At 47.2% G+C, this 56,089-nt stretch carries 57 protein-coding genes and 1 pseudogene; 31 read left to right on the forward strand and 27 right to left on the reverse strand.

The genetic code is table 11. From position 1 onward, the window contains the following. Window positions 1-296, forward strand: a pseudogene (locus H595_RS24275) (hypothetical protein); the annotation flags it as partial. Between the two features lie 77 nt (window positions 297-373). Here the strand turns inward: H595_RS24275 and H595_RS0110445 are convergent. Together H595_RS0110445 and H595_RS0110450 are read right to left on the reverse strand one after the other, a co-directional pair. Next, window positions 374-2,011: a BRCT domain-containing protein gene (locus H595_RS0110445; RefSeq protein ID WP_027671171.1), complete on the reverse strand. Its 1,638-nt coding sequence runs from the start codon at window positions 2,009-2,011 to the stop codon at window positions 374-376. 81 nt (window positions 2,012-2,092) lie between these two features. Continuing rightward, a complete protein-coding gene (locus tag H595_RS0110450) occupies window positions 2,093-3,316 on the reverse strand; it encodes a hypothetical protein (protein WP_027671172.1) in 1,224 nt (407 codons plus the stop codon). Window positions 3,317-3,632: 316 nt separating this feature from the next. Between H595_RS0110450 and H595_RS0110455 the strand changes: the two genes are divergently transcribed. Continuing rightward, the gene (locus tag H595_RS0110455; protein WP_027671173.1) at window positions 3,633-5,963 is read left to right on the forward strand and encodes a Tex family protein; all 2,331 of its coding nucleotides are present in this window, start codon (window positions 3,633-3,635) and stop codon (window positions 5,961-5,963) included. A gap of 18 nt (window positions 5,964-5,981) precedes the next feature. Here the strand turns inward: H595_RS0110455 and H595_RS0110460 are convergent, their stop codons facing one another. The 3 genes from H595_RS0110460 to bioH all read right to left on the reverse strand — a co-directional run bounded on the left by H595_RS0110460 (window position 5,982) and on the right by bioH (window position 8,088). Next, the gene (locus H595_RS0110460) at window positions 5,982-6,920 is read right to left on the reverse strand and encodes a putative metalloprotease CJM1_0395 family protein (RefSeq protein ID WP_027671174.1); all 939 of its coding nucleotides are present in this window, start codon (window positions 6,918-6,920) and stop codon (window positions 5,982-5,984) included. Window positions 6,921-6,925: 5 nt separating this feature from the next. Beyond that, window positions 6,926-7,231 carry a hypothetical protein gene (locus H595_RS0110465; protein ID WP_027671175.1) on the reverse strand — a complete coding sequence of 102 codons (306 nt, stop codon included), beginning with the start codon at window positions 7,229-7,231 and terminating at the stop codon, window positions 6,926-6,928. Between the two features lie 113 nt (window positions 7,232-7,344). Beyond that, window positions 7,345-8,088 (reverse strand): pimeloyl-ACP methyl ester esterase BioH, encoded by a 744-nt coding sequence (gene bioH, locus H595_RS0110470; protein WP_240474873.1) that lies wholly within the window; start codon window positions 8,086-8,088, stop codon window positions 7,345-7,347. 239 nt (window positions 8,089-8,327) lie between these two features. On the opposite strand from bioH, the gene H595_RS0110475 reads away from it, so the two are divergent. Next, window positions 8,328-8,849, forward strand: a complete 522-nt coding sequence (locus tag H595_RS0110475) for a ComF family protein (RefSeq protein WP_240474874.1) — start codon at window positions 8,328-8,330, stop codon at window positions 8,847-8,849. Here H595_RS0110475 and H595_RS0110480 read toward each other — a convergent pair. Continuing rightward, window positions 8,846-11,386 carry a M14 metallopeptidase family protein gene (locus H595_RS0110480; protein ID WP_027671178.1) on the reverse strand — a complete coding sequence of 847 codons (2,541 nt, stop codon included), beginning with the start codon at window positions 11,384-11,386 and terminating at the stop codon, window positions 8,846-8,848. The genes H595_RS0110475 and H595_RS0110480 overlap by 4 nt on opposite strands. 126 nt (window positions 11,387-11,512) lie before the next feature. On the opposite strand from H595_RS0110480, the gene nfuA reads away from it, so the two are divergent. Together nfuA and H595_RS0110495 are read left to right on the forward strand one after the other, a co-directional pair. Continuing rightward, window positions 11,513-12,091, forward strand: a complete 579-nt coding sequence (gene nfuA / locus H595_RS0110490) for a Fe-S biogenesis protein NfuA (protein ID WP_027671179.1) — start codon at window positions 11,513-11,515, stop codon at window positions 12,089-12,091. A gap of 93 nt (window positions 12,092-12,184) precedes the next feature. Further along, window positions 12,185-13,204 (forward strand): polysaccharide deacetylase family protein, encoded by a 1,020-nt coding sequence (locus tag H595_RS0110495; protein WP_027671180.1) that lies wholly within the window; start codon window positions 12,185-12,187, stop codon window positions 13,202-13,204. Here the strand turns inward: H595_RS0110495 and H595_RS0110500 are convergent. From H595_RS0110500 to H595_RS0110520, 5 genes are read right to left on the reverse strand one after another with little or no spacing between them, the layout of a single operon-like run. After that, window positions 13,191-13,829, reverse strand: a complete 639-nt coding sequence (locus tag H595_RS0110500; RefSeq protein WP_027671181.1) for an SCO family protein — start codon at window positions 13,827-13,829, stop codon at window positions 13,191-13,193. The genes H595_RS0110495 and H595_RS0110500 overlap by 14 nt on opposite strands. Next, entirely contained in the window at window positions 13,819-14,730 is a 912-nt protein-coding gene (gene cyoE / locus H595_RS0110505) for a heme o synthase (RefSeq protein WP_027671182.1), read from the reverse strand. The genes H595_RS0110500 and cyoE overlap by 11 nt, the downstream gene beginning before the upstream one ends. Continuing rightward, entirely contained in the window at window positions 14,727-15,731 is a 1,005-nt protein-coding gene (locus H595_RS0110510; RefSeq protein ID WP_027671183.1) for a COX15/CtaA family protein, read from the reverse strand. Before H595_RS0110510 ends, cyoE begins: the two co-directional genes overlap by 4 nt. Further along, window positions 15,728-16,237, reverse strand: coding sequence for a hypothetical protein (locus H595_RS0110515; RefSeq protein ID WP_027671184.1), 510 nt, complete (start codon window positions 16,235-16,237; stop codon window positions 15,728-15,730). The genes H595_RS0110510 and H595_RS0110515 overlap by 4 nt, the downstream gene beginning before the upstream one ends. Continuing rightward, the gene (locus tag H595_RS0110520; protein WP_027671185.1) at window positions 16,230-16,961 is read right to left on the reverse strand and encodes an SURF1 family protein; all 732 of its coding nucleotides are present in this window, start codon (window positions 16,959-16,961) and stop codon (window positions 16,230-16,232) included. The genes H595_RS0110515 and H595_RS0110520 overlap by 8 nt, the downstream gene beginning before the upstream one ends. A gap of 26 nt (window positions 16,962-16,987) precedes the next feature. On the opposite strand from H595_RS0110520, the gene H595_RS0110525 reads away from it, so the two are divergent. After that, window positions 16,988-17,197, forward strand: coding sequence for a DUF2909 domain-containing protein (locus tag H595_RS0110525; RefSeq protein WP_027671186.1), 210 nt, complete (start codon window positions 16,988-16,990; stop codon window positions 17,195-17,197). A 4-nt stretch (window positions 17,198-17,201) separates the two neighbouring features. Here H595_RS0110525 and H595_RS0110530 read toward each other — a convergent pair whose 3' ends face one another. The 5 genes from H595_RS0110530 to lexA form a co-directional block, all read right to left on the reverse strand. Beyond that, window positions 17,202-18,080, reverse strand: coding sequence for a cytochrome c oxidase subunit 3 (locus H595_RS0110530; protein ID WP_027671187.1), 879 nt, complete (start codon window positions 18,078-18,080; stop codon window positions 17,202-17,204). Between the two features lies 1 nt (window position 18,081). Next, entirely contained in the window at window positions 18,082-18,642 is a 561-nt protein-coding gene (locus H595_RS0110535) for a cytochrome c oxidase assembly protein (RefSeq protein ID WP_027671188.1), read from the reverse strand. A 9-nt stretch (window positions 18,643-18,651) separates the two neighbouring features. Next, window positions 18,652-20,241 carry a cytochrome c oxidase subunit I gene (ctaD, locus tag H595_RS0110540; RefSeq protein ID WP_027671189.1) on the reverse strand — a complete coding sequence of 530 codons (1,590 nt, stop codon included), beginning with the start codon at window positions 20,239-20,241 and terminating at the stop codon, window positions 18,652-18,654. Between the two features lie 3 nt (window positions 20,242-20,244). Continuing rightward, window positions 20,245-21,387: a cytochrome c oxidase subunit II gene (gene coxB / locus H595_RS0110545; protein WP_338109714.1), complete on the reverse strand. Its 1,143-nt coding sequence runs from the start codon at window positions 21,385-21,387 to the stop codon at window positions 20,245-20,247. Between the two features lie 300 nt (window positions 21,388-21,687). Beyond that, window positions 21,688-22,305: a transcriptional repressor LexA gene (lexA, locus tag H595_RS0110550; protein WP_027671191.1), complete on the reverse strand. Its 618-nt coding sequence runs from the start codon at window positions 22,303-22,305 to the stop codon at window positions 21,688-21,690. A 141-nt stretch (window positions 22,306-22,446) separates the two neighbouring features. Between lexA and plsB the strand changes: the two genes are divergently transcribed. After that, complete coding sequence (gene plsB, locus H595_RS0110555) at window positions 22,447-24,888, forward strand: glycerol-3-phosphate 1-O-acyltransferase PlsB (protein WP_037054448.1); 2,442 nt, start codon at window positions 22,447-22,449, stop codon at window positions 24,886-24,888. Here plsB and tesB read toward each other — a convergent pair. Then, window positions 24,885-25,754, reverse strand: coding sequence for an acyl-CoA thioesterase II (gene tesB / locus H595_RS0110560; protein ID WP_027671193.1), 870 nt, complete (start codon window positions 25,752-25,754; stop codon window positions 24,885-24,887). The genes plsB and tesB overlap by 4 nt on opposite strands. Window positions 25,755-25,825: 71 nt before the next feature. Here tesB and H595_RS0110565 point away from each other — a divergent pair, with 71 nt between their 5' ends. Together H595_RS0110565 and H595_RS0110570 are read left to right on the forward strand one after the other, a co-directional pair. Beyond that, window positions 25,826-26,284, forward strand: a complete 459-nt coding sequence (locus H595_RS0110565; RefSeq protein WP_027671194.1) for an EVE domain-containing protein — start codon at window positions 25,826-25,828, stop codon at window positions 26,282-26,284. Window positions 26,285-26,338: 54 nt separating this feature from the next. Beyond that, window positions 26,339-26,569: a hypothetical protein gene (locus H595_RS0110570; RefSeq protein ID WP_027671195.1), complete on the forward strand. Its 231-nt coding sequence runs from the start codon at window positions 26,339-26,341 to the stop codon at window positions 26,567-26,569. On the opposite strand, the gene H595_RS0110575 is transcribed toward H595_RS0110570, so the two are convergent. Then, window positions 26,559-27,074 (reverse strand): hypothetical protein, encoded by a 516-nt coding sequence (locus H595_RS0110575; protein ID WP_027671196.1) that lies wholly within the window; start codon window positions 27,072-27,074, stop codon window positions 26,559-26,561. The two genes, H595_RS0110570 and H595_RS0110575, sit on opposite strands and share 11 nt — an antisense overlap. A 64-nt stretch (window positions 27,075-27,138) precedes the next feature. Beyond that, entirely contained in the window at window positions 27,139-28,884 is a 1,746-nt protein-coding gene (locus H595_RS0110580) for a DUF885 domain-containing protein (RefSeq protein WP_037054434.1), read from the reverse strand. A 286-nt stretch (window positions 28,885-29,170) separates the two neighbouring features. Between H595_RS0110580 and H595_RS0110585 the strand changes: the two genes are divergently transcribed. From H595_RS0110585 to H595_RS0110640, 12 genes are all read left to right on the forward strand, one after another. Next, the gene (locus H595_RS0110585) at window positions 29,171-30,196 is read left to right on the forward strand and encodes a GGDEF domain-containing protein (RefSeq protein ID WP_027671198.1); all 1,026 of its coding nucleotides are present in this window, start codon (window positions 29,171-29,173) and stop codon (window positions 30,194-30,196) included. 86 nt (window positions 30,197-30,282) lie between these two features. Further along, window positions 30,283-31,038 carry a bifunctional demethylmenaquinone methyltransferase/2-methoxy-6-polyprenyl-1,4-benzoquinol methylase UbiE gene (gene ubiE, locus H595_RS0110590; protein ID WP_027671199.1) on the forward strand — a complete coding sequence of 252 codons (756 nt, stop codon included), beginning with the start codon at window positions 30,283-30,285 and terminating at the stop codon, window positions 31,036-31,038. Further along, window positions 31,038-31,646 carry a ubiquinone biosynthesis accessory factor UbiJ gene (locus tag H595_RS0110595; RefSeq protein WP_027671200.1) on the forward strand — a complete coding sequence of 203 codons (609 nt, stop codon included), beginning with the start codon at window positions 31,038-31,040 and terminating at the stop codon, window positions 31,644-31,646. Before ubiE ends, H595_RS0110595 begins: the two co-directional genes overlap by 1 nt. After that, window positions 31,646-33,271 carry a ubiquinone biosynthesis regulatory protein kinase UbiB gene (gene ubiB / locus H595_RS0110600; protein WP_027671201.1) on the forward strand — a complete coding sequence of 542 codons (1,626 nt, stop codon included), beginning with the start codon at window positions 31,646-31,648 and terminating at the stop codon, window positions 33,269-33,271. Before H595_RS0110595 ends, ubiB begins: the two co-directional genes overlap by 1 nt. An 82-nt stretch (window positions 33,272-33,353) precedes the next feature. Beyond that, window positions 33,354-33,599 (forward strand): Sec-independent protein translocase subunit TatA, encoded by a 246-nt coding sequence (locus tag H595_RS0110605; RefSeq protein ID WP_027671202.1) that lies wholly within the window; start codon window positions 33,354-33,356, stop codon window positions 33,597-33,599. Next, window positions 33,600-33,914: a Sec-independent protein translocase protein TatB gene (gene tatB / locus H595_RS0110610; RefSeq protein WP_027671203.1), complete on the forward strand. Its 315-nt coding sequence runs from the start codon at window positions 33,600-33,602 to the stop codon at window positions 33,912-33,914. Further along, window positions 33,898-34,656, forward strand: a complete 759-nt coding sequence (gene tatC / locus H595_RS0110615; protein ID WP_027671204.1) for a twin-arginine translocase subunit TatC — start codon at window positions 33,898-33,900, stop codon at window positions 34,654-34,656. Before tatB ends, tatC begins: the two co-directional genes overlap by 17 nt. Further along, window positions 34,653-35,159: a hypothetical protein gene (locus H595_RS0110620; protein WP_027671205.1), complete on the forward strand. Its 507-nt coding sequence runs from the start codon at window positions 34,653-34,655 to the stop codon at window positions 35,157-35,159. The genes tatC and H595_RS0110620 overlap by 4 nt, the downstream gene beginning before the upstream one ends. A 1-nt stretch (window position 35,160) precedes the next feature. Continuing rightward, window positions 35,161-35,967 carry a TatD family hydrolase gene (locus tag H595_RS0110625; RefSeq protein WP_027671206.1) on the forward strand — a complete coding sequence of 269 codons (807 nt, stop codon included), beginning with the start codon at window positions 35,161-35,163 and terminating at the stop codon, window positions 35,965-35,967. A gap of 1 nt (window position 35,968) precedes the next feature. After that, the gene (locus H595_RS22060) at window positions 35,969-36,712 is read left to right on the forward strand and encodes a GGDEF domain-containing protein (protein WP_037054437.1); all 744 of its coding nucleotides are present in this window, start codon (window positions 35,969-35,971) and stop codon (window positions 36,710-36,712) included. Then, window positions 36,702-37,706, forward strand: a complete 1,005-nt coding sequence (gene hemB, locus H595_RS0110635) for a porphobilinogen synthase (protein ID WP_027671207.1) — start codon at window positions 36,702-36,704, stop codon at window positions 37,704-37,706. The genes H595_RS22060 and hemB overlap by 11 nt, the downstream gene beginning before the upstream one ends. 17 nt (window positions 37,707-37,723) lie before the next feature. After that, a complete protein-coding gene (locus H595_RS0110640) occupies window positions 37,724-38,719 on the forward strand; it encodes a D-cysteine desulfhydrase family protein (protein WP_027671208.1) in 996 nt (331 codons plus the stop codon). An 18-nt stretch (window positions 38,720-38,737) separates the two neighbouring features. On the opposite strand, the gene gppA is transcribed toward H595_RS0110640, so the two are convergent. Together gppA and rhlB are read right to left on the reverse strand one after the other, a co-directional pair. After that, complete coding sequence (gene gppA, locus H595_RS0110645; protein WP_338109717.1) at window positions 38,738-40,303, reverse strand: guanosine-5'-triphosphate,3'-diphosphate diphosphatase; 1,566 nt, start codon at window positions 40,301-40,303, stop codon at window positions 38,738-38,740. Next, window positions 40,245-41,531: an ATP-dependent RNA helicase RhlB gene (gene rhlB / locus H595_RS0110650; RefSeq protein WP_027671210.1), complete on the reverse strand. Its 1,287-nt coding sequence runs from the start codon at window positions 41,529-41,531 to the stop codon at window positions 40,245-40,247. The genes gppA and rhlB overlap by 59 nt, the downstream gene beginning before the upstream one ends. 102 nt (window positions 41,532-41,633) lie before the next feature. On the opposite strand from rhlB, the gene trxA reads away from it, so the two are divergent. From trxA to H595_RS0110665, 3 genes are all read left to right on the forward strand, one after another. Continuing rightward, window positions 41,634-41,960, forward strand: a complete 327-nt coding sequence (trxA, locus tag H595_RS0110655) for a thioredoxin TrxA (RefSeq protein ID WP_027671211.1) — start codon at window positions 41,634-41,636, stop codon at window positions 41,958-41,960. A gap of 193 nt (window positions 41,961-42,153) precedes the next feature. Next, entirely contained in the window at window positions 42,154-43,419 is a 1,266-nt protein-coding gene (rho, locus tag H595_RS0110660; protein WP_027671212.1) for a transcription termination factor Rho, read from the forward strand. 93 nt (window positions 43,420-43,512) lie between these two features. Further along, window positions 43,513-44,808 carry an NAD(P)/FAD-dependent oxidoreductase gene (locus H595_RS0110665; RefSeq protein ID WP_027671213.1) on the forward strand — a complete coding sequence of 432 codons (1,296 nt, stop codon included), beginning with the start codon at window positions 43,513-43,515 and terminating at the stop codon, window positions 44,806-44,808. A 97-nt stretch (window positions 44,809-44,905) separates the two neighbouring features. Here H595_RS0110665 and deoA read toward each other — a convergent pair whose 3' ends face one another. Together deoA and H595_RS0110675 are read right to left on the reverse strand one after the other, a co-directional pair. Beyond that, a complete protein-coding gene (deoA, locus tag H595_RS0110670; protein WP_027671214.1) occupies window positions 44,906-46,216 on the reverse strand; it encodes a thymidine phosphorylase in 1,311 nt (436 codons plus the stop codon). A 3-nt stretch (window positions 46,217-46,219) separates the two neighbouring features. Beyond that, entirely contained in the window at window positions 46,220-46,645 is a 426-nt protein-coding gene (locus tag H595_RS0110675) for a cytidine deaminase (protein WP_027671215.1), read from the reverse strand. 169 nt (window positions 46,646-46,814) lie between these two features. On the opposite strand from H595_RS0110675, the gene H595_RS0110680 reads away from it, so the two are divergent. After that, a complete protein-coding gene (locus H595_RS0110680; protein ID WP_037054439.1) occupies window positions 46,815-47,303 on the forward strand; it encodes a YgjP-like metallopeptidase domain-containing protein in 489 nt (162 codons plus the stop codon). 89 nt (window positions 47,304-47,392) lie between these two features. On the opposite strand, the gene H595_RS0110685 is transcribed toward H595_RS0110680, so the two are convergent. Together H595_RS0110685 and H595_RS0110690 are read right to left on the reverse strand one after the other, a co-directional pair. Continuing rightward, window positions 47,393-48,184, reverse strand: a complete 792-nt coding sequence (locus H595_RS0110685) for an amidohydrolase (RefSeq protein ID WP_027671217.1) — start codon at window positions 48,182-48,184, stop codon at window positions 47,393-47,395. Beyond that, window positions 48,172-49,317, reverse strand: coding sequence for a pyridoxal phosphate-dependent aminotransferase (locus H595_RS0110690; protein ID WP_027671218.1), 1,146 nt, complete (start codon window positions 49,315-49,317; stop codon window positions 48,172-48,174). Before H595_RS0110690 ends, H595_RS0110685 begins: the two co-directional genes overlap by 13 nt. 107 nt (window positions 49,318-49,424) lie before the next feature. Between H595_RS0110690 and H595_RS0110695 the strand changes: the two genes are divergently transcribed. From H595_RS0110695 to H595_RS0110715, 5 genes are all read left to right on the forward strand, one after another. Beyond that, window positions 49,425-50,057 (forward strand): methylthioribulose 1-phosphate dehydratase, encoded by a 633-nt coding sequence (locus tag H595_RS0110695; RefSeq protein WP_037054441.1) that lies wholly within the window; start codon window positions 49,425-49,427, stop codon window positions 50,055-50,057. A gap of 3 nt (window positions 50,058-50,060) precedes the next feature. Next, a complete protein-coding gene (gene mtnC, locus H595_RS0110700) occupies window positions 50,061-50,738 on the forward strand; it encodes an acireductone synthase (RefSeq protein WP_027671220.1) in 678 nt (225 codons plus the stop codon). Window positions 50,739-50,740: 2 nt separating this feature from the next. After that, on the forward strand, window positions 50,741-51,283 hold the full coding sequence (locus tag H595_RS0110705; protein WP_027671221.1) for a 1,2-dihydroxy-3-keto-5-methylthiopentene dioxygenase: 543 nt from the start codon (window positions 50,741-50,743) through the stop codon (window positions 51,281-51,283). Between the two features lie 169 nt (window positions 51,284-51,452). Further along, a complete protein-coding gene (locus H595_RS0110710) occupies window positions 51,453-52,349 on the forward strand; it encodes a LysR family transcriptional regulator (RefSeq protein WP_037054444.1) in 897 nt (298 codons plus the stop codon). Between the two features lie 169 nt (window positions 52,350-52,518). Next, window positions 52,519-53,046, forward strand: coding sequence for a tetratricopeptide repeat protein (locus H595_RS0110715; protein WP_027671223.1), 528 nt, complete (start codon window positions 52,519-52,521; stop codon window positions 53,044-53,046). Window positions 53,047-53,342: 296 nt separating this feature from the next. On the opposite strand, the gene H595_RS0110720 is transcribed toward H595_RS0110715, so the two are convergent. Together H595_RS0110720 and H595_RS24765 are read right to left on the reverse strand one after the other, a co-directional pair. Then, entirely contained in the window at window positions 53,343-55,424 is a 2,082-nt protein-coding gene (locus H595_RS0110720) for a peptidase domain-containing ABC transporter (protein ID WP_027671224.1), read from the reverse strand. 79 nt (window positions 55,425-55,503) lie between these two features. Further along, window positions 55,504-55,776 carry a CPBP family intramembrane glutamic endopeptidase gene (locus tag H595_RS24765; protein WP_420876334.1) on the reverse strand — a complete coding sequence of 91 codons (273 nt, stop codon included), beginning with the start codon at window positions 55,774-55,776 and terminating at the stop codon, window positions 55,504-55,506. A 24-nt stretch (window positions 55,777-55,800) separates the two neighbouring features. Between H595_RS24765 and H595_RS0110725 the strand changes: the two genes are divergently transcribed. Then, window positions 55,801-56,089, forward strand: a 289-nt coding sequence (locus H595_RS0110725) for a transposase (RefSeq protein ID WP_027671225.1), incomplete at its 3' end; no start/stop codon positions are given.

Here is a 56,089-nt window from a genome sequence, read left to right on the forward strand (position 1 = left end):
TGGGATTCGAGAAAAACGGTAGTACAAAAATACACCGAATAAGCTTGTTACTGCTGCTGAGCAATTTAGCTTCATTAGTGCTGATATTACTGGGTGTTGGGCTGACCGTAGCCAATCAGCAACGCCGGTTCCAGGCAAACAGCTATCGGGATAAACGTGTCTTATCGTTTCATACCTTGGGGTTAAGAGCGGTGGCAAAGCAGGTAATGTTTACAACAACACAGTGGCGCAGTACCTTGCGCCACTGCAAACACTTGCTAGATACAACGAGTTACAACATTGAATGCGGGGGCTAAATTCGTGGGGATCCCTCAGGGTCAGATCAAAATTAAATAACTGAAATTTTGAAAGTTTAATTTTGATCTGACCCCGTTTATTCTTTCACACCCAGCGCTTCGGCTTTAGCCAGTTTGCTGGCACCTACCTTGCTACCGCACACCAGATAATTGGTTTTGCTGTTTACGGCTTTTTGTACGTTGGCACCCAGTTGTTCGGCTTGATCTTCCATCTCTTCTCTGCTGTCTGCGCTAAACACACCGGTAAACACCAGTGCCAAGCCGGCTAAAGGCTGCTCTGCCGTTGCTGCGTCACCAAAGTAGTTCAGTGAATTCTCAAACCCATTAGCTTCCAACCAGCTCACCAACTCTGTTGGCAAAATGTACAAATGCAGTGATTCATAACCATAGGCAAATACCTGACCTGGGAACCACTGCTGAGCCAGACGGATTATTGCGGCAAAGTAGGCGCTGGTGTCTTCATCCTCGCTGGGCTCTTCTAAATCCGCCACGCCAAGGCGCTCACCATTAACCTTGATAGTAATACGTTCGCCACGGCGGGTATAACTGAGTTTGGCGTCGCCTTTAATATCACACAGCGCTTGTAATGGCGCAGTAAAGGCCGGGTAAGGTTTGTCGTAATCTTCTGTCTCTAACTGCATGCTTTCAATAAAGCTTCCAAAGTACACACAGCGATTGGCAAAATGCTGCTGCAATATGGCATTGGCGTCAGTTTCAGTAGTGGTAACCGGATAACCCTGCTGCTCCAGGTGTTGCTTCAGCGCCACTAGTTCGCCAGGCCAGGGCTCGGCAGCAAACGCATCGGGTGAACTTGTCGGCTCAGGCTGTTCCGGCTCAGCCGCTTCACATTCAGGCTGCTGCGGCTTAGCAGCCGCGGCCGGCGGCTGGTAATTAGCCAGCGCGTCTTCTTTTAATTGCTGCCACAGGGCTTGCCACTCTGGGGCGGACTTTTCCAGTTGTTCAGCATAAGCTTCAATAATCTGCCGCTGCTGTGCGGGCTGATGTTCTCTGTTGGCATTAAAAGCTGCTAGAAACCTAAAATCACTGCAGAATGAGGCAAACCGCTCTGCCTCTTCGCTAACTAATTCATAGCGGTTAGTTGTGTAGGACTCATGCAAATGCGGTAAACATTGTAAAGGCAAGCTATCAAACAAAATAATTTGCTTTAAGACATTTTCATCCAATATTGAAAGCACTCTGGATAATTCAGTTTCCAGTTTATGCTTGGCACTCCTGAAGTCACTTTGCACTGAAGCGCTATGCTTAAGTTGTTGTATATACTGAAGCCAGGCGGTATTTCGAAAAAAAAACTGATAAAGCTCGACATCGCGACCATTCAGCACTGTATTATCGATTTCAGGGCTGTACTCATCCGGGCGGACAGAAACCACTCCGTTGTAACCTAAAAATCGATAACCTTCTTCAAAATAATTAAACTCTTGCGCGTTCATCGCAACCACTTGCCACCAAACTGCTTCATTCGCACTAGGGTGCCAGGCTAACTGTTCCGCTAAACTTAGCTCAGGTTGTTGACGGTTATCTACAAATTTAAGGTTGCCTTTCACATAATATTGCTCGTACAAGCGCATTTCTGAACCAGTGGCACCTAGCATTTTGAAACGCGCAGCAATGCGCTGCCATTTGGCTTTACGCTCGGCCAGCCAAGCTTTGTCTTTAATATGCCAGTAATCAGAAGGTTTATATAAGTTCGTCATCGTCAAAACTCGTGAGTGGATCAGCGAAAGAGTACTCAGGGTCAGCACAACACTAACTGACCCTAAATATCCTTTTTCGAATTAGCAGTTGGCAGTACTAAGATACTGCTGCAGTTCGTCGGCGGCTGCAGTAGGCAGGTACGCATAGCCTATCTCGTATTCATTCTGGCTATCAAACACAAAGCGACCGGTTAAGTGCTGCTCGGCAAACTCAGTTAAATCGTCCAAAAAACTGGTGTCTGAATAAGAGCTGTCGTGGGTATAGGTCCACTCATGCAGTTGGCCAAAGGCGGTAAAACTTACGTTGATTTCGCTATCACCGTTTTCGTCACTCAGTTCCGTGTTTAATTGCTGTAGCTGCCATTCGCCGCCTGTCGCTTCGCTTGCCGCCTGCCAATGCTGCGGGTAAAAATCACGTAATTCTTCTTCCGTATAAGCACCAAACGGCTCGGTTGCAAAGCTATTGGTAAGCTCAGGAATAAGCGCTACCAGGGCTTCCGTAAAGTCGAAATAGTCTTGTTGCTGCAGTGCTTTTAACTGCGCGGGTTTAAGCGGTGTAACATCGACATCGAAAGCCTGTAGCCGCTGCGCCAAAAACTGATATTTTTCCAGCACTGACAGCTCAATAAACGCCAGTTGGGCCTCGTTAAACTCCTCCGGCTCGGCGTCATCTAAATCTTCATCAAAATCGATGTCGTCGTCATCGGCATACATGTCCAGCACCATTTGCATTGCCAAAGGCCACCACTCATAAAAGGCGTCTTGCTGATTAGGGATGCCATCAGCGGGTTGTTCGTCATAACAATTACTATCAAACAGTTGGTGTGCGATGCCGTTTAACGTACTGACAACCGCCGTTGCTGAGTTGATACAGGCTTCATCGTCGGCATTTTCAGCCAAAGCAGACAGCTCTTGCAATAAACACTGCTGCAACCAAGGTGCAAAGCTATAGGCTTCCAGTTCACCGATACGCAAAATTAAATCTGTTACCTGCAACTCACCGGGTGAAAGCGCTTCGTCTTGCCAGATAGTTTGCCACAGCAGGGTGTTAATGCGGTCCAGCACGGCCAGCGTTTCCGGCAACGACGTAGTGGCCGTCATGGCAGCCAGTCGAATTTGCTCGGCTAACGCCACCTGCTCTGCCAACTCTTCTTCTGTCAGCTCCTCTTCTGCTATATCGTCTTCTTGCTGAAATAACGACGCCAGACCATTCGGGTCTTTCATCAGGCTGCGCGCCAGTTCGGCTACCGCTTCACCAATTTCCTGTTTAGAGGGCTGGGTTAAAAACTCGTCCTTTTTTGTCATTTATATTCTCCTGTAATGTCATCAAGATAAATAACCGTTATTACTTTACGGCCCGGCAAATTTAAGTAAAAAAGTAAATTAAATTAGGTACCAAAAATTGGCAATATAATTATTAAGATTTAATAACCTGTAAAGTCAAATTGCATTTAGTTAATAACGATTACATTACACGAGGGGTTTAGACGCCGCTTTAGGGGCAAAAACCACAGGATGTTGGATTTTTTACCCCACAAAGTGGACAATCAGCTTATATTACTGTCTTTAGACTGACGTTTATCACCCACAAGGGTGTTTTTTTATCAGGGATTTTTTCTTTATGTCTATCATTATTAAGCAAATTGCTGCAGAGATTGCTGCCCGTCCGGAACAGGTTGCTGCTACCATAGCGCTGTTGGACGAAGGCGCAACAGTGCCTTTTATCGCCCGTTACCGCAAAGAAATTACCGGCGGTTTAGACGATACGCAATTGCGCCACTTAGATCAGCGCTTAATTTATTTACGTGAGCTGGAAGAGCGTCGCCAGGTGATTTTAAAAACCATCGACGAGCAAGGTAAATTAACCCCTGAGCTGAAAAATGACATTTTATCTGCCGACAATAAAACCCGTTTAGAAGATTTATACCTGCCCTATAAAGCCAAACGCCGCACCAAAGGCCAAATTGCTATTGAAGCGGGTATTTTGCCACTGGCCGATGCGCTGCAGCAAAACCCCAAACTAAACCCGCAGACTGAAGCCACAGCTTACATTAATGCTGATGCCGGCTTTGCCGACGAGAAAGCCGTACTGGATGGCGCGAAATATATTTTAATGGAACGCTTTGCCGAAGACGCCAATTTGTTAGCGCGGCTGCGCCAGCACCTGGCACAACATGCCGTGGTTAAAAGCACCGTTGTCGCGGGGAAGGAGCAAGACGGCGCTAAATTTCGTGATTACTTCGATTACAGCGAAAGCTGGAAAACCACACCGTCGCACAGGGCGCTGGCAATACTGCGCGGCCGCAACGAAGGCGTTTTACAGTTGCAATTAGTACCAGATGCTAACGAAGAAACCGCACACAGCCTGTGCGAACAGATGATTGCCAGCCACTTTAATATTAAAGATGAAGGCCGTGCAGCAGACACCTTTTTACGCACCGCTGTGCAATGGACCTGGAAGGTAAAACTGCACCTTAGCCTGGAAAACGACTTACTGGGCGAGCTGCGGGAAAAAGCCGAAGAAGAAGCGATTAAGGTATTTGCCCGCAACTTAAAAGACTTACTGATGGCAGCACCAGCCGGTATGCGCACAACCTTAGCACTGGATCCCGGCTTACGTACCGGCGTTAAGGTTACCGCCATTGATGAAACTGGCAAGCTGCTGGCGCAAACCACCATATTTCCGCATGCGCCACAAAATGCCTGGGATAAATCGGTACGCACCTTAACCATGCTATGCCAGCAACATAAGGTGGAATTGATCGCCATTGGTAACGGCACGGCATCACGCGAAACCGATAAACTGGCCGCGGAAGTACTGAAAGCCTTGCCCAACCAAGCGATACAGAAAATCATGGTGTCAGAAGCCGGTGCGTCGGTTTATTCCGCCTCAGAGCTCGCTGCACAGGAGTTTCCGGATTTAGACGTGTCATTACGTGGCGCTGTCTCTATTGGTCGCCGCTTACAAGACCCACTGGCCGAGCTGGTAAAAATTGAACCCAAAGCCATTGGTGTAGGCCAGTACCAGCACGACGTAAACCAAAGTTTATTAACTAAGTCGCTCGATGGCGTAGTAGAAGACTGTGTAAACGCTGTTGGCGTAGATTTAAATACTGCCTCAGTACCGCTGTTAGCCCGGGTTGCCGGCCTAAATAAAACTCTGGCGCAGAATATTGTATTTCACCGTGACAGCAATGGCCGCTTCAACGAGCGTAAAGAGCTGCTTAAAGTGCCACGTTTAGGGCCAAAAGCCTTTGAACAAGCAGCCGGTTTTTTGCGTATTAACAACGGTAAAAATCCGCTGGACGCATCTGGTGTGCACCCTGAAGCCTACCCGCTGGTAGAAAAAATTCTTAGTTCACACCAAAAAAGCGTTGAGCAAATAATTGGTAATAGCAGCTTTTTAAAAAGTGTTGATGCCAAAGCCTTTGCTGATGAGAGTTTTGGTGTGCCCACCATTACTGACATTTTAAAAGAACTGGATAAACCCGGCCGCGACCCCCGCCCCGAGTTTAAAACGGCTAGCTTTAAAGACGGTGTGGAAACTTTAAAAGATTTGAAAGCAGGCATGTTGCTGGAAGGTGTGGTAACTAACGTAACCAACTTTGGTGCCTTTGTTGATATTGGCGTGCACCAGGACGGTTTAGTGCATATTTCATCGCTTACTGACAAGTTTGTTAGCGACCCACACGAAGTGGTTAAAGCGGGTGATGTGGTGAAGGTAAAAGTACTGGATGTAGAGGTTGAGCGTAAGCGTATTGCCTTAACCATGCGCTTAGATGAGCAGCCCACCCCTAAAACAACCGATAAACCGGCACAGCGGGCGCAGGGTAATGCACAAAGTCACTCACAAAGTAATAGAAACCCGGCACCACGTGCGGCAAAACCGGTAGACAATAACGCGGCTATGGGTAATGCCTTTGCTGAAGCTTTTGCGAAACTAAAAAAATAATAGTAAGACAGATGCAGATCAGGCTTGTTGACTAAACTGCCTGCTCTGCGGCTCGGTGGCGCGGGCATAAAAGCTGGAAACAACATTACGACGCAGCGCATATTCAGCGCCAGCGGCAAAGGTATCTCGCTGAGGGGTAACAATGGCAGCACTGCCATCTTGCTCATTCATGGTGTAACTAAAGGTTTCTTTGCCAGAAGCGCCCGTAACATCACCGGCAACGCCCGCATCTGACGACGTATCGCTAGCAGAATCCGTTTTACCCGCTTGCGCGCTTTGCATAACTAACTCGGCTTGTGCAGCCATTTGGCGTTGCATTGCCTCCGCAGCAATGCGCCGGTCTGCACCAGAGGGTTCCGCCGGTGCTAAGGCAGCAGAACGAACTTGCTGCATCTTCTGAATTGTCGCTTGCGGATCACCTGAAATAGGCGATATATCAATGGGTACTTCACCGCCCACAGCATATTGCTGGCCGTCGGGCCCACGTTGATAAGTATAGCTTGGCGCACCAGCATATTGGCCACCGATAGCAGCATGCGCTTGTTCATGCGCCTTTACTTCCATATCCCGGCTTTTAAGTTCCTGGATTTCCCGTTGTTCTTGCTGTTCAACCTGCTTCTGTTTCGCATCCTGTTGCTTAGCATCTTGCTGCGTTGAATCATCGCTGTCACGGTCGCTGGCGTTACCCTGCTGTTCATCAGAGCGTCCTTCACCACGTCCGTCTATAGCTTGTTGGGTTTCGGTTTCTTTGCCGTTGGCATCATAAAGTGAAACTGTAGAATTATTTGAACCTGCAACGCGCGTTTTTTCATCGCTAACTACCGGTTTTTCGGCACCGGTCTTTTCTGCCGATTTTACCGGTTCAAATAAATCGCGACGAACAGCATCACGACGCGCCATCTCCGTTGGAGGGTTCGCCGTATTGATACTGACATTGGGATAATTTGACACCAGCATTTTCGTTATACTCTGATATCGATAACCGTGCCTAGCACTTCATCAGCAGTTTGAATACTACGAGTATTGGCCTGGGCATTACGTTCTTCCTGGCCCAGTTGCACCAAACTGTTAATGACCGGCTCTGGCTGAGCAGCATATTGTAAAGGTCTGGAAGCCTGAGGCGCATCAGTTTCACGTATGGCTTGTTCTGTTTCATTTTGTTGTGCAGCCCGGGTTTGACGGTTAATGTCGATGGTGGCGTCGGTTACGCCCGCACTCGCCCGTTGAAAACCTTGTACACCCGAATACAACGCAGATTGAATGTCCATGGTAGAACTCCCGCACATTTAGCAAATAGTGTTTAATTATTAACCAAAACAGCCAAAAAAGAAAGTCTATACCTTCCTAAGACTGGCGGCTAATAGACTATTTCAAGAAAACTTCAACCATGCCATGATCTTAACCAGATTAAAAAACTATCAGGGTGTGAAATAAAGGGCGCGTGCGAGGCATGCCCGGCAATATCAAACTGTGCTGCTGGCTGTAATTGTTTGAGTTTTTCTACAACGCTTACCGGAACCAGTGCATCAAGCCTACCAAAGTAGCCTGCCACTGGCTGCTTAAGTGCACTAAATTCGGCTCTTAAATCACACTGACTAAGCAGTTGCAACGCGGCTTCTACTGCTTCGGCCTGTGGTGCCGGATAAGCCAAAATAGCCTGCTTTAACTGCTTGGTATCATTACGGGCGCTGGTACTACCCATTGCTTGAATGGCAAGAAAACGGTCAATGGTTTGTGGCAGATTGTTCTTTAACGACAAAGCAAATTGCTGCATGACAGCAGCTGACATACCGGGCCAATCTTGCTGGGCTAAAAAGCACGGCGACGCGGCAATAAGCGCTAAGCGTTTTACTTTACGCGGATATTTAGCCGCTAATGCGATAGCCAGTAACCCGCCTAATGACCAACCGGCAACATAACTATTATCGGGAAAATCTTGCGCCATAAAGTCTAAAACAGCGTCTAAACTGTACGGCGATGGGAAGGCAGTAGCATTCCCAAAACCGGGTAGATCAGGCGTAAGTATTTTTATGGTATCGGGCAACCCGGCAACGATGGTGCGCCAAACGCCCTGGTTAACCCCCCAGCCATGCAGTAAAACCAACACCGGTTTGTCAGAATTCATTTCGCCTGCCATAGTTGCAATATTGTAAATTAAAGTGATGTATTAGTTTGCTAAAACACCTGTTAAGGGCGCTGCACAAGATATGGCATCAACTATTACCGACACCCTGTTTATGGTGTAGTTTACCGGTACACCGTTTTGACTGCCAGCTTTGTGATGTCTGTGAAGAGGCTCTACCTAAGCTACCTTATGCTTTGTGCCATTATAATTTGCTCTGGTTGCCACATGTCGCCCGAGGCTTGCATAAACCTGCATTTGATACGTTATTAAGCGTGAGCTATTACAAGCTGCCTTATCAGCACTGGTTACAACGCTGGAAATTTTCTCACGATCTAGCTGCAGGTGATCTGTTAACACAGCAGCTGGCAGCAATAGTCGCCCAATATCAGCAACAAGGTGGCAAACTGCCAGATGCTATCCTTTATGTGCCCATGCACCGGGCTAAACAACGCTCTCGTGGCTTTAACCCTGCTGAAATTTTGGCGCAACAGGTAGCAAAACAGCTGAAATTACCGCTGTTAACCGTGCTATATAGACCACATCAGCAACAGGCTCAGGTTGGTTTAAGCCGCAAGCAGCGGCAGCGCAACCTGCGAAAAGCCTTTGCATTATCCAGCCAACAACCGCTACCCGCCAACGTGGCGTTGGTTGATGACGTTGTTACCACCGGCGCCACAGCTAATACATTATGTCAGTTATTACGCCGCCACGGTGTAAAGCATATTAGCCTTTGGACCGTGGCCGTTACCTTGTTTGATTAATCTGCAGAGGTGCTAAACGCCGTACCTAAATACATCGCATTCACTAATAGTCGGCTGGAGCCGAAAAAGTATCCGCGAAATACCGGATTGTCCGTCATAGCAATTACCCGCCCTTTTCCAATATTGTGTGCCAGCAATACGGCACTTTGACTAATGCGTGGCACATACTCTGGCGCTGTGTAACCGGCTAGCTGCGGTGATGTATTGTACAAGGCTACGTTAACAAAAGGCGCCTGACTGGGTTGTAATAACATGGTGCTGTTTTTAAACACTGGCAACGTGGCGTGGGTAAGGCCAAACGTCAGTGGGTGGCTTAAATCCAGATCAGCCTGATAAATTGCACCAGCAATACGCTGTTTACCCGCCAGCATCTCTTTGTCTTGATAACTTAAATTATGCTGTGGAATAAGGCTGGTCATTTCTTCGCCCTGCCATACCCCCGCTTTAAGCAAACCCACCTTGGCCAGCCACGCTGCCCCACGCTTATGCCCCCACAGCACACCGCCCTGCTCTGCCCACTGTTTTAGCTGGCTGACTTCCTTGTCTTGCCACGCATTGTAGTTACCATCTGGCAGTACTATATGACTGTAGCGACTTAAATCTAACTGTCGCAGCCGTTGTGGCTCGGCTAACGTAGGGGTTATACCTGCCAAACGTTCCAGGTTATACCAAGCCTCTCCGGCTTCAGTAGAGTTAATGTCGGGGCCGGCCAATAGCAATATAGTGGGTAATGCTACCGGCACAAATTTTCTGCTACCTAAATCGCTACCACTTGCAGTTAAGCCTGAACTAATCGCATAAACCGGCACGGAAAACTGCTGCTTTACGCGTTGTAAGCGGGCAAACCAGTCTGGTTGCTGCTGTAAACCGGCAGGCAAAACCATTGCCCCGGCAGCCAAAGCTATCTCGCTCTCGCCACTGGTCGCCGTGACGTTATTCATCGCAGCGCGCAACACTAACTTTTCAGCCAGCAACGCTTGTAATAACAGAGGGGCTTGCTGATCTTGCCAGTTAAAGGCATAGGCATAGGCTCCTGGGGTCAAGGCCGCGCGTTTCGTTGCACTGGCTTGCCAGGACGAGCTAAGCTGTGATTTCGCTGGCTCCCGGCTAACGCCAGCAAACTGAATGTTGTAAGCATAGGGCAGTGTCCAGGCTGAGACATCATAGAAGGTGTTATCTGCAAAGTTCTTTTCTGTACTAAACATCGCCTTAATCAAGCGAAATTGCGGTTGCTGCAATGGGACATAAAAACTCTTTTCAGCTGGGTACGTTATGTCACCGTCTTGCCAGTCACGGCTGAGTTTAAACACGTCGACATGATGTCGTTGCAGCACGTCAAGCAACCCAGCCAAGCGGGTTGTGTCGTCGGATTCAGTGAAAATATAACCGCGGGTTTTGCTATTTTTAGCCTGTTGCAAGGCCGATTTATAAAACTCTTGCTGATAGCTTAATAGCTCTGCCCGTTTAGCTACAGCACCGCGAATGGTAGAAAGAGAGGCGGTAAGTTGATTTTGGATAGTGGCGCTAAAACTAAGCGGCCCATTGATACTGTCCTGCAAATGACCGCGGCTGCTGGCTTGTTCAAACAAGATACCCACACTGCCTTGAATATCCGGGTAAGTAGAGCCTTTACCTATGTAAAAGTCATCGAAAATTTCTTCGGTAAAATACAGTTGCTCAGCTTTATCTAACGCTGATGCATGAAACGTTGCCAGTGCCCGTGTCAGTTCAAAATTACGCTTCGGTGTCAGCGGATAGTTACGGCTAGGGATGCCTGGTTGAAAGAAGAATGTACTATCCGTTCCCATTTCATGGTAATCAGCAACAATATTTGGCAACCACTGTTGATATTGTGCAATACGCGCCCGGCTTTCCGGATGCTGCAGCAGTAACCAATCACGATTTAAGTCGAACCAGTAGTGATTCGGCCTGCCATTTGGCCAGGGTTCATTGTGCTCTCTGTGTTGCGGATCAGCGACTGGTGCTGCGCCTTTATGCATATTCGCCCAGTTGGCAAACCGGTCATGCCCGTCTGGATTCATGCTGGGCTGTATAATAATGACGGCGTTATCCAGCCAGTTCTTTACTTCGTTGTTTTCAGCGGCAGCAAGATACTGCGCTACCAATAACGCCGCGTTAGCACCGCTAGGTTCGTTGCCATGTATACTGTAACCCAGCCAAATAATCACCGGGGCATCGGCAGATGCTGTCTCGCCCAAACGTGCAGCAGCAACATGTTGCTGCCTAATTTGCTCAAGCTTGCTGAGGTTGCCAGGTGAAGAAACAACCAGCTGCAATAGCGGCCTTTGTTCATGGCTGTAGCCAATAGTTTCTAAATCAGCGCGTGGTGATGCCTTAGATAATTGCTCCATATAACGCTGAATTTGATCATGGCGCATATGCCAGTCACCCACCTTAAAACCCAGCACTTGCTCAGGTGTTGGCAGGCTTGTATCTTTAACCGTTGGCACATAAGTTGTAACTGCCTTGCTATAACAACTAAAGGCAAAAAGCGCCACTAAGGTGTAATATTTCATGTTTGATATCCTCTATGCTGCGGCTAACTTAGCCATATCGGACGCAAAACTCAAGCAGGACTGGCATCACAGAAACAGGAAGAGTATCATAGCGATTAACCTAGTAATTTAGTCAGGTACTCTCTTATGATTACAATTTCTAAACAGGCACAACAACATTTTGCCAAGCTGTTATCCAAACAACCTGCCGGCACCCATATTCGCGTGTTTGTGGTTAACCCAGGCACGGCACAAGCGGAGTGTGGCGTATCTTACTGCCCACCAGATGCGGTAGAGGATTCTGACTTAACAGTAAATTTCACCGGTTTTGATGCCGTTGTTGACAGCGAAAGTAAACCTTTTCTAGTCGATGCTGAAATTGATTTTGTTACCGATCAGATGGGCTCGCAGCTTACATTAAAAGCGCCGAATGCCAAAGTACGCAAGGTGAGTGACGACGCGTCATTAATGGAGCGGGTGCAATATGTTATCGACAGTGAAATTAATCCACAGTTGGCAAACCATGGTGGCCGGGTGTCAGTAATGGAGCTGACCGGCGACGGTGTAGCTGTACTTCAATTTGGCGGTGGCTGTAACGGTTGCTCACAGGTTGATTTAACGCTAAAAGAAGGTATTGAAAAAGAACTGCTAAACCGCTTTAGTGGCGAACTTAATGGTGTACGAGATATTACTGAACACCAACGCGGTGAGCATTCTTACTACTAGAACCCGCCCTGCATTGCTTGACTAAAGCTGCACTGACAACCCGTATGTGCTATAAAGCCGCTGTGCTTTAATCGCCTTACGGGTATGTTATCGATGAAAACCTTAGTATTATGTTTTAGCTTATTTTTCACCGTAATGCTGCCTGCTCAAGCGGCAGTGATGTTAATTTATCATCATGTCGCAACCGACACTCCACGCGTTACCAGTGTTACACCGGCCGAACTGCGCCAGCATTTACAACACCTTAAAGACAACCAATTTCAGGTCATTGGCCTGGATACATTAATTGCACAGTTGAAACAGGGTAAGGCTGTCGCCGACAATGCCGTTGTCATTACTTTTGATGACAGTTATGCCAATAATTTTACGACGGCACACCCGATTTTGCAGGAATTTGGTTACCCCTATACCATTTTTATTAGCCCGGGTAGTATTGATAAAGGCGATGGTCCGTTGCTTAGTTGGCAACAAGTTAAGCAAATGTCTGATGACGGCGTGTTAGTAGCAAACCATGCGATGTGGCATGAACATATGGCGCAGCCCGACGCAGGTGAAAGCAAATCACAATGGCTTGAGCGCATGCGTCAGAGCATACTTAGTGCGGAAGATAAAATTGAACACTACACCGGGCAACGCCACCAGTGGTTAGCCTACCCTTACGGTGAATACAGTGCAGCGTTAGAGCAGCTGGTTGAGGAACTTGGCTTTATTGGTATTGGTCAACAATCAGGTGCTATTGGTAGTACGACTGTTTTAACCCGCATTCCTCGTTATCCAGCCGCTGGGGTTTATGCCGACATAAAAAGTCTTGCTCAGAAACTGCGTACCTTGCCATTTCAGATTACGCACTATCATGGTGCTGACCCGGTGATCACCGCCAATCCGCCAACACTATCACTTACGTTAAAAGCGAATGATTTTGTTCGCAGCCAGCTGCAATGCTTTGCTGGCAGTGAAGTGCTTACGCCAGAGTGGTTAGACGACGATACTTTTACGGTTACGGCAAGCAAAGCGTTAGGCAAAGGCCGGGCGCGATACAATTGCACTGCGCCATCACTCAGTAAAAAAGGCTATTTTTATTGGTATTCCCAGCCCTGGCTTAACCCGCGTTAAGCTTGTTCAGCACTAACGGAAAATCTGCCAACAGCTGCTCAACATTAATCACTGGTAACTCTCCCACTTGCATTGGGGGTTTAAACATGGCAACCAGTTGGCCTTGCGGATTAATCAATACCACAGAGGCACTGTGGTCCACCAGGTAATCCTGCGACGTGCTGCTAAGGGCATACATTAACCCCAATTGCCGAACAAATGGAAACAACTGGTCATGCCCTGCAGTCATCCCAAGCACACTGGCCTGTTCAAAGTAGCTTACATAGCGGTTCAGTTGTTCAATACTGTCGCGGTTCGGGTCAACTGAAATAAACCAGACCTTTAGCGGCTGTGACACCTGTTCAGCCAGCTTTGGTTGTGCACCCGCCAGTTTGGCCAAGGTTAATGGACATATATCCGGGCAAGAAGTATAACCCACAAACGCCAGCGTCCATTGGCCATAAAGTCGTTCACGATTAACCGTTTCGCCGTGATGATCGGTTAAATTAAAATCGGCTAAAGCTCTTGGCTGCGGGTAAACCAAGGCAAGTTTAGGCTCTGCGCTAACCTGCGACAGCTGATACAACATAACGCCGGCAATCAATGCCCCGGCGGCCAACAATAAGTAGGTTAAATTACGAAACATAAATCGGCGACACCTTAAAATAGTGGTCTACAAGCAACAACAAAAATAATACCATCAAGTGTGTTATTGAAAACTTAAAGGTTGCCATTGCAGTACTGTTATCAGCGTCAAATTTAAGCTTCCAGGCATACTGCATAAAACGCAAATTGAGCAAGGCGCTACCCACCAGATAAATTGCCCCGCTCATGCCAACTAAATAGGGCATTAAGCATACTAAAAAAAGCAATACGGTATATAAGCAAATTACACTCTTTGTAAATTCGATACCGTGCGTTACCGGTAACATAGGCATATTAACTTTGGCATAGTCATCACGTCGATGAATTGCCAACGCCCAAAAATGGGGTGGTGTCCAGGCGAAAATGATCATCACCAACAGCAGTGCGTGGCCATCAACACTACCGGTTATTGCGGTCCACCCCAGTAGTGGAGGCATGGCCCCTGCCAGGCCGCCAATAACAATATTTTGCGGCGTAGCACGTTTTAAAAACATGGTGTACACCACGGCATAGCCAAACAAACTGGCTAAGGTTAACCATGCGGTAAGTGCGTTAACCGTCAGATAAAGTAACACAAAACCAGTTAGTGCAAGGCTAAAGGCAAAAGTGATTGCCTGACTTGGGCTAATCCGACCTTTAGCAACGGGCCGGCTGTAAGTTCGCGCCATTTGCGCATCGATACGCTGGTCCACAACGTGATTCATTGCAGCCGCGGCGGCTGATAACAAGCCTATACCTATTGTTGCAGCAATTACCGTCAATAAATTAGGTAGTCCCGGCACAGCCAACATCATGCCAACCCATGCAGTGAGAACCAGTAAAGCAACGACTTTAGGCTTGGTCAGTTCAAGGTAATCGTGTAGGCGACTTACACCGGCTTTGCTTTTTATTATGACGGTCATAGCGTTTCCTTGCTTAACAGTGCGTTACTGCGATGTATTTGGACGTAAATTAGTACCAATAGCATAAGTAAATTTGCAGCAATAAAGTTATGCGCTACGGCATTGGCTAAAGGCAAATGTAACACCACATTCAGCACGCCCAAACTAAACTGAACTACCAGCAACGACGCAGCGGCTGCTGTTAACCGTTTCATCGTTGTACTGGTAGCGCGTCGCCAAAGTTTTACTAAAAAAACTGACAACACCAGCACGGTAATGACAGCACCGAGTCGATGAAATACATGCACCGTCTGACGCGCTTCTGCTGACATCACGCCATACTCATAATCATCGTGCCCCAGATGTAAGTCGAATGCCTCACTGACATTGAGCCGATCTATCCAACCGGCTTCGCACACTGGTAAATCAATACAAGCTAATGCAGCATAATTTGCTGCGGTCCAACCACCCAGTGCAATTTGGCCGACCAATACCATCACAGCCAGCGCAGCCAAAGGTTTTAAACTTCGAAGTTCAGGCTCTTGTACCTGATGCTGCGGATGCAATGTTAGCCAGTGTACGGCTAACAAACAGAGCAATGAAAAACCACCGAGCAAATGCCCCATTACCACCAAGGGCAATAAGTTTAATGTAACGGTCCACATGCCCAGCGCAGCCTGAAAAACCACTAACGCCAATAGTATACCCGGCAACAGTTTTGGGCTTTGCCGGCGAAACATTGCGCTAAAAAAAATAGCGGCGATTAGCAAGCCCAAACTACCGGCGAAATAACGATGGATCATTTCATTCCAGGCTTTGTGTGGTTCTAGCGGGCGCTCCGGAAACGCTTGCTGCGCCGCTTCTATGTGATGCTCCTGATGCGGTACTTTTAAAAAACCGTAACAACCGGGCCAATCCGGGCAGCCTAAACCCGCATCGGTTAACCGCGTATAAGCGCCCAATAAAATCACACCCATAGTCAGGAAAATGGCGATGGTAGCCAGCCATTGTTGTTTCTTCATACTTTGGTCCGGTCGTAATTAAGCAATTTGAGTAAATCCTGACGTATGGCTTTGGCAGTACTGGCCATATCTGCTTCTTCTGGCATGGCATAACTCAGCAACACCAAGCCTTGCTGGTCAATAAGTAAAATGCGATCTTGCAGTGTGGCAGGTACAGTTTGCGCTGCAGCGAGGAGGGTAAAGCTATTAAATTCTTCCGGCAGCGACGCATCACTTAATAAAACCGGCTGCACATGTTCTTGCTTACGCCCTAAGCCTACATAGAGTTGCTGCACGGTATAAAGTGCTTGCTGACAACGCTCCGAGCATTCGCTGGCTGGCGCTACCGCAAGACGCCAATGCGCTTTTTCCTGGCTTGCAGCGAGTAAAAACACCTCTTCTTGCTGCCACGCCCCTTTACTGGACGACCCTCCGTTATACCAGCCCATCTCGAGCACGAGCTTGGCTGCCAGTAACGGCAAGCCGCAACAAAGTATAAATAACAGCAGAAATTTTTTCTTATTCATTATTTGCTTTCCCATGATGACTGGCAGCAAGTGCGACACCAATAACGGCTACTGCCAGTAAAAACCATTGCAATGCATAGCCTCTATGCTTTTCGGGCGGCAGAACAACGGGTTGATAGTGTGGTAGAAAATCTGAAGTTTGTTGTTGATATAACAAGGTAGGATACAACGCCAGGCCGCTAATACCCGACAATTCTGCAAAACTAACCTGCTGAATACGCATTGGCCAGGCACCGTCATTTTCAGCATTTTGCCCCAGTAACAGTAAACCGTCGGGCTGAGTGCGTAGCAGGCCATCAAGCTTTAACGACACAGGGATTTGTAATTGCGGTAAAGTATCACGCCGGTCTGTAGCCGCCAGCCACCCCAGATTCACCAGCAGTGGCTGGCTAAGTCCTTCAGCCTGAACCGGCACAACGACATCGTACCCCACTCTGCCATTAACAATTTGGTTATCTAACAACCAAATAAAAGGCGCTAACCAGCGGCCCTGTGCTTGAAATGGTGCACCATCAATATCGGTTTCTGAAAGTTGATTTAACTGCGCGCCCCGCAATGCACCGTTACTTTGCAACTGCGCCAGTCTTTGCAACTGCTGCGTTTTTTCTTCGGCGCGGCTTAGCTGCCACCATGACAAGTTGATTAAAATAGCAAAAGCAGTCAAAGTGATTACAACCCAAAGCAGGTTAAAGGCAAAAATCTGCTTAGCCAGCTTAATGCGCATAACACTTATCCCGGAGAGCTCTGTCAATGTGGCTTAAACTTGTCATCATAGCGCTACTACTTTTTATTGTATTTAACCTGATACGTGCAGGAGTGGTGATGTTAAAAGCACCTGATCCCAGCGTAAAAATGTCACAGTTTCTTGGTAGACGGGTATTGTTCTCCGCTATAGTACTGATCATTATTTTTATCGCCTTGGCGCTGGGGCTCATACAACAGAACCCCAGACCGTATTAACGCGTTACAGTACGTAGACAAAAAAGTACAAACATAGCCAAACAACATCAACAAAATGCCAATACCAGGCCGCAGCTTGAAAGGCAAAATGTTTCTCTGGCGTAAAGTGGCCTTTTAACACACGAAAGAACACAAACAGTAAAATTATGGCTCCCAACGTAACATGCATACCGTGAAATCCGGTTAGCAAAAAGAAGGTGTTGCCATAAAAACCCGATGCCAGTGTTAAGCCCAAATCCCGATAGGCATGGATATACTCATACACTTGTAAGCTAAGAAAAGTTGCACCTAACAATAAGGTTACCAGTAACATTAACTTCAGTTGACCACGCTTGTTTTGCTCTAAACCAGTGTGAGCAAAATGCAGTGTAATAGACGAAATGACCAGTATCGCCGTATTAATTAGTGGTAATCCTGTTGCTGGCATCGCTTGCGTCTCAATGCCGCCAGGTGTTTTCAGTAACGGCCACATAGCATCAAAACCAGGCCATAGTAGTTGAAAGGTCATGGCGTTATTGCTGCCACCACTTAACCAGTCCAGTGCAATGACACGGCCATAAAACAACGCACCAAAAAACGCCATAAAGAACATCACTTCAGACAAAATAAACCAACTCATGCCTTGGCGAAAAGAGCGGTCCATCTGTGCACTGTATAAGCCACTCATTGATTCATCAATAACGTTTTTAAACCAGCCAAACAGCATAATAATTAATACAACAAAGCCTGCTGCCAGCATGTAGCCGCCAAAACCAGGTTGTTGCTTTGTTACTTCATTGACAAAGTTTCCTGCACCAAAAGCAATTAAAAACAACGCCACGGCACCGACAATAGGCCATGGGCTTTGGGCGGGAACATAATATTTTTCATAGGTTTTATTCATGTTATTCCCCAAGTTGGGTCGACTCAGCGGTGCTTTCAGTCCAGCCATTCGTCACGTCATACAAGGTGTACGACAACGTAATAGTAGAAAACTGACTGGGTAGCGCTGGGTCAACATAAAACTGTAACGGCATTAGCATGTTTTTACCGGCATCCAACTTCTGCTGGGTGAAGCAAAAACACTCAATTTTGTGGAAGTATAATGCAGCCTGGCCAGGAGAAACCGATGGCACAGCCTGACCCACGATAAAGCGTCCGGTAGGGTTTTCTGCCAAGTAATTCATAATATGAATTTCTCCGGGATGCACCGTCATACGACGCACTTCTGGCTCAAAAATCCACGGCATCTGTTTGTTGGGTCGGGCGATAAACTCAATCACCACTTCGCGGCTAATATCAATCTGCGCAGCGTCAGCGGTGGCCGCAGTTGTCGCGGTTTTACCGTTTAAACCCGTCAGGTCGCAAAACACGTCATACAACGGCACCAAAGCAAAACCAAACCCAAACATGGCCAATGCAATGACGGCTAATTTTACGGTTAAAGGCTGATGTTTCAGTGCCATTGTTTGCTCCTACTTCACGTGTGGCGGCGTCTCAAAAGTATGATATGGCGCCGGTGACGGCACTTCCCATTCCAAACCTTCGGCACCTTCCCAAACTTGCGCTGTCGCTTTCTCTCCACCTCGTGCACATTTCACCACTAGCCAGACAAAAAGCAGCTGTGACGCGCCGAATAGGAAACCACCGATGCTAATAAAGGCGTTAAAGTCAGCAAATTGCAGCGCGTAATCAGGGATCCGGCGCGGCATACCTGCCAACCCAACAAAGTGCATAGGGAAGAACAACAAGTTAACGGAAATCAGCGAGCACCAAAAATGCCACTGGCCCAGCTTTTCATCGTACATAAAGCCGGTCCATTTCGGTAACCAGTAATAGGCCGCCGCAATAATGGAGAACACTGCACCTGTTACTAACACATAGTGGAAATGCGCTACCACAAAGTAAGTATCATGGTATTGGAAGTCGGCCGGTGTTATCGCCAACATCAAGCCAGAAAAGCCACCGATGGTAAACAGTACAATAAAGGCCAGCGCAAACATCATCGGCACCTCAAACGTCATAGCACCGCGCCACATTGTCGCCACCCAGTTAAATACTTTAACCCCGGTCGGCACCGCAATTAACATGGTGCAATACATAAAGAACAAGGCCCCGGCAACTGGCATACCAGTGGTAAACATATGGTGCGCCCATACCAGAAACGACAATATCGCGATACTGGATGTGGCATAAACCATGGAGGCATAACCAAACAGGGGTTTACGCGCAAAGGTGGGGACTATACTCGACACGATACCGAAGGCTGGCAATATCATGATATACACTTCAGGGTGACCAAAGAACCAGAAAATATGCTGGAACAATACCGGGTCGCCACCACCGGCGGCGTCAAAGAAGCTAGTGCCAAAATATTTGTCGGTCAATACCATTGTTACTGCACCGGCTAATACCGGCATAACCATAATCAGCAAAAACGCGGTAATTAACCAAGTCCATACAAACAGTGGCATTTTCATCCAGGTCATGCCTGGTGCCCGTAAGTTGAAAATGGTAACGATAACGTTGATCGCTCCCATGATGGACGATATACCCATTATATGCACAGAGAAAACAAATAATGCGGTACTGTCTCCACTATAGGTTGTTGATAACGGTGCATAGAATGTCCAACCGAACGCCGGACCACCGCCTGGCATAAACAGCGAAATTAATAGAATTAAAAACGCAAATGGCAGGATCCAGAAGCTCCAGTTATTCATCCTGGGTAGCGCCATATCCGGCGCGCCAATCATCATCGGTATCATCCAATTGGCTAAGCCGGTAAAGGCAGGCATTACCGCGCCAAATACCATAATCAGGCCATGCACTGTGGTCATCTGGTTAAAGAAGTTCGGCTCAACGAACTGCATACCCGGCTGGAATAACTCAGCCCGGATCACCATTGCCATGGCGCCACCAATAAAAAACATGATTAGCGCAAACACCAGGTACATGGTACCGATGTCTTTGTGGTTAGTGGTATACAACCAGCGCTTTATGCCGCTGGGTTTATGGTCATGATGCTCGTGATCATGTTCATGATCTGTCACTGCTGCGCTCATCCGTTATTCCCCTTTACCTTGCATGACAGCGTAGACGTCTGCAGCCTGCACTAATTCGCCAGTATTGTTACCCCAGGCATTGCGCTCGTAGGTAATTACCGCGGCAATTTCTTTTAAACTTAATTGCTTGGCGTAAGCTTGCATGGCTGTACCTGTTTTACCGTTCAGCACAATATTAATATGCCCCGGGATATCAGCTAACGCCATGCTACTGCCTTTAAGCGCAGGGAAAATACCCGGTAAACCTTCGCCATTCGGCTGATGGCAGGCGGCACAATATGCAGTGTAGGTGCGCTCACCAACATCCATCAACTCATCCATTCCCATGTTCATGGCAAGCAATTCTTGTTCTTCCGCTTTAGCTTTGGCTATGCGCTCAGCCTCACCATTCACCCAGGTGTCAAAGTCTGCAGGGCTTTTCGCAATAACCACCACAGGCATATAACCATGGTCTTTGCCACAAAGCTCAGCACACTGGCCGCGATAGATACCGGGTTCATCTACCCGGGTCCATGCTTCATTGATAAAACCCGGATTAGCATCTTTTTTGACGGCAAAAGCAGGTACCCACCAAGAATGGATAACATCATCAGAGGTCATCAAAAAACGTACTTTTTTACCGGTGGGAATAACGAGCGGACGGTCTACTTCCAGCAAATAATTTTCGCCTTTAGCGAGCTTATTGACAATTTGCTCCTTTGGCGTTGCTAAGAGTGAGTAATATTCGACATCGTGTTCTAAATATTTGTAATGCCATTTCCATTGTGAACCGGTAATAACCACGGTGACGTCTGCTTGCGTAGTGTCTTCCATAGCAATAAGGGTTTTAGTAGCCGGAATGGCCATAATAATTAGAATTAATACCGGTATAGCAGTCCAGAGTATTTCTACTTTGGTGCTTTCGTGGAATTGGGCTGGCTGCACACCTCGCGCTTTTCGATGGCGAACGATAGACCAAAACATGATCCCGAACACCACTGCACCAATAACACAACAAATCAGAAAAATGGTCATGTGCAGGTCGTAAACCTGCCGACTAATTTCTGTTACCCCTTTGGTCATATTAAGGGGCATATCTGTTGCATTAGCTGTTGCAGCTAAAAGCAGGGTTGGCAGCGACCAACGAAGACTACGCGTTTTCGTCACTGGACTTCTCCTCTGTCATTTTGCAAAGCAAACTGCAGAAACTAAGTACACAGTACTACACGGCTCTTACTCACCCACACCGAACCCATGTCTGAAGTTTCATCAGTTTATTATTGTTATTATCGGTTTCGGGGCTAGCGCTGAAACCGGAACTGATTCTATTGTTATTTTTTAATCAGTAACAGCCTAAGAATTATCCAAATCGCAATCAGTGTAAACCCCTAAATAACAAAAGCGCCGGCAAACCTCAGTGGTCGTACCAGCGCTTATGGCAAAATAACTTATTGAGGTTAGTACAAATTACAACCAACTTCCATTACGAATCACGCCTACAGCCAAGCCTTCAATGGCAAAATGCTGCGCGCTGAGATCAACCTTAATCACATCGAAATCTTTGTTTTCCGGATGCAACAATATTGTACTGCCGTCTCGCTGAAAACGTTTAACGGTAACATCTTCGTCTACCCGGGCTACTATCACCTGTCCGGGTTCAGCCTGCTGCGTTTTGTGTACCGCGAGTAAATCACCATCCAAGATACCAATATCCTGCATGCTCATGCCCTGCACGCGCAGCAGAAAATCAGCATGCGGTTTAAATAAATGCGCATCCACCTGGTAATGATCCTGTACGTGTTCTGCAGCAAGAATGGGTTGTCCAGCAGCAACCTTACCTATAAGTGGTAGCCCTAGCTGCACGGGCTCATCCATTTCTACCAGCCGGATGCCACGTGACGTTCCTGGCATCATTTCTATAACGCCTTTTTTAGCCAACGCTTTTAGGTGCTCCTCTGCAGCGTTTGCCGATTTAAAACCTAATTGCTGAGCTATTTCGGCTCGTGTAGGTGGCATACCGCTATCTTGCTGGTAATCTTTTATCAATTGCAAAATTTCTGCCTGTCGTGGCGTCAGTGGTCTCATAGTGCTGTTTACCTGTACAGTGAATACTGTGAGTATATACAGGCGTATTACAATTGCAAGTTTCTGTGTTGCGGCACAATTTTCTACTTGGCACGGCCATGTTATGCTATATCACAGTATTTAACTCTGGATGAGATGGCTATGTTCCGGCCGGTAAAATTGTTTGCAGCCTTATTAAAATGGCCGATGTGGCCACTGTTGAAGTATAAAACAGTCCCTGAGCAACCCATTACTGAGCTGGCACTTTCTACAAGCCGCCCTTTGTTTTATGTTTGCACGACCGAATCTGCCGCTGACTTAGCAGCTATCCGCCGTATTTGTCATAAACTGGATCTGCCTGATCCCACCGACGACGTCAGTCTTAATGGCACAAGTCACCCCCGGACCTTATTTTTAGAGAAGCCCCACACCCTAGTGTTTAAACGCGGCAAAACAACCGCCTTGGCACAAGGACAAGCATTACTGCAAGCTCACCTTGATGACCCTGACTTAAACGCACAACTTGTGCCAGTATCGTTGTTGTGGGGCAGAGCACCCGGCAAAGAAAACAGCATAAAATGGTTACTCGGCGAAGCACACGCGCCAAACTGGCTTGCTAAGCTATTGATTGTGTTGATTTCAGGGCGCCACTCGCTGGTGCGTTTTAGCAGAGCAGTATCGTTGCAACAAATGGCTGCGCAATATGGTGCTGCAGAGCAAACAGCGCATAAACTGTTACGTATGTCTCGCTTCCACTTTTATCGTCAACGCTTAGCGGCTACAGGCCCAAAAATGGTTAACCGTGCGCAGCTATTTAACGCGTTATTGGCCGCACCCGCGTTAAAAAAAGCGGTTGAAGACGAAGCCAAAGCAAAACGTATTCCACGCTCAGCAGCAAGACAGCAAGCACGTAAACTGTTGTTGGAAATTGCCGCAGATTATCGCGCATCCACACTACGAGTGGGCGATAGAGTGCTGCGCTGGCTGTGGAACAAGCTCTATACCGGCATCAAAATTAATAATGCCGACATGTTGCGAGATTTAGCCCAGAAGGGACATGAAATTGTTTATGTCCCCTGCCATCGTAGCCACATGGACTATCTGTTACTGAGTTATGTCATTTATCAGCAAGGTCTGGCACCACCGCACATTGCTGCCGGTATCAACCTGAACTTTTGGCCTGCTGGGCCCATTTTTCGCCGTGGTGGCGCGTTTTTTATTCGTCGGAGTTTTAGCGGAAATAAGCTTTATTCAGCGGTATTTCGTGAATATTTGTGCCAATTATTCAGTAAAGGCCACTCAATAAAATATTATACCGAAGGCGGCCGCAGTCGAACTGGGCGATTACTTCAGCCTAAAACTGGCATGCTGGCGATGACGTTACAATCCATGCTGCGTGGTATTGAACGCCCTGTGACGCTTGTCCCCGTTTATCTTGGTTATGAGCATGTAATGGAGGTGAACACTTACTTACGTGAATTAAAAGGTTCGGGTAAGCAAAAAGAGTCCGTTTGGGGCGTCGTTAAAGCCATTCGTAATTTGCGCGATTATGGCTATGGTTATGTCAACTTTGGTGAACCCATCACATTAAATAGTTATCTGACTCAACACGTACCCCATTGGAAGCAGGATGTTCATCCACTGGAAGTACAAAAACCACAGTGGTTGAACCCCACTGTTGCTATCTTGGCCGAAAGCCTGATGCAGCGTATTAACCAGGCTGCAGCACTTAACAGCATTAACCTTATCGCATTATGTTTATTAGCAACGGAGAAACATACGCTAACCCGTGCGGAACTGGCACAACAAATCAAGTACTACTTATCACTGCAACGCGAAGCACCTTATCACCAGCAAATGACATTGCCGGAGGAAAGCGCGGAGCAGTTAATTGATCATGCAATATCACTAGATAAGGTACAGCAACACAACGATAGTTTCGGACAACTGATTAGTTTGACCGATGACAACGCCATTTTAATGAGCTATTACCGTAATAATGTGCTGCATTTGTTTATCTTACCGGCCATTATTGCCAGTGCCGTTTTGCATCGTAGAGAAATAAATCAGCAGCAACTATTATCCATAGTGCAGCAACTGCTACCTTTGCTGCAGCAAGAATTGTTTTTATCCTTAGCAGATGTCGATACCTATTGCAGCGCTGTGTTGCAACATTTGGTTGAAGCTAATCTGGTAGAGCAGCATGCTGAAAGCTATAGGGCCCCAACTCAGCATAGCAACGGCTACTTTATGTTAAGCATGCTTGCACATAATGCTGAGCATACATTGCAACGCTACGCCATGGTACTGCAGCTCATCGAAAGCCAGGGAGCGCAAAGCCGTACAGTATTAGAGAAACACTGTCATGAGTTAGCACAACGTTTACTCAACCTGCACGGCATTACTGCACCGGAATATTACGACAAGCAACTGTTCGCTACCCTGGTAAACGCGTTAAAAGACGGCGGTTTTACCCGTAACGACGAGCAAAACAGGGTTGTTGCTACTGCGCAGTTACCGGCTCTGAATACCACCGTTAGCATGCTGCTACGCAATGATGTGTTGCAGAGTATTCACAGCATCGTCCCTACCAGCGTATCTTAGCGGCTGGTAGGATACGAGCGAATAACCCCTTCCTGAATGGTAGACGCCACTAAGGTGCCGGCCCGGTTGTAAAACTGGCCGCGCACCAACCCTCTACCACCTGAAGCACTGGGGCTGTCTACCGCATAGAGCAACCAATCATCGAAACGAAAATCCTGATGAAACCACATGGCATGATCGATAGTTGCAACCTGCATATTCGGCGCCATAAAAGATTTACCATGTGGCTGCAATGCTGTAGGTAAAAAATTAAAATCAGAGGCATAAGCCAGCAAATATTTATGCACCCGCAAATCATCTGGCATAGCGCCATTGGCTTTAAACCAGACATAACGTTTTGCTGGGCTAATCTGTGCTTTAAACGGGTTTTGAAAATCAACCGGACGCATTTCTATAGGTTTTTCACAAATAAATTTACTGCGTAAACTTTCGGGTATTAGCTGAGCATGCTGTTGATAAAACTCTAGATCGGACACCAGATCTTCCGGTTGTGGTAATTGCGGCATCACATCCTGATGCTCAAAGCCGCTTTCTTCAGCCTGAAACGACGCCGTCAAATAAAAAATGGGCTTACCGTACTGAATGGCACTAACCCGACGCGTACTAAAACTCTTGCCATCACGAATATTTTCGACTTCGTAAACTATGGCCTTTGCCGCATCTCCTGGTCGCAAAAAATAGGAGTGAAAAGAATGCACCTTACGATCTTCAGCCATGGTTTCTTTCGCGGCAGACAGCGCCTGTCCCATAACCTGCCCACCAAAAACCGCTTTAAAACCCAAATCCTGACTTTGGCCACGGTACAACCCTTGCTCAATGGTTTCCAGCTTTAATAATGACAGTAAATTCTGTAATACCTGACTCATTGCCGTCCCTTTGTATTCCGTTTGCTTAAAGTATAGTGATATTCTGCCGCAAACTTGGGAGATCAGCAAAGATGGCTTATTGGTTATTTAAAACAGAACCGTCAGAATGCAGCATTGATGACTTCGTTAAAGCGCCGGATAAACCTATCGTTTGGGAGGGCGTGCGTAACTATCAAGCTCGCAATATGCTGCGTGATAAAGTACAGCGCGATGATTTGGTATTCATCTATCACTCAAGCTGCAAAATAATTGGCATCGCAGGTATTGCACGCGTAGTTGCCTCTGCTTATGCTGACCCAAGCCAATTTGATAGCACAAGTGTTTATTTTGATGGAAAATCTTCACCTGATGTGCCGCGCTGGGTCGCTGTTGACGTAATCTTTGTTGAAAAATTTCCTCACATCATTTCGCTGGACAAACTAAAAAGCTCAGCTAAGCTGAATGAGCTGCCTGCTGTTCAAAAAGGCAGCAGACTGTCTGTTATGCCGGTAACACCTGAGCAGTGGCAAACGATTTTACAGCTAGGTTAAGCGGTATACCTGATTGAGCCTGAAACATGTAATCCGAGATGGTTGGAGCCAATTATGTCAAACGAAAGGCCCCAGATGGATAAGGATGTACACTTTTTCTGGGACGATCTGAATCTGGCACAAAAATTTTCTGTTGCAGAATTACAGCGCTATGGTTACGACTTGCTGTTTGTAAGACACATTGCTGATTGCAGTGTTGCTGTTCTTGCATCTGGCAATAAAATGGCCGCCATTGATATGGAAGGCCAAATTGATGTTGAGCCAAATATTGTTCTCAGGCATTAATAGCAGCTTCCAGGTTGCTAACTTTTACCGGAACTTGCTCTAATGCCAGAGAAACAACTACGGAACAAAGCTGTAAGTGTGAGGTCACACTGTTAGTGTTCCATAGTGTTGTTAATCTGGCGTGTTTTTGCATCATATACTCAAGTTGGCTTGCGCTAACAATACTTTGCCGACGTATTTGCGTAGCCATTGCCTGTTGCGGAGTTAAACCTTTACTACAATATTCTTTTACCACTACAGGCAAACTACTACATAGCAATTTGCATACTTGCAGTTCGTGTGCAGACAACATAGAGTTTACGGTGACATGCCCCAGCTTTTGCTCTAACACACTTTTTTGTTGTTCAGCCAGCTGATAGGTAGCCTGCTGCAATTTTAATATCTCTTGCTCACGAGCTGCCAGCTTAGTCTTTAGCCCTCGATTGGTTTTACCGACCTGCTCTACATGCCATAGCAGGTACAACATAACGACCATTATCACACCGAATAATGCCATCCAGATCATACTTCGTCTGTTCCCTGCTTGCTGCTGACTCGGGGCCTATGCCGCCGTATTATTTGTACCGGTATTATTCTACCTGTTGTTGCTCAGTAATGTAACGTCTTACTTGCTGTTCCAGTTGAACCAACGGCAAGCTACCATTACTAAGTAATACATCATGAAACTCTCTGATATCGAAGCGGTTGCCCAGAGCCTGTTCGGTTTCTACTCTTAAGCGCTTTATTGTAATTTCGCCCAATTTATATGAAAGCGCCTGCCCTGGCCAGCTGATATAGCGGTCGATTTCAGTGGTCACGTTGTGCATTGACAACGCGGTGTTACTGGCAAGAAAATCTATCGCTTGCTGCCTGCTCCAACCCATACTGTGCATACCCGTGTCTACCACAAGCCTTGCTGCGCGCCACATTTCATACGTCAGCCGACCAAAATTACTGTAAGGGTCTTGGTAAAAGCCCATTTCCATGCCCAAATATTCAGCATATAAGCCCCAACCTTCGCCAAAAGCCGAAGTGTAAAAACTGCGGCGATACTCAGGTAATTCGTTTTGCTCGCGCGCCAGCGCAATCTGTAAATGATGCCCCGGTACAGCTTCATGTAATGTCAGCGCTTCCATTTCATACAGAGGTCGCCGGTCAAGACGGTAAGTGTTTACCCAATAAAACCCGGCCTGATCGTCACGTGATGGCCCAGAGTATCGGCCAGTGGTGTACTTAGGTGCAATTTCTGCAGGAACAGGAACAACACCATAGGGCGTGCGCGGTAAGGTTTTAAATAATTTTGGCAATTCCGCGTCAGCTTTTTTTGCTAAAAAAGCGGCATAACGCATCAGCTCTTCCGGCGTTTTTGCGTAAAACTGCGGGTCGGTACGCAAAAATTGAATAAAGTCAGCAAAACTGCCATTAAATCCCGCTTGCTGAATCACTTGTTGCATCTCTTGTCGAATACGCTTCACTTCATTAAGGCCAATTTCATGGACCTGAGCTGGCGTCAATTGCAACGTGGTGTAATGCTGCAGCCTGTTTTGATAAAAGTCGGCCCCCTGGGGCAACGCGCTGGCGGCAATAGTATCGCGCGCGCCTGGCTGATATTCGTTAACCATAAAATGATAGTAAGCTTGATACGCTGGGTTCACTGCGGTACGAATTTGCATTGCCGCTTCATCGGCTAGCTGCTGCCATTCTGTGTCATTGATATAACTGGGCTGTGAACTAAACGGTTGATAAAAAACACTCTCAGTGGGCTCAGCGACAACATAAGACAAAATACTTTTTTCAAATCCGGCTAAAACCGCCTTGGGCTGTGTTATTCCAGTCGCAAGCCCTTGTTTCATCAGGTTGGTTTGCTGTTGCATATATCGGGGGATAGCAGCCAACTTTTGGATATAAGCCTGATAGTCTTTCACGCTGCGAAATACCGTATACTTTGGCATAAACCCCAGGTCGGTATGAAAACCAGACTCAGCTGTCAGCGGCATTAAATGGGCGCCAAAGCGATACTCATCAATTTCATTCGCCAGACGGTAAACTAAAATGGCATGGTTAATCTGGTTTTGTTCCGTTAAAACGCTAACATCAATCTGCTGCAGGCGCTTATACCAGGCGAGGCGTTGCTGTTGTCGCTGTAAAAGTGCCTCGGGCGACATATCAATTAATTGACCTGATTCCGCTTGATTAAGCTGTTTTTCAGCCCGCCAGAGTTGTTCAGTAAACTCAGTAAAACTGGTATCAGTATGCTGTAGGTAACTAGCGCAACCACTAAAAACAAAGCTGCTTATGATGATCAATAACGCTTTTGAACTCAGAGTGGTGTTCATTATAATTATTTCCACGATATAAAGACTGATCGATTGTAACGACTTTGTTTGCAGAATAAAGACCGCTCAGCGGAAAGTTGCCGTCTTTGGTCGAATTAAAACAGCGAAGCCGTTGTCGCTTATAAAGCCAGCAGTTTGTTGCTATTTTCTGCACCTTGATCAACTCTAGATGCGCAGTAGTTGCCAGCAGATTATATTCGCGTACTATTGAGCTGGCTTTTTATTTTTTAACATTTGCCCGACAACATGCCAAATAACACCTCTAACCGGATTTACATGTGATCTTATGAAGTATCAGGATTCACTACAACAAGCCAGCGACAAGGCAGCACAGGTTAAGTTATTTTTACACCGAGCTGGTTTAGCAGCGCACCCGGTAAATTATGCTGTTTGCTATGAATACATTAGTGGCAATAATGCTCAGCTGTGTCAAATAATTGAGCAAAAACTTGCTGCTAAAGCGCCGCTAGATGATTTTGTTATGGCGGATCTGTATAGCCGTTTTATGGCAGAGGATAACGCCCAGCAGCAACTTATGCTGCAGGATGCTGCCGGCATGGTTAGCCGCATAGCGGGATATACAGACGTTGCAGCAGAACAACTTGACGATTACCTGCAACAGCTGGACGACAGTATGCTGCGTCTTGAACAAGTCAGTAATGACAGCGTTGTCCTGACAGTGGTTAATCAGCTACATCAAACAACAGCTGATTTCAAACGCGACCAACAACAATTACACCAACAATTACTGCTTGCCAATCAACAAAGCCATCAATTACGCCATGAACTGGAACAGCTCAAGCAGCAACGCTTGCTTGACCCTCTTACCGGTTTATATAATCGTGCGGCCATGCAGAACCAGCTTGACGTTTGGTTTAGTGAAGAACCCAATCGTCGTATCGCCGCCATCGTTGTTAACCTGGATCATTTCAGTCGTTTTAATCAGCAATATGGCAATACAATTGGTGATGTTATCTTAGCTAAAGTTGCCCGAAAAGTTAGCAGCTATGTGAAAAACAGTGGCCTGCCTGTACGTTCTGGTGGTGAAGAGTTCCTTATTCTTTTGCCTGATGTCGACCTGCGTAGTGCCAGTGAGATTGCTGAACAAGTCCGCCGTGGCGTTGAAAAACTTCGCTTTGTTTCGTCACGCAGCAAACAAACCTTACCGAAAGTAACGATTTCGCTCGGCGTATCTTTATACCAACAATCAGAAAACTGGTACCAGTTTCTTGGCCGCACTGCAGAAGTCCTGCTGCTGGCGAAACAACGTGGCCGTAATCAGGTCGCCAGTGAAGCGATGTTGGCCACTTAACACACACATAAAAGCCAATAGATAAGTTGGACTCTGCGCGGTTATCTTTTACACTAGCCGCATTAATTTGCCGACAGGTTTGCAGCATGACAGATCACAATTCAAATACTACGCACTTTGGCTACAAAACAGTTGCTGCCGAACAAAAAGTGTCTATGGTCGCCGATGTCTTTCATTCCGTTGCCGCCAAGTACGATCTGATGAATGATTTGATGTCACTTGGTATTCACCGCTTATGGAAACGCTTTACTATCGATTGCAGTGGAGTGCGTTCAGGCCAAAAAGTACTTGATCTTGCGGGGGGTACTGGTGACATAACCGCTTTGTTTTCAAAACGGGTTGGAACAACGGGCAAAGTCGTACTGGCAGATATTAACGCATCCATGCTCAACGTTGGCCGAGATAAGCTTCGCGATTTAGGCTTGGTTGGTAACATTGAGTATGTTCAAGCCAATGCTGAAGCTCTACCCTTCGCGGACAACAGCTTTGACATTGTCAGTATTGGTTTTGGCTTACGTAACGTCACTGATAAAGATGCCGCATTGCGTTCAATTTTTCGGGTGTTAAAACCAGGTGGCCGACTGCTGGTGTTAGAGTTTTCCAAACCAGAACAAGCATGGTTGAGCAAAGTATACGATTTATATTCTTTTAAACTGTTGCCCGCCATGGGACAGTTGGTTGCCAACGATAAAGAAAGTTACCAGTACCTTGCCGAGTCTATCCGCATGCACCCCAATCAGGAAACGCTGAAGGCTATGATGCAGGAGGCTGGCTTTGCTGAAGTCAGTTATCACAATCTGACCGGTGGCATTGTCGCCTTACATCGGGGTTACAAATTCTAATGCTGCCTTTGCTGCCTCAGCTTGTTTGTGCCTTAGCGGAGAAAGCCATCGTTAAGCTTATTGCTATGGATCCTCAAGCGATGCCCCGGTTGTCTCGTATCGCCGGAAAACAGCTATCATTTCAGTTACGTGAATGGCCCACAACACTGGTGCTAAGCGCGACAGCCGAGGCTATTTTATTTAACCAGCATGATGAAAGCGTTGATTGCGCTATTCAAACCGATATCGCCAGCTTGCGCTTACTGCGCGATCCAAGCCAGCTTACGCGTTTAATTAAAGCAGACGCCCTACAAATTGATGGCGATATTCAGGTTGCCCAACAATTTAGCAGTTTCTTTGCTCAACTTAACCCAGACTGGCAAGAAGCACTGTCAGGCTATATTGGTGATGGTGCAGCACATAAACTCGCACTGAGCCTGAAACAACTGCAGCATTATATTAGTGCCAAAAGTAGTGCTGTGCAGCAGATGAGTATTGAGTTAGCGCAAGATGAGCTTAAATTAAGCCCGGTACCAGTTGAGATGGCCGAGTTTAGCGACGCAGTGAGTAAACTATCTGCCCGCGTTGACGTATTGCAGCAGCAGTTGCAAAAGTTTCAGGAGTCATAGTGCGTATCGGCCGCTTTTACCACATTCAAAAAACATTGTTACAGTTTGGTCTGGACGAACTTATTCCGTCTCAATGGCAACCCTGGTACGCCAAGTTATTTCGCCGTAGCTTATTCTGGCTGCGAAACCGCTATCCAGAACACCCTGTTGGTGTAAGGTTGCGGCTGGCATTACAAAGCCTCGGCCCGGTCTGGGTTAAATTTGGCCAGATGCTGTCAACACGTCGAGACTTGTTCCCGTCACATTTGGCTGATGAACTCGCAAAGTTACAAGACAAAGTCCCCCCGTTTGATGGTGCGCAAGCACAACGTTTAATCGAACAAGCGCTTGATTTGAAAAACATCTCCGATTTTTTTATCGATTTTGAACAAACCCCGTTGGCTTCGGCCTCCATCGCTCAGGTACACACAGCCAGATTGATGCAAGACGATGGCAGCTTGGCAGATGTTGTTATAAAAGTAATTCGGCCAAATATTAAACAGCAAATTCTTGCTGATTTAGCTCTAATGGACACTTTAGCGGATGCAGCAACCCGGTTCTTACCTGATGGCAAGCGTTTAAGGCCGCGCGAGGTGGTATCCGAATATCGTAGAACCATTCTGGACGAGCTGGATTTAAAGCGCGAAGCGGCCAACGCTATTCAATTACGCCGTAATTTCGACGGTTCTGACTCACTGTATATTCCTTTTGTTTATAGTGATTATAGCCGGGCGAATGTGATGGTTATGGAACGCATCTATGGTATTCCTGTGTCAGATATTGCCGCGTTAGAGGCGCAAGGCACAGATATGGAACTGCTGGCCAAACGCGGTGTTGAAGTGTTTTTTACACAGGTATTTCGTGATAGTTTTTTTCATGCTGACATGCATCCGGGCAATATTTTTGTTTCACGCGAGACGCCAACTAACCCCAAATATATCGGTATTGATTGTGGTATTGTCGGCACGTTAAATGCCGAAGATAAGCGCTACTTAGCTGAGAACTTTGTTGCCTTTTTCAACCGCGACTACAAAAAAGTCGCCCAACTGCACATAGATTCAGGCTGGGTGCCAGCTCATACCAAAGTGGAAGAGTTCGAGAGCGCTATTCGTACCGTGTGCGAACCCATATTCCAAAAACCGCTGGCAGAAATTTCCTTTGGAAACGTACTGCTAAATCTGTTTAACACCGCACGTCGCTTTGATATGCAGGTACAGCCACAATTGGTTCTGCTACAAAAAACCTTACTGTACATTGAAGGCTTAGGCCGTCAGCTATACCCGCAACTGGATTTATGGAAGACGGCAAAACCTTTCCTAGAAAACTGGGTTAAACAGCAAGTTGGTTTGCCTGCCATCTGGCGTCAGGTAAAAGATAACTTACCTTTTTGGGCAGAAAAAATGCCGCAGATGCCAAACCTACTGCACCAGTATCTTGAGCAAGGACCAAAGCAGCAGCATCAACTGTTGCAACAACTGCAACATCTGGCACAACAGCAACATAAGACCAGAACACAAATTGTTGCGGCAACCTTTGCAGCAGCAAGCTTAATAAGTGCTAGTATGTTGCTTTGCTTTGGTCATAATGCTGTTGCGGCCGCATTAGCCTTATTAAGCATCGGGCTCGCATTTAAAGCTTGGCGCTGAACCAGCTGATAATATCACTGTCACAATAACGACATACACTGATGACTCTGAAATCGTGATGTATTATTAAAGAGGATTAACCATGTTCGGCAATATCAGTATTTGGCAATTACTCATTGTATTAGCAATTATCGTGTTGTTATTTGGCACTAAAAAACTGCGTGGCATTGGCACTGATCTTGGCTCTGCAATTAAGGGCTTTCGCAGCTCAATAAAAGATGAGCCGCAGGAAGATGATGAACTCCCCGCTGCACAGTTGTCAGAAAAGGCAAAAGCCGACGCCGAAAAAACCACTGCCAATCAGTCAGCAGCAAAAGACAAAGTGTAAATGGGTTTCTGGGAACTGATTGTTATCGGTGTTGTAGCCCTGTTGGTTCTGGGCCCGGAACGCCTACCCGGCGCTATTCGATCCGTGCATAAAACCGTGCGTAGTGTTAAACAATTTGGCCAGCAGATGCAGGCAGAACTTAACGCAGATTTACGAGCCCATGAACTTCACCAAAAGCTTAAAGATGCCGAAGCCAAAGGACTGTTAAATCTGACAGATCAAGAACAGGCTGCGTTGACAGAGTTGAAGCAGGCTGCAGCTGACGTCAATACCCCTATTATTAGCAGTGAAAAAAAACATGAGCCAGAACGCTAATCCCGACAGCCTGCTTGGCCACCTTATTGAACTTCGAAACCGGCTACTACGTTGCGTTGTTGCAGTAATTGTGGTATTTGCCGCGTTGGCGGCTTTTGCTCAGGATATATATCATCTTTTGGCAAAACCTTTAATTGCGGTACTGCCTGAAAACAGCAGTATGATTGCAACCGACGTTGCAGCGCCGTTTTTTGCTCCCTTTAAACTCACATTTATCGTTGCGATTTGTTTTGCCATTCCCTATATTTTGCTGCAAGTGTGGCAGTTTATTGCGCCCGCTCTTTACAGCAGAGAGAAAAAGTTAATGGCTCCGCTCGTCATTAGCAGCACACTATTGTTTTACAGTGGTATAGCGTTTGCTTATTTTGTCGTGTTTCCAATTATTTTCGGTTTCTTTACCAGTGTCGCGCCCGAGGGCGTTACCGTTGCTACCGATATCAGCAACTACCTTGATTTTGTCCTTAAGCTGTTTTTTGCTTTTGGTTTGTCATTTGAGATACCCGTTGCCATTTTGCTAATGGTATGGACCGGCGTTAGCACACGCGAAGGCTTGGCTGAAAAACGCCCTTATATCGTCGTAGGCGCCTTTATTTTAGGCATGCTGTTAACGCCACCTGATGTCTTGTCACAGACCTTATTGGCCGTGCCCATGTGGTTGCTTTTCGAGCTTGGTCTGGCGCTAAGCCGCTTTTACCAACCCCGTTCTATAGAAGAATCAGAAGATCAGGAACAGAAGCTATGAAACCGTTTTATGCTATTTGCTTTGTTATTTCCAGCCTACAGGTTAGCGCAGCTTCGCCGGTAGAGCAGGCCCTTGAGCTGTGTCGGGCTGAACAAAATTCATTGCGCCGTCTAACATGTTACGACGCGATTAATACCGACATTAACCCAAGCACGTCGACCAGCGCAGTTGTGATATCAAAGCCTGCTGTTCAGGAAGCAATTGCGCTTAAGGAAGTTACAACTGCGGAGGCTTCAGTAGAGAGTAAGTTTGGTTTAGAGCACAAAGTAATTGACGATGAAGTGGCAGACAAACTCAGCGTCACCGTTAGTTCGGTTAGCTACAGCCCACGAAAAGAACTTATTGTAACCTTTGATAATGGTCAGCGCTGGCGCCAAATTGGCACTGAGCATTACAGTATCGCTGTTGGCGAACAGCACTATGTTAAACGCGGTGTTCTCAATTCATTTTTATTAGGCAATAATAACAACAACCGTTCTATAAAAGTCAAACGCGATAAATAATATGCTGACCTGGTGCGATATTGGCGTTAACATTTTTAGTAGTCAGTTCGATACCGATAGACAAGCTGTAATAAAGCGTGCCGCCAATGCAGGTGTTCGCCAGCTGATTCTTATTGGCAGTGATATCGCAGAAAGCCAGCTGAATATCAGCTTTTGTCAGCAAAATACCGGCTGTTATACCACCGCAGGTGTGCACCCACATCAGGCTGCTAATGTGAAAAGCGGTTGGCTTGATGACCTGACACTGATGCTAACTAAGCCAAATGTTATCGCTGTAGGCGAGTGCGGGCTTGATTTTAACCGTGATTTCTCACCACGCCCGGTACAGCAGCAGGTATTTGCCGAGCAGCTACAGCTCGCCGTATGTACCAATAAGCCGGTGTACTTGCATGAGCGCGATGCGTTTGATACCCAACTGGCTATGTTAAAAGAACAGCCGAAAATAACGGGCGTTGCACACTGTTTCACTGGGGACTCGGTCCAATTAAAAGCCTGGCTCGATCTTGGCTTATATATCGGCATTACAGGCTGGTTATGTGATGAACGCCGCGGCGACGTCTTGCGCCACGCATTACAGTATATTCCTTTAGATCGTTTGCTTTTGGAAACGGATGCCCCTTATTTGCTCCCTAGGAATTTGACACCAAAACCAGCCAGCAGATGCAATGAACCGGCTTTTCTTGTGCATATTGCCAACACCGTAGCAACACTGCGCCAACTGGAACTAAGCGATATTGCTAGAATTACAGTGGCTAATAGCAAGGAGTTGTTTAAGCTAAACAACTCGCTATTGGCAGTGGAGGCATAATATGGTCGACTGGCTGCCGTATTTTTTCGCTGGGTTATTAGTCGGTGCAGCTTTGGCCGGTATTGTCGGATATAAAATGTTAGTTCGCTGGCAGCATGCGGCTTCAGATATGGAAACCCAACTGCGTAGCCATAGCTTTGAGCTGCAAGTTACGCTTGATGAACTGGCAGAAAAAAACCAACAATTAGAGCAACAGAGCCAGCGCGATGCTCTATCAGGAATATACAACCGCGCATACTTTGACCGGCAAATGAGTGCGGAAGTAAAACGTAGCAGACGTGAACAACGCTCTTTGGCCATTATCTTATTCGACATTGATCATTTTAAAAAAATCAATGACACCTACGGACATTTGGCCGGTGATCAAGCAATTAAGCAGGTATCTGCTGCCATCTTGCAACAGCTTAAACGGCCCGGTGACAAACTGTGCCGCTATGGCGGTGAAGAATTTGCTTTAATTTTGCCTAATACAACGCTAGCAGGCGCCAGGCAACTCGCTGAACAGATCCGACAGTACATGGCAGACAACAAACTGCTGTTAGCAGAGCAGCACGTCTCACTGACGCTCAGTGCTGGCTGCTATGCTGCCATACCACAACCCGCCACAAACAATGACGAGTATATCGCTTTTGCCGACACCGCACTTTATCGTGCTAAGTCTGCCGGGCGTAATCAAGTGCAAAGTTATCCGCCAATAGCGGCGAGCGACTGCCTTGATATACCAGGAGAAGTTAATGAACACTAACCGTTTTTTCCCTGCCAGCCGTTTACGCCGTATGCGCGAACATGACTTTAGCCGTCGTTTAATGGCAGAGCATCAGCTGACGGTAAACGATCTGATTTATCCTATGTTTATTGTCGAAGGAGAAAATCAGCGTGAGGCTATAGCCTCGATGCCTGGGATTGAACGTCTTAGTCTGGACCTGTTGCTAACTGAAGCTAAGCAACTCGTCGAGTTAGGTATTCCGGCTATTGCGCTGTTCCCGGTTATTGCTAGCGGTAAAAAATCACTGCAAGCAGAAGAAGCCTGGAACCCTGAGGCACTCGCACAACGCGCCGTTCGGTTGCTAAAACAGCATGTGCCAGAACTGGGCATTATTACTGATGTAGCGTTAGATCCCTTCACGACGCATGGTCAGGATGGCATCATCGACGACAACGGCTATGTGATGAATGACATTACCACAGCAGCCTTGGTCAAGCAGGCATTGTCGCATGCTGAAGCGGGGGCAGATGTGGTTGCGCCATCAGATATGATGGATGGTCGTATCGGTGCTATACGAGAAGCGCTAGAAGAGGCAGGTTTTGTTAATACCCGTATTATGGCGTACTCAGCCAAGTACGCATCCAGCTATTACGGCCCGTTTCGCGATGCCGTAGGTTCTGCCGGTAATTTGAAAGGTGGTAATAAGAAAAATTATCAGATGGACCCGGCAAACAGTAATGAAGCCTTGCATGAGGTAGCACAGGATTTAGAAGAAGGCGCCGATATGGTGATGGTAAAACCAGGCATGCCCTATTTGGACATTGTTCGCCGGGTAAAAGACGAATTTGGCGTGCCCACTTTTGCTTATCAGGTTAGTGGCGAATACGCCATGCATATTGCTGCCATTCAAAATGGCTGGCTAGCGGAACAGCCGGTAATTATGGAGTCATTACTGGCGTTTAAACGCGCCGGCGCCGATGGCATTTTGACCTACTTCGCTAAAAAAGTAGCTATTTGGCTACAACAAAAATAGTTAACGCGAGTCTTTGTATGTCCTCTTTTAAACAACAACCCCGTTTGATAATCAGTCATCAACCAACACCGCTTGAGCAGGCGCCGCGCTTGTCTGCCAAGCTGGGAATTAACTTGCTGTTTAAACGCGATGACTGCACCGGCTTAGCCGGCGGAGGCAACAAAACCCGCAAGCTCGAATATCTGCTGGCTGATGCGCAACAGCAAGGTGCAGACACACTGGTTACCATAGGTGGCTTGCAATCTAACCATGCCAGACAAACTGCAGCGGCGGCAGCCAAATTTGGCTTTAACTGCGAATTGGTGCTGCAAGATGTTCCCGGCACGCCCAGAGTAGACTATTTAACTAATGGCAATATGTTTTTACATGAATTATTAGGCGCCACAGTTCATCAGGTGCCGGTAAAAGAAGATTGCCACCAGTATGCCAATTCGCTTGTCGCCCGCTTACAACAGCAAGGCAAAAGGCCGTATCTAATACCTATTGGTGGTTCAAACGCCGTTGGGAGTTTGGGTTATGTCCGTTGTGCACTAGAGCTGATCGAGCAACTAGATGAGCAGGCTTTAAAAATCGATCAACTTGTTGTCGCCACCGGCAGTGCCGGCACACAGGCTGGTTTACTGGCAGGATTGATTATAGCCGGAGTGGATATTCCGGTTCTGGGTATCACAGTAAGCCGTCCCGGGTCAGAGCAAGAACAGCTGGTGTTGACGCTATTGCAGCAAATTCTTCAACGGCTAGGCCTTGACCCGGCGTTAGCCAACGGGAAAGTGCATGCAAATGGTGACTATTATGGTGCCAGCTATGGCGTTGTCACGCAGGACTCACTTAATGCAATAACAACGACTGCGCAAACAGAGGGGATATTGCTGGATCCGGTGTACACAGGTAAGGCAATGGCAGGATTAATTGATTTATGCCAGCGTGGTATTATTGCAAAAGGGAGTACGCAGTTGTTTTTACACACCGGAGGTAGCCAGGCTCTTCCGGCGTATATCTCAGCATTTAACTGAGATTAACCGCTGCCATGTTTATTTAAAAGTGAACTCCCAACCTGCCAGCTGCTGATATTGCAGTTCTTGCTCCAGCTCAGCACGCATTAAAGGATGCTGTTCCAGCCAGCCAATTGGCATTTGTAACATGATCGCCTCACCTTTACTGCTGATGTTAACCTGCGGCAGTACTTCATGCCGCCGACGCATAGACAAAATTACTGCTAAGCGCAAAATTCGGGTTAAACGTACAGTCAGTAATACCGAAGTCATGGTTTGGCGGGCAATAACATCCCGGCTAATATCGGCACGATGGTTATGTACCAACGCCATAACTAATTGCTGTTGGGCGCGGGTAAAACCGGGTAAGTCAGAGTGATTAATTATGTAAGCGCCATGGTGATGGTGGTTTTTGTACTCGATGAGTAAACCTAATTCATGTAGCAAGGCACCACAACGTAACATGCTGTGCCCTTCAAACTTATTCAGATCCCAGCGTATTTGTAACTGATTAGCCAATTCCTCGGCCATTTCAGCCACACGCTCTGCATGTTGCTGGTCAATAAAATACCGCACCATCAAACTTTGTACGGTACGATTGCGCACGTCAGCATGCTGCAATTGCGGCAGCATGCTGTAAAGCACACCTTCGCGCAGGGCGCCTCCAGACAACGTCATACCGCTAATGTTTAAACAACGAAACAATGCGATTAAAATGGCCAACCCAGACGGAAATACCTGTTTTCGCTCTTGTGCCAAACCAACAATGTTCAATTGTTCCATGCGGCCACATGCCAAGGCTTGCTGCATAATGTCTTCTAAACGGCTTAACGTAATGACTTCATCTTTACCCTGAGCGACGAGGCATTCCTGCATGGCCTGCACTGTGCCAGACGCACCAACAGCTAGCTGCCAACCGGTTTGCTGATACTGCTGCGCGATAGCCAATGTTTCTTGCTCTGCTGCTGCGATCGCCTGATTAAAATTGTCTTCGCTTAACTCATCATCGCTAAAGTATTTTTCTAAATAGGTGACACAGCCCATATTCAGGCTGGATAACAACAACGGCGTAAAACCGGCGCCAATTACTACTTCAGTACTGGCACCGCCAATATCGATGACTAAACGGTTACTGTCACTGTTTGATGTGTGAGCGACACCAAGATAGATAATACGGGCTTCGTCTTCACCGCTGATAACGGTAACTTTTTGCCCCAGGATGGTTTCTGCTTCTTTGAGGAACGTTTTAACATTTTTGGCCAACCGCAAGGTAGCGGTGCCAACAATACGGATGTTTTCTGGTGGGATATCCTGCAGCCGTTCAGCAAACAATGACAAGCATTCCCAGCCACGCTTCATCGCTTTACGGCTTAAGACCAAATTATCATTTAACCCGGCGGCTAAGCGTACTTTACGTTTCACCCGACCAATAACCTGGACCGATCCACCAACCACTTTAACCATCAGCATATGGAAGCTATTAGAGCCAAGATCAATCACCGCATAGATATCCTGATGCGGTGATTGGCCGGTTGTTAAGGCCGGATTAACGAGGACGGTTGCGAGGAGCTCTTGCGCCATTACTGCTACGTCCACCTGAGCCACTGCGACTACCGGTTCTTGCCTGGCCAGCACGACGACGGACCCGAGGTTTAGGTGTTTTGATATCATCCAGCAAAGCGCTGGCATCATACTGGCTTACCGGTACCATATGACGAATATAGTCTTCTATCGCGGTAAGATTAAGTGCATAACGTTCACAGGCAAAACTTATCGCTTTACCGCTCTCACCGGCCCGGCCGGTGCGGCCGATACGGTGCACGTAGTCTTCACAATCGTCCGGTAAGTCATAGTTAAAAACATGACTCACTTTGGGTATATGTAAACCACGGGCGGCAACGTCAGTTGCGACCAGAATATCTAACTTACCGCTGGTGAAGTCTTCTAAAATGCGTAACCGTTTCTTCTGGATCACATCACCGGTTAGCAAACCAACACGATGGCCATCCATTTCCAACCAGTTATGTACTTCTTCACACCAGTGTTTAGTATTGGCGAATACAATGGCTTTATCTGGCCATTCTTCTTCCATCAACGTTAATAATAACGGTAGCTTATGCTCATCTGATGGGTAAAACAGTTCTTCACTTATGCGGCTGCCGGTCATTTCTTCCGGCGCAATGTGAATATGTTCTGGTTGATTCATTTTCTCAAACGCCAGTTCCTGCACCTTGTAGGATAACGTAGCGGAGAATAACAGGCTTAAGCGCTCTGTCGCCGGAGGCATACGGTTAAACATAAAACGAATATCTTTAATGAAACCTAAATCGAACATACGATCAGCTTCATCCAGCACGACAACCTGAATTTGTGACAAGTCGTACAAGCCCTGCTTTAAATAATCGATTAGCCGGCCAGTAGTACCAATTAAAATATCTACGCCTTTTTCCAGTAACTGCCGTTGAGTATCATAACCTTCGCCCCCATAAATCAAACCAAGGCGTAAGCCTGCCTTTTCGGCAAGCATTTTAGCATCCTGATGGATTTGTACCGCCAGCTCTCGCGTTGGTGCCATAATAATGGCTCGCGGCTGGCCTGAACCTTTTGGTTCGTGGGTCAGTAAATGGTGGAAGGTCGCTGTTAAGAACGCCAATGTTTTGCCTGTGCCCGTTTGGGCCTGCCCAGCAATATCCTTGCCGGCTAACGCCAGCGGTAAACATTGGGCTTGAATAGGCGTACAATAGCCGTAACCTTGCGCGTTAAGAGCGTCAAGAACCTGTGGTGCCAATGCAAAATCGGCGAATTTATGTGATGTTAAGTGTGTTTTATTCATACGGCGCTAAGCATAACCGTTACGCTTGCAATAAGGAACAGCCACGTTTAAATTGATAACACTTTTTTGCAGCGATGCTGCACAGCACTAGCGGAGACACAAATGAGCGAACATATTTTACAGGTTTCTGATGACAGCTTTGAAACCGACGTACTAAAAGCCGAAACCCCGGTTTTAGTCGACTTTTGGGCAGAGTGGTGTGGTCCATGTAAAATGATCGCTCCGATTTTGGATGAAGTTGCACAGGAATACACGGGTAAAGTCGCCGTGGCCAAAGTAAATATTGATCATAATCCGAATACACCGCCAAAATTCGGCATTCGCGGCATTCCAACCTTACTGTTATTTAAAAACGGTGCGGTAGCGGCGACTAAAGTGGGCGCGCTGTCAAAAACGCAGTTAAAAGAGTTTTTAGACAGCAACATCTAAATAAAATGAAAAAAGGCGTATTTTTATACGCCTTTTTTATTTCACCGCTGGACGCACCCATGGCCAGCTGCTATTGTGTAGCAAATAAATTGTGCAAAACCACGCTTGTCTGTCGAAAAAACCACTTCCAAACCTTATTTTATCGAACCGATAAGCATTACCCTGTTTTTATATCAACAAGAAACCCATCAATATGCATTTAACAGAACTGAAACTAAAGCCAATTAGCGAGCTGGTTGAATTGGCTGAGTCTATGGGCCTGGAAAATATGGCCCGCCTGCGTAAACAGGACATTATTTTCGCCATTTTAAAATCACATGCCAAAAACGGCGAAGAAATTTTCGGTGATGGTGTACTGGAAATCCTGCAAGACGGTTTCGGTTTCCTACGTTCCGGCGATAGCTCATACTTAGCTGGACCAGACGATATCTATGTATCGCCCAGCCAGATCCGCCGCTTTAACCTTCGTACCGGCGATAGTATTTCTGGTTTAATCCGACCGCCAAAAGAAGGCGAACGTTACTTCGCGCTGTTAAAAGTTAACGAAGTTAACTTCGGCAGGCCAGAGCAAGCCCGCAACAAGATTTTGTTTGAAAACTTAACGCCACTGCATGCCAATTCTCGTATGCGAATGGAGCGTGGTAACGGCAGCCGGGAAGATATCACCGCACGGGTACTGGACTTAGCATCTCCTATCGGTAAAGGACAGCGCGGTTTAATCGTCGCACCGCCAAAAGCCGGTAAAACCATTTTGCTGCAGAATATTGCCCAATCCATTGCCGCTAACCACCCAGACTGCGTGCTGATGGTACTGCTAATTGACGAGCGTCCGGAAGAAGTTACCGAGATGCAACGTCTGGTAAAAGGCGAAGTGATTGCGTCTACGTTTGACGAACCAGCCAGCCGCCACGTGCAAGTAGCCGAGATGGTTATTGAAAAAGCTAAACGTCTGGTTGAGCATAAAAAAGACGTTATTATCCTCTTGGATTCTATTACCCGTTTAGCCCGCGCTTATAACACCGTGATCCCTAGCTCAGGCAAGGTATTAACCGGTGGTGTAGATGCTAACGCTCTGCACAAACCTAAGCGTTTCTTCGGTGCGGCTCGTAACGTTGAAGAAGGTGGTAGCTTAACCATTATCGCTACTGCGCTGGTTGATACCGGCTCGAAAATGGATGAAGTTATCTACGAAGAGTTTAAAGGTACCGGTAACATGGAAATGCACTTGTCGCGTAAAATCGCCGAGCGCCGTGTGTTCCCTGCTATCGACTTTAACCGTTCAGGCACCCGCCGCGAAGAGTTGCTGGCGTCACCGGAAGAACTACAAAAAATGTGGATCCTACGTAAAATTCTCAACCCTATGGATGAGACTGAATGTATGGAGTTCCTGATAGACCGTCTGTTGATGACCAAAACCAACGACGAGTTCTTCGATGCCATGAAACGGCAAAAAAGTTAACTACACAAACCGGCCTTCGCGCCGGTTTTTTCTTGCCCATTTTTAACCGGTAAGACGTTGCACTACTTTATTTTTGACAGAAGGAAGTAGCATATGACACGCCCACGCATACTAATTGTTGGCGGAGGAGCTGGCGGCCTGGAACTGGCAACCCGCTTAGGTAATAAGTTAGGTCGCCGCGGCAAAGCGCATATTACTTTAGTAGACCGTAACCACACTCACATTTGGAAACCCTTACTACACGAAGTTGCTACCGGCACATTAGACATCGAAATTGATCAGCTCAGTTACCGCGCCCATGCCGCTGCACACGGTTTTGATTTTCAATTAGGCCGTTTTGACGGCCTGAACCGGCAACAGCAAAAAGTTATTTTGGCCCCCGTATTTGCTGACGAAGGCGAGGAAGTGCTAGCAGCAAGAGAACTGGACTATGACTACTTGGTGTTGGCCATCGGCAGTGTGTCAAACCACTTCAATACCCCTGGCGTAGCAGAGCATTGCATCTTTTTAGATAGTCCGGCACAGGCACAGCGCTTTCATCGACACTTACTTGACGCCTATTTAAAGCTGAATTCACCCCGCCATCCGAAAGAAACGCTCAATATTGCCATCGTTGGTGCAGGCGCTACCGGAGTTGAACTAGCAGCTGAGCTATATCATGCCGCCGCCGAACTCAACTTGTATGGCTTTGCTGACTTACGAAAAGCGCGTTTAAACATCAGTGTGATAGAGGCCGGGCCGCGTATTTTACCTGCGCTACCTGAGCGCATTGCCATTGCTGCGCAAAAAGAACTAGAAAAACTGGGCGTTAAGGTACGTACCAATACTAAAGTCACGGCGGCGAACAGCACTGGGCTGCAGTTAGGAAGTGAGCAGTTGGACGCCGAACTGATGGTATGGGCTGCAGGTATTAAAGCGCCAGATTTTTTACATCACCTTGACGGCCTGGAAAACAACCGCATTAATCAGCTACTGGTAAACAGCAAGCTACAAACCACGCTGGACAGCCGCATCTATGCTATTGGTGATTGTGCCGGCTGCCCTTTACCAGACAACAAATGGGTGCCACCACGAGCACAGTCGGCGCATCAAATGGCCAGTTCTGTTGCCGATAATATTTTGGCTGAGTTAAATGGCAAATCGCTACGTGAATTCACCTACAAAGATCATGGATCACTGATTTCGTTAAGCCGCTTTGGTACCGTTGGCAGCCTCATGGGCAACCTGGTTGGTGGTGCCATGATGATTGAAGGCCGCATTGCCAGACTGGCTTATATTTCGCTTTATCGAATGCATCAGGTTGCGCTACATGGCTGGTTAAAGATGTTGGTTATCAGCTTAGTAGCGCGCATCAATCGCATCGTGCGACCGCGCCTTAAGCTACACTAAGGCCTGCTGTAGCCTCCAATCAGTACGCAAGACTTGCTAGGCGGCACCCTGAAGTTGACTTGCAAAATAACAGTCAATTTCGGGTGCGCAATGCCAGTTAACCAATAATATGATGCACCAATGGGGCTGCAGTAACTTGTTCCGCTATCGATAGCGCAGCCAGATACTCTGCAGAAGCTATCGTTGCCGCCTCTATACTGGCAGCGTGCACGCAAGCAATGACATCGCCCTGCTGCACTTTGCTACCACCGGCTAAAATATGACTAAAACCGACGGCGGGGTCTATTTGCTGACTAGGGTGAGAGCGGCCGCCACCCAAGCGCACTACTGCCATACCAAGCCCAACAGTATTGGTATAGTTTAGGTAGCCGCTTGTCGGTGCAACAATGTCCTGTACCACAGGTGCGCTTGCGAGATACTGCTGTGGCTTTTCCAGTAAATCAACCGGGCCACCTAAGGCTGAAACCATTTGTGCAAAAATTTCAGCGGCTTTGCCTGAGCTTAAACTGTACTCCAACGCTGCAATAGCGGAGGCTTTATCTTTATGCAGCCCACCCAACATCAGCATATTGGCGCCAAGCTCCAGTGTTACCTGATGTAAGCGTGGCTCACGGTATTTGCCGGTTAAATAATCCAGTGTTTCAACAACTTCTAGCGCATTACCGGCAGTACGACCTAAAATCTGGTTCATGTCTGTTAGCAGTGCGCGCGTTGGCACACCCGCCCCATTGGCGACATTGACAATGCTGCTGGCCAACGCAGACGCATCATCTACCGTACGCATAATGGCACCATTGCCAATTTTTACGTCCATTACCAAGGCATCTAAACCTTCTGACAGCTTTTTGGACAAAATTGACGCGGTGATAAGGGGGATAGATTCAACGGTGGCTGTGACATCACGAATAGCATATAAGCGACGGTCGGCCGGCGCCAGCTGGCTACTTTGTCCAACAATAACGCAGCCCAATTGTGGTAATAATTGCTCAATTTTATCCAAGGGTTGCGTACAACTATACCCAGGGATCGTTTCCAGTTTATCTACCGTGCCGCCAGTATGCCCTAAGCCACGACCGGCAATGCTGGGCATAAAAGCACCACACGCTGCTACCATGGGTGCCAGCATCAAGGTTACTTTGTCACCCACGCCGCCGGTGCTGTGCTTATCCACCACCGGGCCATTTAGCTTACCTTGCCAGTTTAGTACCGTACCGCTGTCACGCATGGCTAGCGTTAACGCGACGATTTCGTCTACATTCATACCATTTAAGTAAATGGCCATCGCCAATGCCGCTACCTGGCCTTCGCTAAAGCTGTCATCGGTTAAGCCGCGGACAAACTGGCTAATCTCGGCCGGGTTTAACTGGCCACCATTACGCTTGGTTTTAATAATTTCCTGCGGGATCATATATTAAGCTCCAACTTTAGTGCTGTTGGCTAGGTAGGTTGGGGTAAAGGCAGACGGCAGCAACTCAGCCAATGTCCAGCTTTGCTGCTGACCTAAATGGTTGCAACTTGCAACTGGCGAGTCTGGTGTAAAAAATTCGGCGATAACCTGACGACAGATACCACAAGGTGGCGTTAACATCTCTTGCGGTGTATATACCATCAGCGCATCAAATGCACGCTCACCCGCGACCACGGCAGCCGCAATTGCGTTACGCTCCGCACATATTGTGCCGCCATAAGAGGCGTTTTCAACATTACAGCCACTGTAGATTTTACCACTGCTGGCCAATACGGCTACGCCGACGGGGAATTTGCTGTAAGGCGCATAAGCCTGCGCTGCGGCGTTTTTTGCGGCTTGCTGCAAGGCAGCCCAGTTAATTTCACTCACTGGTTAAACTCATGTTAGTTATGGGCATATAGTGTTACTGCGAATAGCGTCCGGGTCAAGCCTGTGTATAGCAATCAATAAAACATACACCGCAATGCATACTGACGGCAGTTTAGATGCGCCTTATAATGCCGGCATAAATAATTAAAGATACGATAATGTGAAGCCCATGAATTACCTCGCCGGCTACCCGGCGCACATTCAGCAGCAAGCTAACGAACTGTTAGACAGCGGACAACTTGAGGCGTATTTGGCGCGCAAATATCCTGCGCCACATCAGGTGCAAAGTGATAAGGCGCTGTACAGCTATATTAACGAATTAAAAAATGACTATATGCGTAATAGCGCACCGCTAAGCCAGGTAAGGTATGACAGCAAACTAAATGTACTGCAGCAAGCACTCGGTATGCACACCTATCAATCCAGGGTGCATGGTCACAAATTAAAATCGCATAACAGTATTACCGTTGCTGCATTGTTTAAGCAGGCGCCAGCCGAATTTTTACGTATGATCGTGGTGCATGAGCTGGCTCATTTCAAAGAAAAAGAGCATAACAAAGCCTTTTATAAACTCTGCCAACATATGGAACCGGCTTACCATCAGTTGGAGCTGGATACCCGGCTCTGGTTACTTTGGCGGGATTCGAGTAAGACTTAAATATCGACCAAACAAAACAATCTAAATATGTTCCCGACCTATTTGTCCGGTCATCCAGGGGCTCCAACAGTTGATTTGGAGCAAACCGATCATGATTTTGGCGGTATCAGCGCAAAGGCATCAGTATCTAAATAGGCCGGAAATTGCTGCCGGTATTGGTTTAGCGCAGCTAAGTTAAGTGCTGCTGCTAAAATGGCAGGGCTAGCGGGTGCTACATCAGCCAGTGGCTTGCCCAAAAAATCAACAATCAAGCTATCGCCACGATAGCTAATACCATTGCCATCCGTGCCTACGCGGTTACACCCCAGCACGTAGGCCTGGTTCTCAATGGCACGCGCCTGCAATAGTGTACGCCAGGCATGGGCTCTTGCCGCTGGCCAGTTTGCCACATACAGTGCGATATCGTAATCGTTGCGGTTACGGCTAAACACCGGGAAACGCAGGTCGTAACATACCTGTAGCAGCAAGCGCCAACCACGATACCTAACCACTACACGTTCGTTGCCAGCAACGTAAGCCTGATGCTCACCCGCCATACGAAACAGGTGCTTTTTATCGTAATAGGTCACCTCGCCATCAGGGGTAACAAAGTAGCAGCGGTTAACACAACCTTGCTTTATGCGGGTAGCAACAGAACCTACTAGTGCCGCCTGTGTTAAAACCGCCTGTTGCTTTAACCAGTTTAGTGTTTCTCCTTCTGGCTCGGCAATATCGGCACTTTGCATGGAAAAACCACTGCTAAACATTTCAGGCAATACGATAACATCTGCCCCAGTGCAATCTAGCAATTGCTTCGCAAGCTGCAAGCGGTTTGCCGCTGCATCCTGCCAAACCAATTCAGTTTGCAGTACCCTAACATTCAGTTCTGTTAAATCCGGCATAATGCCTCCGCTGCCGCGTTAAGCGTGCTGTCTTGTTTAGCAAAACAAAAGCGAACAATGCGGGCAGTGAGCGGCGTTTGATAAAACACCGACAGCGGGATAGCAGCGACCTTATGTTCTTTAGTTAACCATTGGCAAAAGCTCACATCGTCCAAATCGCTTATCGCGCTGTAATCGGCCAGTAAAAAATAACTGCCCTGACAAGGTAATAACGTAAAACGGCTAGCGTGCAACACATTAACAAAATGGTCGCGCTTATGCTGATAAAACCTGGCCAAGCCACTAACCTGCTGTGGTTGCTGTGCCAACATGTCGGCAACAGCATGCTGCGCCGGGGTAAAGCTGGAAAACGTAACGTACTGATGTATTTTTCGAAACTCTGCACTTAACGCCGCAGGCGCCACACAATAGCCCAGTTTCCAGCCAGTGACATGAAAGGTTTTACCAAAAGAGGAAACAATAAAACTGCGGGCCGCCAGATCTGCAAAGCAGTTTGCGCTAAGTTGTGGCGCACCATCAAACACCATGTGTTCGTAAACTTCATCACTAATACAGTACAAATTATGCTTAAGCACCAACTGCTGCAAGCTGATCCAGTCTTGCGGGGTAAACACCATGCCAGTTGGGTTGTGCGGGCTATTAACTAAAATAAGCCGTGTACGTAGAGTAATAGCCTCAGCCACTTGCTGCCAATTAATACGATAGCCCGGTGCCGTCAGCGCAATATGCACAGCCTTGCCGCCACATAGGTTAATTGCCGGCTCATAACTGTCGTACGCCGGGTCAAATACTATTACCTCATCCCCTGGCTGCACCACAGCATTGATGGCAACAAACAACGCCTCTGTCGCACCGCTGGTTACGGTTACCTCTTGTTCGGCATTCACTGTACGCTGGTAGCACCGCTGCACCAAACTGGCAATTTGAGTCTGCAAAGCCGGTATACCTGGCATAGGGGCATACTGATTAAACCCCTGCTGGCTATATGCCGCCAGGGCATCCAACAACAGTGGGTCCGGAGAAAAATCAGGAAAACCTTGCGATAAATTAATCGCTTGGTGCTGTGCAGCCAGTTGTGACATCTGACTAAATATAGTTGTGCCTACCTTAGGCAGTTTGCTTTTAAGTGTCATAGCAGCAAGAAAAAGTTGCGAAAACCGGTTTGAATGCTATCATTTAGCCCGTTTTATGTATAGACATCTAAACGCTTAAACGTATAGCAACCAGGTTTACACTAAATATGAATAATACCGCTCAGCTGCATCAACTTAATCCACATGCCATTGCTTTGTGTGCGTTAGGTCGCTGGATCGCCAGCCGACATTGGGTACCGGCCACCGGCGGTAATTTTTCTATCCGAAGTGGCGAACACAGCGCATTGGTAACCGCCTCTGGCAAAGATAAAGGCGAGTTAAGCCCGCAGGATTTGCTACCAGTAAGCTGGCAAGATGGTAGTTTAACCTGCACGGGCACACCGTCAGCCGAAACCGCCTTGCATGCCCGGTTGTACCAGCTTGACCCGCAGATAAAGGCGGTGTTGCACACGCATTCGGTACAAGCCACAGTGTTTTCGCGGATAATCAGTGAAGACAGTTACCTGTTTCAAGGCTATGAAATGCAAAAAGCCATTAGCGGAAATACAACACATACCGCAGCTTGTCCACTGGCATTGTTCGACAACACACAGCATATCCCAGAGCTTGCCGACAAGCTCAGTCAACGCTGGCAGCAACAACCATTACATTGGGGCTTATTGGTGCGGGGTCACGGCTTGTATGTATGGGGTCGCAGTCTCGATGAAGCAAAAAGGCATTTAGAAGGTTGGGAGTTTCTTATAAACTGCGAGCTGGAAAGGTTAAAACTAACAAGGTAAGCCGTGAAGTATTCCGCCATTATTACAGACATTGAAGGTACCACCAGTCGCATTAGCTTTGTTACCGACGTGTTGTTTCCATACGCAGCCAGTGAATTGCCAGCGTTTATTCAGGCACAACAACACAACGAAGCCGTCGCCACGCAATTGCAAGCCTGTCGCAACCTAATGCAGCAGCCATCGGCTAGCCTGGCGCAAATTAACGAACAGCTACAACAATGGATAGCACAAGACGCTAAAGTGACACCGCTAAAAGCCTTACAAGGCATGGTTTGGCAGCATGGCTATCAAAGTTGCGCCTTTACCGGCCATGTTTATGCCGACGCTGCCGCACAGCTACATCATTGGCATAACAGCGGCATAAAGCTGTATGTCTATAGTTCAGGATCAGTACAGGCGCAGCAACTGTTGTTCCAACACAGCGATGCCGGTGATTTAACACCATTATTTAGCGGCTATTTTGACACACAGATTGGTGCCAAGCGCGACATATCCTCCTATGCCGCTATAGTGCAGCAACTCCAATTACCGCCGAAACAAATACTGTTTTTGTCTGACGTGGCGGCTGAGCTGGATGCTGCCGCACCGCTGGGTATTGATACCGTACAACTTATTCGCGAAGGACAAACCGCAGGCAGCCACAAAGTAGCCAGCGACTTCTATCAGGTTTTGGAGCAATAACAATGAGCCGGTTAACTGTATTTAGTGCCGATAATCCGCAACAAGCGTTGTTTGACAGTAGCGAGCCAGAGGCTATTACACAACAATTACAGGATGCAGGGATCCGGTTTGAACAATGGCACGCCGCCGCCCCAATTAGCCCTGACAGCACAGATGAGCAAATCCTTACAGCTTATGCGGCAGATATTAATCAGCTTAAAGCACAGCGGGGTTACCTTACCGTTGATGTGATCTCACTTAACGCCAACCATCCGGACAAAACGCTATTGCGGCAGAAATTTCTTGCCGAACATACACACAGCGAAGATGAAGTTCGCTTTTTTGTTCGCGGCCAGGGTCTGTTTTGCCTGCACATAAACGGCAAGGTGTATCAGGTGTTATGCCAACAAAATGATTTAATCAGCGTTCCTGCAGGCACCACGCATTGGTTTGATATGGGCAGTGAGCCAGAATTTACCGCCATACGGTTATTCAATAATACCGAAGGCTGGGTCGCTAATTTTACCGGCAGCCCCATCGCCACCGCTTTCCCGTTACTGGACTAACGCTGCACTAGCGTGGTGCGCAGTATTGCTACGTTACCGCCTGTATTAATTAAACCCGCCATTTCTCAGTTAATTAGCACTAAAGCTTGCACTGGCACTGCTATTGCTTATGCTTTGTCATACAGTGCTGCAACAATAGGACAGCACGCTCATTTATCCCGGGTTTATTATGTTACCAATTCAGACCCCAATGCGGGGCCTACGCTGTTTTTGTGTTGCCGCTGAGTGTTTAAGTTTTAAAGAAACAGCCAAAAAACTGTACTTAACGCCATCTGCGGTAAGTCATCAAATTAAGCAGCTGGAAGAAAACCTTAACCTGCAGCTGTTCGAGCGCCAAACTCGTGCCATTGTGCTGACAGAAGTTGGCAAGCAATTTTATCTGGCAATCGAGCCGCTAATGCAACAACTCGCCACCACGATTGGCGAATTTAGCCAGGCTGAACGCATGTTAGAAGTCAGTATTTCCATGCCAGAGTTTTTTGCCAGCGAATTGTTTGTACCCCGGCTTATTGGTTGGTCAGAACAATATGCCAATATCAACCTTAAGCTGGAAACCGTTAAGTCTCGCCGGGACAGCCCCAAGTACACGGATCTGTCGATTGTTTTATCGGGCAAAAAGCCTGTTGAGCAAGTGGCATACGACTTATTCCCGATAAGCTACGTGCCAGCCTGCAACCCGCAGCAGTACCAGAAATGGCACAGTAAAGGCTATCAGGTATTGGAACAGGTACCGCTTATTTTGCACCAGGCGCGGCCGCACGCCTGGCATCAATGGGCAGAGCATGTTGGTTATCATAATTTTCAACCCAAGCAGATAATACAACTAGACAGCATGTTTAGCGTAGCGCGCGCGGCACAGCAAGGGCTGGGCGTTGCGCTCGTTCCTCTGCCAATCAGCAATGGCTGGTTTACCAGTGGCAGCTTACAGCGGCTGTTCGAACAAGAGCTGCTTAGCCGCGATCGCTATTATTTGGTACGTCACGATGACGACCCCAGCCGGCATGAAATTCAACTGTTAATAGATTGGATATTGCAAAGCTTTCACGTTACACCGGAGGCGTTATAACTTAACAATGCCGATGCAACACAACATGACTGCTTGATGACACAGGTAGATGAATAAATTTCACTTATCAGGTTTTTTTTTATCGTTTGTCAGATTTAGTGCTTTTGCTCAAACTTAACCTGCAGACCAAACATGGCTGCCTGGATGGGAAAATTGGGAGCAACACACTATGAAAGCGAGATCAATTAAATTAGGCAGTTCTTTGGCGTTGATGCTAATGGCCTCGGGTTCATTTTTCGCATCAGCCAACACCAACGGCTATAAAATGGTCATCATTGAAGATACTCCTGGCGTAGCGGCATTACAGGCCGGTAAGTTCGACCAGGGTATTAATGAAACACTTGATAGCAACAGTGCAGAAGTTGATAACTTCTCTCGTCAAATGAGCTTGTGCGTCGGTTTTACCAAAAACAACCAGCTGCAGCAAGCTGAACAAGCCTGTAATAGCGCTGTGGCGTCAGTTCAACAATTTACTCATGTTAGCACTGGTGATAAACGTGAAATGCGAGCGCATGCGCTGAGTAACCGTGGTGTATTGCGTCTATCGCAAAACAACAACCTGGCCGCACTGGCAGACTTTACACGTGCCGCTGAATTAAGCCGCAACGAAGTAAGCGTACATAACCTACAACGTTTAGAACTTGCCCTAAACAAAGCCAGTAATGGCCTTGACCTGGCCATGGTCACCGGCGAGTAACACTGCAGTAAACCTTATTCTGCTGACTACAGCGGAACACTGTGCAAATTAAGCGCCTGCACGGTGCCAGCAGCGAACAGAGTAAGCGCCTGTTCATTGCTTAGCTTAACTTAACTTACACTCCCCCGTGTGTATACAGAGTTACATCCCCCCGGTGTAACTCTGTTTTTTTGTCTGTATCTTAGCGATAGCGAACAGCAGGAATCTCGAATTGGGCGTCAAAGAGCGTCTGAGAGAACGCACCAGCGTGACCGAGTGCTCTGACGAGCCAAGGCGAGTGTTGCTGCTGTTGCTTTTCATGCCCGTATAAATTGTGCTTTGTACGCCTTGGTTATATCCCGCAACTGGCCGTTATGTAACTGCATAATACGCTCTGCATTAACGATGGTTTGTGGACGGTGAGCGATAATAATCCGGGTCATATTCAGCTGTTTAATCGCCTGATTCACATAGCGCTCAAGTTTAACATCTAAATGACTGGTCGCTTCATCCATAAACAGAATTTTGGGTTTGCGGTACAGTGCTCGAGCCAACAGTAAGCGCTGCTTCTGCCCGCCAGAAAGTGAACTACCCATATCACCAACCAAGGCGTTGTAGCCCATTTGCATGACGGCAATATCCTGATGAATGCCGGCCAATTGCGCGCAAGCAATCACCTGCTGCATATCCATTTGGCTATCGAAAAAGCTAATGTTCTCTGCCAGCGTGCCGGACATTAACTGGTCATCCTGCATTACCGCGGCTATCTGGCTGCGGTAATGCCGTAAGCCTAAATGGCGGATATCCACACCATCTACCTCAACCTTGCCACTCTCGCTTGGCGACAACCCCAGCATAATCTTCATCAAACTGGTTTTACCGGCACCCGACGGACCAATAATAGCCAGGTTTTCACCGGCTTTTACTTCAAGATTAAGGCCGTTGAACAGCAAAGGGTCATTGCTAGCATAACGAAAGCTGATATTAGTCAGGCTGAGCTGGCCGCTTAGCTCGCGGCCATCATTGGTGCTGCCTTCATCTTCTTTATCAGTTAAAGCGATATCGGCTAAACGATCCAGGTGCAATTTGGTCATTTTCACTTGTACTACCAGACCAATAAGCGCCGACATTCGGCCGGTAAACTGGCTTTTATAAGCCATGAAGGCAAACAACATACCTACCGTCATGCTACCATCCATCACGGCATGCGCTGCCAGATAGACAATTAAAATACCTTCAACGCCAAACAGTAATTGGTTAGCTGTGTTAGCGCTAATGCCCCACTTTGCCAGGCGGTAACCACTGTTAATCGCCTCTGCATGCCGATTTTGCCAGATATTTAAACGCTGCGTTTGCTGACCAAACAGTTTAATACTTTGTATACCGCGGATGCTTTCCATAAAAACCGAATCTTCTTTGGCACCAGCAACTATGTTTTCTTCTGTTAATTGGCGCATTGGCCAATAAAATGCCCAGCGGATTACTGCATATAACGCAACGACAATCACCACGACAAAACTCAGCTGCGGGCTATACAGATACATCATGGCGAACACAATAATTACCATAATGCCGTCTAAAATGCCCTCGACCAGGCTGTTGGTCAGCAGCGATTGTACTGCGGATAAAGAACCAAACCTGGAGGTAATATCCCCCATGTGACGTTTTTCAAAATAGGACAATGGCAAATGCAACAAGTGGCGAAACAGATTAGTCACCATTTGCATGCTCATCATGGTACCCAGATGCAGGGATATCCAGCTACGCAGCACGCTTACCACTACCTGAATTAACATTATTAAACCAAAACCCAGCGCCAGCACTGTAAGTAATGGCTTGTCCTGGCTTACCAGTACCTCATCAACTACCAACTGAGTGTAATAGGGGGAAGCTAATGCGAACACCTGCAGCAATAAGGACAAGGCAAATAACTTAACCAGCGCAGGCACCACGCCCTGCATTTTCGACCAAAAGGCGGTTAGCCCAAGCTGCACCCGTTCATCAATTTTTCTGAATTCGGTACCAGGTGTAAGTTCCAGCGCTACGCCGGTAAAGGCTTTATCAACCTCTGCTGAGGTCAAACACCGCTCGCCCAGAGCCGGGTCGAGGATGGTAATGCCATTGCGGTGCACTTTTTTCAGCACCACAAAGTGGTTCATTTCCCAGTGCAATATGCAGGGCGTGCTGAGGTTTTTTAACTCGCCAAGTTCAAGCTTTAGCGCCCTCGCTGTCATATTTAGCTGGTTAGACAGCAGCATAAGCTGCTGCATATTGGCGCCTTTTAGCGAAACGCTATAGCGGTTACGTAATGTGGTTAAATCCAGTTGATGGCCATGTTGATTGGCCACCATAGCAATACATGCCAAGCCACATTCAGCAGCTTCGGATTGGTAGATCATAAACAACCAACATTGATATTATTAGGCAACCTGAAACAATCATAAAACCCGTAATAGTAATCTATAGTGAAATTAGACATCAACCACCTAAAATAAAAATCACGACCAAATTTGAAATTAAGTGACTCAAAAAACACAACCAAAAGTTATTACTTATATGTCTAAGCATTAGAAGACTAAAAGACACAAGAAAATACTGGAAGTTAAAAATAAAATTCGAATCAAAGTGAACAAAAACAAATAAAACAGATATAGCAAAAAAAGAAAAACTAACCGAAAACACTCTGAGGAAATACTCATAAAGTAAGTGTCTGAAGAGTCTGTAAAAAAAACTGTGTAAGTGGCATTCTATCTAACTCCTTAGAAGGGATAAAGAATGCCAATTACAGACCAATTACTGGATCAGCTGTTAGCTGACTGCAAATCTCCTGAAGATCTGATGGGCGAGCAAGGCCTATTGCGCCAGTTGACCAAAAAGCTTGCTGAACGAGCCCTTGAAGCTGAGATGGAACACCATCTTGGTTACGCCAAACATGACCCGGCCGGTAAAAAAACCGGTAATTCCCGCAACGGTAAAACCAGTAAAACTGTGCGCTCTGTGCATGGTGAAATAGAGCTGGAAGTCCCGCGCGACCGCAATAGCACCTTCGAACCTAGATTGGTCA

The sequence above is a fragment of the Rheinheimera baltica DSM 14885 genome (assembly GCF_000425345.1).
GTDB classification, from domain to species: domain Bacteria; phylum Pseudomonadota; class Gammaproteobacteria; order Enterobacterales; family Alteromonadaceae; genus Alishewanella; species Alishewanella baltica.

Bases quoted from the DNA above. Each gene is read 5' to 3' on its own strand.
- H595_RS0110445 (WP_027671171.1), bottom strand. From the start codon at position 2,011: ATGACGAACTTATATAAACCTTCTGATTACTGGCATATTAAAGACAAA.
- H595_RS0110450 (WP_027671172.1), bottom strand. From the start codon at position 3,316: ATGACAAAAAAGGACGAGTTTTTAACCCAGCCCTCTAAACAGGAAATT.
- H595_RS0110455 (WP_027671173.1), top strand. From the start codon at position 3,633: ATGTCTATCATTATTAAGCAAATTGCTGCAGAGATTGCTGCCCGTCCG.
- H595_RS0110460 (WP_027671174.1), bottom strand. From the start codon at position 6,920: ATGCTGGTGTCAAATTATCCCAATGTCAGTATCAATACGGCGAACCCT.
- H595_RS0110465 (WP_027671175.1), bottom strand. From the start codon at position 7,231: ATGGACATTCAATCTGCGTTGTATTCGGGTGTACAAGGTTTTCAACGG.
- bioH (WP_240474873.1), bottom strand. From the start codon at position 8,088: ATGAATTCTGACAAACCGGTGTTGGTTTTACTGCATGGCTGGGGGGTT.
- H595_RS0110480 (WP_027671178.1), bottom strand. From the start codon at position 11,386: ATGAAATATTACACCTTAGTGGCGCTTTTTGCCTTTAGTTGTTATAGC.
- nfuA (WP_027671179.1), top strand. From the start codon at position 11,513: ATGATTACAATTTCTAAACAGGCACAACAACATTTTGCCAAGCTGTTA.
- H595_RS0110495 (WP_027671180.1), top strand. From the start codon at position 12,185: ATGAAAACCTTAGTATTATGTTTTAGCTTATTTTTCACCGTAATGCTG.
- H595_RS0110500 (WP_027671181.1), bottom strand. From the start codon at position 13,829: ATGTTTCGTAATTTAACCTACTTATTGTTGGCCGCCGGGGCATTGATT.
- cyoE (WP_027671182.1), bottom strand. From the start codon at position 14,730: ATGACCGTCATAATAAAAAGCAAAGCCGGTGTAAGTCGCCTACACGAT.
- H595_RS0110510 (WP_027671183.1), bottom strand. From the start codon at position 15,731: ATGAAGAAACAACAATGGCTGGCTACCATCGCCATTTTCCTGACTATG.
- H595_RS0110515 (WP_027671184.1), bottom strand. From the start codon at position 16,237: ATGAATAAGAAAAAATTTCTGCTGTTATTTATACTTTGTTGCGGCTTG.
- H595_RS0110520 (WP_027671185.1), bottom strand. From the start codon at position 16,961: ATGCGCATTAAGCTGGCTAAGCAGATTTTTGCCTTTAACCTGCTTTGG.
- H595_RS0110525 (WP_027671186.1), top strand. From the start codon at position 16,988: ATGTGGCTTAAACTTGTCATCATAGCGCTACTACTTTTTATTGTATTT.
- H595_RS0110530 (WP_027671187.1), bottom strand. From the start codon at position 18,080: ATGAATAAAACCTATGAAAAATATTATGTTCCCGCCCAAAGCCCATGG.
- H595_RS0110535 (WP_027671188.1), bottom strand. From the start codon at position 18,642: ATGGCACTGAAACATCAGCCTTTAACCGTAAAATTAGCCGTCATTGCA.
- ctaD (WP_027671189.1), bottom strand. From the start codon at position 20,241: ATGAGCGCAGCAGTGACAGATCATGAACATGATCACGAGCATCATGAC.
- lexA (WP_027671191.1), bottom strand. From the start codon at position 22,305: ATGAGACCACTGACGCCACGACAGGCAGAAATTTTGCAATTGATAAAA.
- plsB (WP_037054448.1), top strand. From the start codon at position 22,447: ATGTTCCGGCCGGTAAAATTGTTTGCAGCCTTATTAAAATGGCCGATG.
- tesB (WP_027671193.1), bottom strand. From the start codon at position 25,754: ATGAGTCAGGTATTACAGAATTTACTGTCATTATTAAAGCTGGAAACC.
- H595_RS0110565 (WP_027671194.1), top strand. From the start codon at position 25,826: ATGGCTTATTGGTTATTTAAAACAGAACCGTCAGAATGCAGCATTGAT.
- H595_RS0110570 (WP_027671195.1), top strand. From the start codon at position 26,339: ATGTCAAACGAAAGGCCCCAGATGGATAAGGATGTACACTTTTTCTGG.
- H595_RS0110575 (WP_027671196.1), bottom strand. From the start codon at position 27,074: ATGATCTGGATGGCATTATTCGGTGTGATAATGGTCGTTATGTTGTAC.
- H595_RS0110580 (WP_037054434.1), bottom strand. From the start codon at position 28,884: ATGAACACCACTCTGAGTTCAAAAGCGTTATTGATCATCATAAGCAGC.
- H595_RS0110585 (WP_027671198.1), top strand. From the start codon at position 29,171: ATGAAGTATCAGGATTCACTACAACAAGCCAGCGACAAGGCAGCACAG.
- ubiE (WP_027671199.1), top strand. From the start codon at position 30,283: ATGACAGATCACAATTCAAATACTACGCACTTTGGCTACAAAACAGTT.
- H595_RS0110595 (WP_027671200.1), top strand. From the start codon at position 31,038: ATGCTGCCTTTGCTGCCTCAGCTTGTTTGTGCCTTAGCGGAGAAAGCC.
- H595_RS0110605 (WP_027671202.1), top strand. From the start codon at position 33,354: ATGTTCGGCAATATCAGTATTTGGCAATTACTCATTGTATTAGCAATT.
- tatB (WP_027671203.1), top strand. From the start codon at position 33,600: ATGGGTTTCTGGGAACTGATTGTTATCGGTGTTGTAGCCCTGTTGGTT.
- tatC (WP_027671204.1), top strand. From the start codon at position 33,898: ATGAGCCAGAACGCTAATCCCGACAGCCTGCTTGGCCACCTTATTGAA.
- H595_RS0110620 (WP_027671205.1), top strand. From the start codon at position 34,653: ATGAAACCGTTTTATGCTATTTGCTTTGTTATTTCCAGCCTACAGGTT.
- H595_RS0110625 (WP_027671206.1), top strand. From the start codon at position 35,161: ATGCTGACCTGGTGCGATATTGGCGTTAACATTTTTAGTAGTCAGTTC.
- H595_RS22060 (WP_037054437.1), top strand. From the start codon at position 35,969: ATGGTCGACTGGCTGCCGTATTTTTTCGCTGGGTTATTAGTCGGTGCA.
- hemB (WP_027671207.1), top strand. From the start codon at position 36,702: ATGAACACTAACCGTTTTTTCCCTGCCAGCCGTTTACGCCGTATGCGC.
- H595_RS0110640 (WP_027671208.1), top strand. From the start codon at position 37,724: ATGTCCTCTTTTAAACAACAACCCCGTTTGATAATCAGTCATCAACCA.
- rhlB (WP_027671210.1), bottom strand. From the start codon at position 41,531: ATGAATAAAACACACTTAACATCACATAAATTCGCCGATTTTGCATTG.
- trxA (WP_027671211.1), top strand. From the start codon at position 41,634: ATGAGCGAACATATTTTACAGGTTTCTGATGACAGCTTTGAAACCGAC.
- rho (WP_027671212.1), top strand. From the start codon at position 42,154: ATGCATTTAACAGAACTGAAACTAAAGCCAATTAGCGAGCTGGTTGAA.
- H595_RS0110665 (WP_027671213.1), top strand. From the start codon at position 43,513: ATGACACGCCCACGCATACTAATTGTTGGCGGAGGAGCTGGCGGCCTG.
- deoA (WP_027671214.1), bottom strand. From the start codon at position 46,216: ATGATCCCGCAGGAAATTATTAAAACCAAGCGTAATGGTGGCCAGTTA.
- H595_RS0110680 (WP_037054439.1), top strand. From the start codon at position 46,815: ATGAATTACCTCGCCGGCTACCCGGCGCACATTCAGCAGCAAGCTAAC.
- H595_RS0110685 (WP_027671217.1), bottom strand. From the start codon at position 48,184: ATGCCGGATTTAACAGAACTGAATGTTAGGGTACTGCAAACTGAATTG.
- H595_RS0110690 (WP_027671218.1), bottom strand. From the start codon at position 49,317: ATGACACTTAAAAGCAAACTGCCTAAGGTAGGCACAACTATATTTAGT.
- H595_RS0110695 (WP_037054441.1), top strand. From the start codon at position 49,425: ATGAATAATACCGCTCAGCTGCATCAACTTAATCCACATGCCATTGCT.
- H595_RS0110705 (WP_027671221.1), top strand. From the start codon at position 50,741: ATGAGCCGGTTAACTGTATTTAGTGCCGATAATCCGCAACAAGCGTTG.
- H595_RS0110710 (WP_037054444.1), top strand. From the start codon at position 51,453: ATGTTACCAATTCAGACCCCAATGCGGGGCCTACGCTGTTTTTGTGTT.
- H595_RS0110715 (WP_027671223.1), top strand. From the start codon at position 52,519: ATGAAAGCGAGATCAATTAAATTAGGCAGTTCTTTGGCGTTGATGCTA.
- H595_RS0110720 (WP_027671224.1), bottom strand. From the start codon at position 55,424: ATGATCTACCAATCCGAAGCTGCTGAATGTGGCTTGGCATGTATTGCT.